Source organism: Flavobacterium chungangense LMG 26729, from assembly GCF_000735715.2.
GTDB lineage: Bacteria > Bacteroidota > Bacteroidia > Flavobacteriales > Flavobacteriaceae > Flavobacterium > Flavobacterium chungangense.
Genome location: NZ_JASY01000020.1, coordinates 1 through 57671 on the forward strand (window position 1 = coordinate 1; position 57671 = coordinate 57671).

58 protein-coding genes (1 of these 58 running past the window's edge) are annotated in these 57671 nt (G+C 31.3%); 27 read left to right on the forward strand and 31 right to left on the reverse strand.

Features of this window, described 5'->3' with window-relative positions:
- The first annotated feature begins 243 nt into the window (after nucleotides 1-243).
- The 10 genes from JE46_RS20910 to JE46_RS20970 all read left to right on the forward strand — a co-directional run bounded on the left by JE46_RS20910 (nucleotide 244) and on the right by JE46_RS20970 (nucleotide 7635).
- The gene (locus tag JE46_RS20910) at nucleotides 244-783 is read left to right on the forward strand and encodes an SMI1/KNR4 family protein (RefSeq protein ID WP_031457239.1); all 540 of its coding nucleotides are present in this window, start codon (nucleotides 244-246) and stop codon (nucleotides 781-783) included.
- A gap of 1113 nt (nucleotides 784-1896) precedes the next feature.
- Nucleotides 1897-2889 (forward strand): hypothetical protein, encoded by a 993-nt coding sequence (locus tag JE46_RS20930; protein ID WP_031457242.1) that lies wholly within the window; start codon nucleotides 1897-1899, stop codon nucleotides 2887-2889.
- Between the two features lie 78 nt (nucleotides 2890-2967).
- Nucleotides 2968-3216 (forward strand): hypothetical protein, encoded by a 249-nt coding sequence (locus JE46_RS20935; protein ID WP_236010836.1) that lies wholly within the window; start codon nucleotides 2968-2970, stop codon nucleotides 3214-3216.
- 248 nt (nucleotides 3217-3464) lie between these two features.
- Nucleotides 3465-4070, forward strand: coding sequence for a hypothetical protein (locus JE46_RS20940; protein WP_031457243.1), 606 nt, complete (start codon nucleotides 3465-3467; stop codon nucleotides 4068-4070).
- Between the two features lie 31 nt (nucleotides 4071-4101).
- Nucleotides 4102-4590, forward strand: coding sequence for a hypothetical protein (locus JE46_RS20945; protein WP_031457244.1), 489 nt, complete (start codon nucleotides 4102-4104; stop codon nucleotides 4588-4590).
- Between the two features lie 270 nt (nucleotides 4591-4860).
- The gene (locus tag JE46_RS20950) at nucleotides 4861-5451 is read left to right on the forward strand and encodes a Crp/Fnr family transcriptional regulator (RefSeq protein ID WP_031457245.1); all 591 of its coding nucleotides are present in this window, start codon (nucleotides 4861-4863) and stop codon (nucleotides 5449-5451) included.
- Nucleotides 5452-5663: 212 nt separating this feature from the next.
- Complete coding sequence (locus tag JE46_RS20955) at nucleotides 5664-6053, forward strand: hypothetical protein (protein WP_157505965.1); 390 nt, start codon at nucleotides 5664-5666, stop codon at nucleotides 6051-6053.
- Between the two features lie 37 nt (nucleotides 6054-6090).
- On the forward strand, nucleotides 6091-6537 hold the full coding sequence (locus tag JE46_RS20960; RefSeq protein WP_031457247.1) for a DUF1569 domain-containing protein: 447 nt from the start codon (nucleotides 6091-6093) through the stop codon (nucleotides 6535-6537).
- Between the two features lie 88 nt (nucleotides 6538-6625).
- A complete protein-coding gene (locus JE46_RS20965; protein ID WP_031457248.1) occupies nucleotides 6626-7189 on the forward strand; it encodes a hypothetical protein in 564 nt (187 codons plus the stop codon).
- 83 nt (nucleotides 7190-7272) lie between these two features.
- Nucleotides 7273-7635: a hypothetical protein gene (locus JE46_RS20970; RefSeq protein ID WP_031457249.1), complete on the forward strand. Its 363-nt coding sequence runs from the start codon at nucleotides 7273-7275 to the stop codon at nucleotides 7633-7635.
- A 491-nt stretch (nucleotides 7636-8126) separates the two neighbouring features.
- Here JE46_RS20970 and JE46_RS24135 read toward each other — a convergent pair whose 3' ends face one another.
- Nucleotides 8127-8294 carry a hypothetical protein gene (locus tag JE46_RS24135; RefSeq protein ID WP_157505966.1) on the reverse strand — a complete coding sequence of 56 codons (168 nt, stop codon included), beginning with the start codon at nucleotides 8292-8294 and terminating at the stop codon, nucleotides 8127-8129.
- 115 nt (nucleotides 8295-8409) lie between these two features.
- Here JE46_RS24135 and JE46_RS20975 point away from each other — a divergent pair, with 115 nt between their 5' ends.
- The 8 genes from JE46_RS20975 (at nucleotide 8410) to JE46_RS21010 (ending at nucleotide 15776) form a co-directional block, all read left to right on the forward strand.
- A complete protein-coding gene (locus tag JE46_RS20975; protein ID WP_031457250.1) occupies nucleotides 8410-9351 on the forward strand; it encodes a hypothetical protein in 942 nt (313 codons plus the stop codon).
- Nucleotides 9352-9586: 235 nt separating this feature from the next.
- Nucleotides 9587-10453: an alpha/beta hydrolase gene (locus JE46_RS20980; protein ID WP_083480919.1), complete on the forward strand. Its 867-nt coding sequence runs from the start codon at nucleotides 9587-9589 to the stop codon at nucleotides 10451-10453.
- Nucleotides 10454-10598: 145 nt separating this feature from the next.
- The gene (locus JE46_RS20985; RefSeq protein WP_167343456.1) at nucleotides 10599-11885 is read left to right on the forward strand and encodes a retropepsin-like aspartic protease; all 1287 of its coding nucleotides are present in this window, start codon (nucleotides 10599-10601) and stop codon (nucleotides 11883-11885) included.
- A 93-nt stretch (nucleotides 11886-11978) separates the two neighbouring features.
- Nucleotides 11979-12443: a WG repeat-containing protein gene (locus JE46_RS20990; RefSeq protein WP_031457253.1), complete on the forward strand. Its 465-nt coding sequence runs from the start codon at nucleotides 11979-11981 to the stop codon at nucleotides 12441-12443.
- Entirely contained in the window at nucleotides 12424-12840 is a 417-nt protein-coding gene (locus tag JE46_RS20995) for a WG repeat-containing protein (RefSeq protein WP_031457254.1), read from the forward strand. Before JE46_RS20990 ends, JE46_RS20995 begins: the two co-directional genes overlap by 20 nt.
- A gap of 2 nt (nucleotides 12841-12842) precedes the next feature.
- Nucleotides 12843-13442, forward strand: a complete 600-nt coding sequence (locus JE46_RS21000; RefSeq protein ID WP_031457255.1) for a hypothetical protein — start codon at nucleotides 12843-12845, stop codon at nucleotides 13440-13442.
- Between the two features lie 204 nt (nucleotides 13443-13646).
- Entirely contained in the window at nucleotides 13647-14663 is a 1017-nt protein-coding gene (locus JE46_RS21005) for an STM3941 family protein (RefSeq protein ID WP_031457256.1), read from the forward strand.
- A 192-nt stretch (nucleotides 14664-14855) separates the two neighbouring features.
- The gene (locus JE46_RS21010) at nucleotides 14856-15776 is read left to right on the forward strand and encodes a hypothetical protein (protein WP_031457257.1); all 921 of its coding nucleotides are present in this window, start codon (nucleotides 14856-14858) and stop codon (nucleotides 15774-15776) included.
- Nucleotides 15777-16113: 337 nt separating this feature from the next.
- Here the strand turns inward: JE46_RS21010 and uvrA are convergent, their stop codons facing one another.
- The 4 genes from uvrA to JE46_RS21030 all read right to left on the reverse strand — a co-directional run bounded on the left by uvrA (nucleotide 16114) and on the right by JE46_RS21030 (nucleotide 23348).
- Complete coding sequence (gene uvrA, locus JE46_RS21015) at nucleotides 16114-18945, reverse strand: excinuclease ABC subunit UvrA (protein ID WP_031457258.1); 2832 nt, start codon at nucleotides 18943-18945, stop codon at nucleotides 16114-16116.
- Between the two features lie 245 nt (nucleotides 18946-19190).
- Nucleotides 19191-20975, reverse strand: a complete 1785-nt coding sequence (locus JE46_RS21020; protein WP_031457259.1) for a chloride channel protein — start codon at nucleotides 20973-20975, stop codon at nucleotides 19191-19193.
- Between the two features lie 85 nt (nucleotides 20976-21060).
- Nucleotides 21061-22743: a gamma-glutamyltransferase gene (gene ggt, locus JE46_RS21025; RefSeq protein ID WP_031457260.1), complete on the reverse strand. Its 1683-nt coding sequence runs from the start codon at nucleotides 22741-22743 to the stop codon at nucleotides 21061-21063.
- A 20-nt stretch (nucleotides 22744-22763) separates the two neighbouring features.
- The gene (locus JE46_RS21030) at nucleotides 22764-23348 is read right to left on the reverse strand and encodes an acyl carrier protein phosphodiesterase (protein WP_031457261.1); all 585 of its coding nucleotides are present in this window, start codon (nucleotides 23346-23348) and stop codon (nucleotides 22764-22766) included.
- A gap of 205 nt (nucleotides 23349-23553) precedes the next feature.
- On the opposite strand from JE46_RS21030, the gene glmM reads away from it, so the two are divergent.
- Nucleotides 23554-24942 carry a phosphoglucosamine mutase gene (gene glmM / locus JE46_RS21035; protein ID WP_031457262.1) on the forward strand — a complete coding sequence of 463 codons (1389 nt, stop codon included), beginning with the start codon at nucleotides 23554-23556 and terminating at the stop codon, nucleotides 24940-24942.
- A 79-nt stretch (nucleotides 24943-25021) separates the two neighbouring features.
- Here the strand turns inward: glmM and JE46_RS21040 are convergent, their stop codons facing one another.
- The 7 genes from JE46_RS21040 to rsfS form a co-directional block, all read right to left on the reverse strand.
- On the reverse strand, nucleotides 25022-25801 hold the full coding sequence (locus tag JE46_RS21040; protein WP_031457263.1) for a superoxide dismutase: 780 nt from the start codon (nucleotides 25799-25801) through the stop codon (nucleotides 25022-25024).
- Between the two features lie 7 nt (nucleotides 25802-25808).
- Nucleotides 25809-26078 carry an acyl-CoA-binding protein gene (locus JE46_RS21045; protein WP_031457264.1) on the reverse strand — a complete coding sequence of 90 codons (270 nt, stop codon included), beginning with the start codon at nucleotides 26076-26078 and terminating at the stop codon, nucleotides 25809-25811.
- Nucleotides 26079-26732, reverse strand: a complete 654-nt coding sequence (locus tag JE46_RS21050) for a phosphatidylserine decarboxylase family protein (RefSeq protein ID WP_031457265.1) — start codon at nucleotides 26730-26732, stop codon at nucleotides 26079-26081.
- Nucleotides 26722-27600 (reverse strand): phosphatidate cytidylyltransferase, encoded by an 879-nt coding sequence (locus tag JE46_RS21055; RefSeq protein ID WP_031457266.1) that lies wholly within the window; start codon nucleotides 27598-27600, stop codon nucleotides 26722-26724. Before JE46_RS21055 ends, JE46_RS21050 begins: the two co-directional genes overlap by 11 nt.
- 1 nt (nucleotide 27601) lies before the next feature.
- The gene (locus JE46_RS21060; protein WP_031457267.1) at nucleotides 27602-28207 is read right to left on the reverse strand and encodes a lactate utilization protein B/C; all 606 of its coding nucleotides are present in this window, start codon (nucleotides 28205-28207) and stop codon (nucleotides 27602-27604) included.
- 113 nt (nucleotides 28208-28320) lie between these two features.
- Entirely contained in the window at nucleotides 28321-30246 is a 1926-nt protein-coding gene (gene ftsH / locus JE46_RS21065) for an ATP-dependent zinc metalloprotease FtsH (RefSeq protein ID WP_031457268.1), read from the reverse strand.
- A 15-nt stretch (nucleotides 30247-30261) separates the two neighbouring features.
- Nucleotides 30262-30633, reverse strand: coding sequence for a ribosome silencing factor (gene rsfS, locus JE46_RS21070; RefSeq protein ID WP_007809313.1), 372 nt, complete (start codon nucleotides 30631-30633; stop codon nucleotides 30262-30264).
- A 91-nt stretch (nucleotides 30634-30724) separates the two neighbouring features.
- On the opposite strand from rsfS, the gene JE46_RS21075 reads away from it, so the two are divergent.
- Nucleotides 30725-31453: a biotin--[acetyl-CoA-carboxylase] ligase gene (locus JE46_RS21075; RefSeq protein WP_031457269.1), complete on the forward strand. Its 729-nt coding sequence runs from the start codon at nucleotides 30725-30727 to the stop codon at nucleotides 31451-31453.
- Nucleotides 31454-31495: 42 nt separating this feature from the next.
- Here the strand turns inward: JE46_RS21075 and JE46_RS21080 are convergent, their stop codons facing one another.
- The 3 genes from JE46_RS21080 to pyrE all read right to left on the reverse strand — a co-directional run bounded on the left by JE46_RS21080 (nucleotide 31496) and on the right by pyrE (nucleotide 33506).
- A complete protein-coding gene (locus tag JE46_RS21080) occupies nucleotides 31496-32158 on the reverse strand; it encodes a hypothetical protein (protein ID WP_031457270.1) in 663 nt (220 codons plus the stop codon).
- 257 nt (nucleotides 32159-32415) lie between these two features.
- Nucleotides 32416-32808 carry a hypothetical protein gene (locus tag JE46_RS21085; protein ID WP_031457271.1) on the reverse strand — a complete coding sequence of 131 codons (393 nt, stop codon included), beginning with the start codon at nucleotides 32806-32808 and terminating at the stop codon, nucleotides 32416-32418.
- A 53-nt stretch (nucleotides 32809-32861) separates the two neighbouring features.
- Nucleotides 32862-33506 (reverse strand): orotate phosphoribosyltransferase, encoded by a 645-nt coding sequence (pyrE, locus tag JE46_RS21090; protein WP_031457272.1) that lies wholly within the window; start codon nucleotides 33504-33506, stop codon nucleotides 32862-32864.
- A gap of 7 nt (nucleotides 33507-33513) precedes the next feature.
- Here pyrE and JE46_RS21095 point away from each other — a divergent pair, with 7 nt between their 5' ends.
- Entirely contained in the window at nucleotides 33514-34137 is a 624-nt protein-coding gene (locus JE46_RS21095) for an NUDIX hydrolase (RefSeq protein ID WP_031457273.1), read from the forward strand.
- 241 nt (nucleotides 34138-34378) lie between these two features.
- Here JE46_RS21095 and JE46_RS21100 read toward each other — a convergent pair whose 3' ends face one another.
- Both JE46_RS21100 and JE46_RS21105 read right to left on the reverse strand, forming a co-directional pair.
- Nucleotides 34379-34975, reverse strand: a complete 597-nt coding sequence (locus JE46_RS21100) for a hypothetical protein (protein ID WP_031457274.1) — start codon at nucleotides 34973-34975, stop codon at nucleotides 34379-34381.
- A gap of 12 nt (nucleotides 34976-34987) precedes the next feature.
- A complete protein-coding gene (locus tag JE46_RS21105) occupies nucleotides 34988-35332 on the reverse strand; it encodes a cyclic-phosphate processing receiver domain-containing protein (RefSeq protein ID WP_031457275.1) in 345 nt (114 codons plus the stop codon).
- A 205-nt stretch (nucleotides 35333-35537) separates the two neighbouring features.
- Between JE46_RS21105 and JE46_RS21110 the strand changes: the two genes are divergently transcribed.
- On the forward strand, nucleotides 35538-35957 hold the full coding sequence (locus tag JE46_RS21110) for a helix-turn-helix domain-containing protein (protein ID WP_031457276.1): 420 nt from the start codon (nucleotides 35538-35540) through the stop codon (nucleotides 35955-35957).
- Between the two features lie 614 nt (nucleotides 35958-36571).
- On the opposite strand, the gene JE46_RS21120 is transcribed toward JE46_RS21110, so the two are convergent.
- From JE46_RS21120 to JE46_RS21130, 3 genes are all read right to left on the reverse strand, one after another.
- Complete coding sequence (locus tag JE46_RS21120) at nucleotides 36572-37531, reverse strand: adenylate/guanylate cyclase domain-containing protein (RefSeq protein ID WP_031457278.1); 960 nt, start codon at nucleotides 37529-37531, stop codon at nucleotides 36572-36574.
- Nucleotides 37531-38280: a nucleotidyl cyclase domain-containing protein gene (locus tag JE46_RS21125; protein ID WP_031457279.1), complete on the reverse strand. Its 750-nt coding sequence runs from the start codon at nucleotides 38278-38280 to the stop codon at nucleotides 37531-37533. The genes JE46_RS21120 and JE46_RS21125 overlap by 1 nt, the downstream gene beginning before the upstream one ends.
- 109 nt (nucleotides 38281-38389) lie before the next feature.
- Nucleotides 38390-38692, reverse strand: a complete 303-nt coding sequence (locus JE46_RS21130; RefSeq protein WP_236010751.1) for a hypothetical protein — start codon at nucleotides 38690-38692, stop codon at nucleotides 38390-38392.
- Here JE46_RS21130 and JE46_RS21135 point away from each other — a divergent pair.
- On the forward strand, nucleotides 38675-40024 hold the full coding sequence (locus tag JE46_RS21135) for a DEAD/DEAH box helicase (RefSeq protein ID WP_031457281.1): 1350 nt from the start codon (nucleotides 38675-38677) through the stop codon (nucleotides 40022-40024). The genes JE46_RS21130 and JE46_RS21135 overlap by 18 nt on opposite strands.
- A 225-nt stretch (nucleotides 40025-40249) precedes the next feature.
- The gene (locus tag JE46_RS21140) at nucleotides 40250-40699 is read left to right on the forward strand and encodes a hypothetical protein (protein WP_031457282.1); all 450 of its coding nucleotides are present in this window, start codon (nucleotides 40250-40252) and stop codon (nucleotides 40697-40699) included.
- Nucleotides 40700-40763: 64 nt separating this feature from the next.
- Here the strand turns inward: JE46_RS21140 and JE46_RS21145 are convergent, their stop codons facing one another.
- From JE46_RS21145 to JE46_RS21155, 3 genes are all read right to left on the reverse strand, one after another.
- Nucleotides 40764-41279, reverse strand: a complete 516-nt coding sequence (locus JE46_RS21145; RefSeq protein WP_031457283.1) for a DUF421 domain-containing protein — start codon at nucleotides 41277-41279, stop codon at nucleotides 40764-40766.
- Nucleotides 41280-41382: 103 nt separating this feature from the next.
- Entirely contained in the window at nucleotides 41383-42750 is a 1368-nt protein-coding gene (rimK, locus tag JE46_RS21150; protein WP_031457284.1) for a 30S ribosomal protein S6--L-glutamate ligase, read from the reverse strand.
- 141 nt (nucleotides 42751-42891) lie between these two features.
- Nucleotides 42892-45438 carry an ATP-dependent Clp protease ATP-binding subunit gene (locus JE46_RS21155; RefSeq protein ID WP_031457285.1) on the reverse strand — a complete coding sequence of 849 codons (2547 nt, stop codon included), beginning with the start codon at nucleotides 45436-45438 and terminating at the stop codon, nucleotides 42892-42894.
- 257 nt (nucleotides 45439-45695) lie between these two features.
- Here JE46_RS21155 and gyrA point away from each other — a divergent pair, with 257 nt between their 5' ends.
- Both gyrA and JE46_RS21165 read left to right on the forward strand, forming a co-directional pair.
- Nucleotides 45696-48338, forward strand: coding sequence for a DNA gyrase subunit A (gene gyrA / locus JE46_RS21160; RefSeq protein WP_031457286.1), 2643 nt, complete (start codon nucleotides 45696-45698; stop codon nucleotides 48336-48338).
- Nucleotides 48339-48384: 46 nt separating this feature from the next.
- Complete coding sequence (locus tag JE46_RS21165) at nucleotides 48385-49653, forward strand: tetratricopeptide repeat protein (protein ID WP_031457287.1); 1269 nt, start codon at nucleotides 48385-48387, stop codon at nucleotides 49651-49653.
- Nucleotides 49654-50007: 354 nt separating this feature from the next.
- Here the strand turns inward: JE46_RS21165 and JE46_RS21170 are convergent, their stop codons facing one another.
- The 8 genes from JE46_RS21170 to JE46_RS21205 all read right to left on the reverse strand — a co-directional run bounded on the left by JE46_RS21170 (nucleotide 50008) and on the right by JE46_RS21205 (nucleotide 57212).
- The gene (locus tag JE46_RS21170; protein ID WP_031457288.1) at nucleotides 50008-50538 is read right to left on the reverse strand and encodes a hypothetical protein; all 531 of its coding nucleotides are present in this window, start codon (nucleotides 50536-50538) and stop codon (nucleotides 50008-50010) included.
- Between the two features lie 195 nt (nucleotides 50539-50733).
- Nucleotides 50734-52536, reverse strand: a complete 1803-nt coding sequence (locus JE46_RS21175) for a BamA/TamA family outer membrane protein (RefSeq protein ID WP_317041413.1) — start codon at nucleotides 52534-52536, stop codon at nucleotides 50734-50736.
- Between the two features lie 100 nt (nucleotides 52537-52636).
- Complete coding sequence (locus JE46_RS21180) at nucleotides 52637-53737, reverse strand: AI-2E family transporter (RefSeq protein WP_031457290.1); 1101 nt, start codon at nucleotides 53735-53737, stop codon at nucleotides 52637-52639.
- Nucleotides 53738-53842: 105 nt separating this feature from the next.
- Nucleotides 53843-54373 (reverse strand): mechanosensitive ion channel domain-containing protein, encoded by a 531-nt coding sequence (locus JE46_RS21185; protein WP_031457291.1) that lies wholly within the window; start codon nucleotides 54371-54373, stop codon nucleotides 53843-53845.
- Nucleotides 54374-54383: 10 nt separating this feature from the next.
- Nucleotides 54384-54968, reverse strand: a complete 585-nt coding sequence (locus JE46_RS21190; RefSeq protein WP_031457292.1) for a Maf-like protein — start codon at nucleotides 54966-54968, stop codon at nucleotides 54384-54386.
- Nucleotides 54961-55887, reverse strand: a complete 927-nt coding sequence (locus JE46_RS21195; protein ID WP_083480920.1) for a geranylgeranylglycerol-phosphate geranylgeranyltransferase — start codon at nucleotides 55885-55887, stop codon at nucleotides 54961-54963. Before JE46_RS21195 ends, JE46_RS21190 begins: the two co-directional genes overlap by 8 nt.
- 52 nt (nucleotides 55888-55939) lie before the next feature.
- Nucleotides 55940-56467: a KdsC family phosphatase gene (locus JE46_RS21200; RefSeq protein ID WP_031457294.1), complete on the reverse strand. Its 528-nt coding sequence runs from the start codon at nucleotides 56465-56467 to the stop codon at nucleotides 55940-55942.
- The gene (locus JE46_RS21205; protein ID WP_031457295.1) at nucleotides 56451-57212 is read right to left on the reverse strand and encodes a Rossmann-like and DUF2520 domain-containing protein; all 762 of its coding nucleotides are present in this window, start codon (nucleotides 57210-57212) and stop codon (nucleotides 56451-56453) included. The genes JE46_RS21200 and JE46_RS21205 overlap by 17 nt, the downstream gene beginning before the upstream one ends.
- A 268-nt stretch (nucleotides 57213-57480) precedes the next feature.
- On the opposite strand from JE46_RS21205, the gene ccsA reads away from it, so the two are divergent.
- Nucleotides 57481-57671, forward strand: partial view of a cytochrome c biogenesis protein CcsA gene (ccsA, locus tag JE46_RS21210; protein WP_031457296.1) — the 5' end (the start) only. Its footprint extends 3037 nt past the window's final position; 191 of the gene's 3228 nt are visible here — the first part of the coding sequence; the start codon lies at nucleotides 57481-57483; its stop codon lies beyond the right edge, outside the window.

Sequence of the window (57671 nt, forward strand, 5' to 3'; positions counted from 1 at the left end):
TTTTTGGCGTAAATTCTTTTCTTCCTTGCATGTTTAAATTTACATAAAAGCACGCTTTTTAATGTTTCCTTTTTGTTATATTTGAGCAGTTGTGCAACAAGCACACACGCTACAAGCAATTTGGGCAATTGGCTTAATTTGAAATTGGTTTTGTATTTGGAAGATTTGGCTTATCCGAATAATGGGCTTAATTTAGTCCCAAACCCGTTTTAGTACCAGAACGTGGCCAGTAATTCAAAAAAAATGATAAATAAAATTTTAGAAACATTAAAAGGAGATAATGATAATAAGTTCTTTGATGGAGTTTCTGAGGCTGAAATAAATGATTTTGAATCTAAGATAAATGTGAAATTACCAGATCTACTTAAAAAGCTATATCTAGAAATAAATGGAGGGTATGACGGTAGTCTTTTAGAGTTTTACTCTCTTGAAAAAGTTAAAAACATAGATAATTTTGATTTCGGCTACTTTGCTGAAAATAAATCAGGAAAAAACATTATTTGGAGCCTCAATGAAAATGATGTTAAAAAATGCTTTATAAAAAACTATAAATTTTATTATTCATTTATGAATTATAATTTTGGAGGTGCATATTGGTTCATCAATTTAAATAAATATGATAAAAAATATGGAGAGATATTATTACTCTATAATCATCTAAATGAATACTATAAATGTCAATCGAATATAGATAATTTTTTCAAATTGTATACTGATTATGGATCAATAGAAATATTACTTGACTCTGAAATTGAAATAAAAAAATACCTGAAAGAAAAATAAGTCGACAGTATAAAACCTAAAAATATTGTTGTACAATTCTCTCTACTTTATGGAAAAAATGAGAATTTAAAAGTAGTAGTACAGTAGAAAAGAGGGTACAGAAAGCACCAGAATGTTGACGGATATTTTACTGCAAAATCAAGAATAACTCTATGAAAAAGAATATTATAATTACATTATTATTTATAAGTCAATATTCAAATGCCCAATTCGAAGGTAATTGGTTTACTTTTAGAATCGAAGATATATCTTTCAATACTATAACTAAAGACAAATTGATAACTGGGAGAATTGGTAATTACAATTCTAACAAAGAATACATTGCTAGAGTTGATACTTTGAAAATCACAAAGCACATTGTGAAAAATGACTCCATCTTATACATAATAACAAATCCAGAGACTAATAATTCGGAAAAAAATCAAATACATAAATTTGTTTACCATAAAAAGTCTTACTCTTTCTACGTTTTTTTTTGATACTTTAAAGAAATTTCAGGAATTACAATCTAATACAGAAAATTTGGAAATTAAAGATATTGAGAAATTTATAAGTGAAGACAATTCAAATATCAGTTATCTAACTTATTATCGAAAAGAAACAATCGATACTTATATATGTTATCCGAAGTTAATTGAGCAACCAACAGATAAAATTATAAAATTATACGAGAATCTCAGTTTGGTTTATATAGCACTACATTCAAAAACTGAATAAGAAATGTTTCCATATTTTCTTCTAAAAGGAATGTCGAAAAGTGTTATTCAAGTTCCTGCATATTTAGAATTAAAAATCAATCCATTGGTAAGCGCGGAAAATTACGATGAAATTCTAATTCGTGAGAAATTTATAAATAATAAAAGTGTAATTGATGCATTAGAGAAGTTTCAAAGCTCAATGAGATAAAAAAAACATCCGCTAACAGCTCTAACGGATTTGGGCAATAGGTATAATGAAAAGTTGGTTTTGTATTTGGGATGATTTGCTTCGCCTGTTCGCTATCGCTCGGGTGGCAAATTCGAGAATAGGGCTTAATTTAGTCCCAAACCCGCGGTAATAACAGAACGTTATATACCATTTTAGAATGACACAACAACACGATAAACAGACAATATGATACAAAAAACATTACTACTAATTTTGACAGTTTTGACACTACAAAGCTGTAACCTTGGAACTTCAGGAACTTGGAATAATGACAACATTGACAAGGACAAAAGGGAACAAATAAAAGTTTTAAACGATAAGTTATTTAAGGCAATTATAAGAAATGACGTGACTGGTATCAAAGCTTTAATGTCAGACAAGCTACTTGAAAAAGGTGCTTCTGATTTGGACAAACTAATAAATCAAGTCAGCACTTCTTTTAAATCTGACAGTTACAGAATTCTTGATGAATACAATGTTCATAATTCAACTACGGGTATTGGTAACACTTTGCCATCAGGAGTTTCTGGCGACAGTGATTATGTTGTAAACTATCAAGCATTGAACAAGGAAATGTATGTTTCATTGTTATTGCCAACAGGACTTGACAACGAATTACTAATTACAGCTATTTATGGAAATTATGACAATCAATGGAAATTAAATATTCTGCAATTTGGACAATATAGTTTATTCAAAAAGACTGCTCCTGACTATTACAAATTAGCAAAGGAAAGTTACGACAAATCATACTTAATTGATGCTGTAAATTATATGGGTTTATCCAAACAATGCTTAAGACCTGCCAATGATTTTTTTCAGTATCAAAAAGAAAAAGATATTAATGAATTCTATGAAAAAGTAATGAAAGAAGTTAATTCCAAGTTTACATTTCCATTAACACTTGACAATGTTGATACCAAACCGAAAGTGTTTAGAATATTCCCTGAAATGACTAATGAAGGTTTTTTTCCAATGGTTTATTATTTGTCTGACATCAATCTTAAAGACACAACAGCATTAAAAATTGAAAATGAAAAAGTAAAAAAAGAGGTGGGACGGCTATTTACAGGTATAGATAAGGACAAGAAATTTGTTTTCTATTGGGCATTTAACGAAATACCAGACGGTAAAAAATTAGTAGAACATTATGGGTTTATTGATAAACGGACAGAATAGAAAACGGTATAAAACAGCACCTACAAGAAATAGGTCGTTCAGTCGTTAAATAAAGTATTGTGCTTTGTATCAAATTCAGTGGTAGCAGACAGTTTAGTGCTTCGAAATGGCCAACTTCTTGTAGCTGCAAAACGTTATGTAAGATTCAAAAAAATGCATAATGATTTGAAAAGTTACCATTTTACAATCGAAACTTTATCTGAAATGCAAGCTGAAAAGTATTATGATTTACTTTTGGCATCATGTGATGATTTAGCAAGTAATCAAGAACTTGGTAGAAACTATGCTATAGTAACGAAAGGAATATTAGGTTTTAAATCAGGGTAACATATTATCTTCTACTCAATTATATCAAAGAACGAAATAGAAATCGCAAGAATTCTTCATGGAATGATGGATTTAAAAAGCAAATTATAAGGAACCTCGCATAACAGCTACAGCGGATTTGATCAATTGGCTTAATGGAAAGTTGGTTTTTTATTTGAGATGATTTGGCAAATCAGATAATAGGGCTTAATTTAGTCTCGAACCTGCTTTAGTACCAGAACGCTACCAGCTATTTTAGAGCATCGTTTATGAAAGAAAATTGGCTTTTTATTAAAACTCCAGATTATTACGGAAAATCGGAAGTTATTCAGATTGATGAAGATATCATTGATTATTTTTTCGTTGAAAAAATGGATGAAATCTGTCTAATAAAAAATGAAATCAGAAATGAAAAGCTCAGTGAAACGGAACATAAATTTATAAATCAAAATCGAATTAGATTTTTCAGAAAAGGAAAAATCTACAAAGTTTTAAGCGATGAAAAGTCTGTAAATGAAGATTGTACATTCGAAAATGATTACGAAAAACTAATCGCTACTGAAACTGAATTAACTGAAACTGAAATTCAGAATTTAAAGTTTGAGTTTAATTGGAATGGAGAAAAAAAGAATCTTAGGTTCAATGAGGTTTTGGACTCACCAGTTATACAAGAGATAAACAAACGTTTGAATAAAGAAGGAAGTAGAATTGTACTTGAAAAATTAAATGAAACGCTATTTGTTTCACTTTATATAGACAATTATCTGGATAAACTAATCCCAATAAAATATGTAGACAAACAAAAGATGATTTTATATGGTTTTCCAAAAGAACCTTATGAAATTAATTGCCAAATAATCCCAAACCCACTTTAATCCCAGAACTTTATACTTAATTTAAGTGACGATGACAAGAGTTAAACATATTAATCCTATAATAACGAAGATTTGCTTAATAATTCTTGTTTTGTCAATAGCATCATGTGACAATTCTGTTCAAAGACCTAATGAATTAGAATATTTAATAGGGACTTGGGTTTTGGACAGTGCTACTTACCCCAGAGGAAATGATTACCAAAAAGTGGAAGCATGTGACTATTTAACTTTTCTCAAAGACTCTGCTTACACTTTCAAAACAAATTGTGGTTGCATTCATTTAGACTTTAAAGGAAAATATTTTTTATTGAATAATCCTAAACGCGGACTTAAGACTATAACATTAGTACCTGATATTGAAATTTACGAGGGTGATACTATTAGAATTGGCTATGATAACTTTGACATAGTAAAAATTAGTAACCGGCGACTTCAGATTGTTCGAGAGACTGAATTTTTCGATAGAAACGACTTGCATTTACGATTTAACAAAAATGAAATTTATAAAAAGATAAAATAAACTGATTATAACAGCTACAACGGATTTGGACAATTGGCTTAATGGTAAAATGGTTTTGTATTTGGGATGATTTGATTTGCCTGTTCGCTATGACTCGGGTGGAAATCTAAATATAGGCTTAATTTAGTCCCAAACCCGCTGTACTACCAGAACGTTGGCGGTCATTGCTGAGCGGCGCAGGCTGTAACAAAGTTGATACTTATTCGTCTAATACAGTTGTCGCCTTCTAGAAAAATTTTAGTGTGTAAGATTAATCTAAAACAGCCATAAATGGAAAAATTAGAATATTTTGAAATATTTTTCAATGAAGTAAATAAAGTTAATACTATTAACGATCATGATAAGCAACTTTGTTATGAATATTTCAAAGTTGAAAAATATGCTAAAAACACAATAATTGAAAAAGCAGGAGAAATTCATCTTTTTCAAAATTTTATTGTTTCTGGTTATTTAAGAAAATTTATTTCAAATGAAGAAGGTATTCAAATAACAACTGATCTTAATACCGAACCTAGTTTTTTTTCTTGCCACTCATCACTAATGGAGAGAAAAATTTCTAATGAAAATTTAGAAACGATAACCGACTGTGTTTTACTTCGTGTTAAAAGAGACGACATAGATATATTATTTCAGCATGGTAAAACAATTCACCAATATACTATTTTGCTTTTTCAAAAAATCATAGAAAAGCAAGGCCAAAAGTCTTATGATTTGGCTAATTTATCTGCAAAAGAGAGGTATGCTAAATTTGTTAAAAAACATCCAAAGCTTATTCAAAATGTGCCTTTACAATATATAGCTACTTTTTTAGGCATTACTCCACAAAGTTTAAGCAGAATCAGAAATGAGATTAATTTATAACAAATCGTAGTTTGTTATAATTCATTTTGACTGTATTTCTTACCATTTGGTAAGTAGAAACAAATCACTATATTTTATTTTTGCTTAATGAAGTAAAAATCACTACGCTTTTATATTTTCCTAATGCTATTTAAAAAGTTTTACTTGGGATTTGGTTAATAGTTAAGGGGTTTAATTATTGTCATCTAAAAATTAAAAATTAAATGTATTTTATGAAAAATTTCAACTTAAATTCACTTTGTAAACTATTGTTACTAACTTTTGGATTATTTATTAGTTCGTGCAGTAAAGAAGATAGTTCTCCGATTGCATCTGGTTATCCTAAAAATGTAACAATTGTTTATAAAGTAATAAGTACCAGTGTAGCATCTGCTTCTATCACATATAAAAACGAAACAGCAGGAATGACAACACTTGCCGATGTAACATTGCCATTTACAAAATCTTTTGTTAGAACGGTAAACAAGAACGATGATGCTTCACTTGGTTTTTCTTTAAATCAGGCCGGTCCAATAAAATTAGAAATTTTGGTAGATGGTTCAAGTGTAAAAACACAAGATTTTAATACAGGAACTGGAGCTATGGTTTATCTTTTTCAATAGTTAGGCTACTGCTAAATCAGAAAATAGTAAATAGAAAATGAAATCAATATTTAGTGATTCAACAAGAGACGAATTGATAAATAGAATTAATTCATTGAATGAAGGTTCAATTGCTAAATGGGGAAAAATGAATGTTTTTCAGATGATAAAGCATTGCATCTTGTGTGAAGAAATGTATTTAGGAAAAACTAAATATAAACGTAATTTATTGGGATTTTTATTTGGTAAAATTGCATTAAATAAGTTAATGAAAAATGAAGCTCCGAAAAAGCAAAATTCACCAACAAAATCTAACTTTAAGAATTTGGAACTGACAGGCAATTTTGATGTTGAAAAATCAAAATGGATAAAACTTGTTCAAGAATATGGAACTTACAATGAAAAAGAATTTATTCATTGGTTTTATGGAAAAATGACCAAATTCCAGATAGGAATATCAGCATACAAACACATTGACCATCATCTTAGACAATTTAACGCCTAACCTAAATTGACTTTGTAACAGGAAATATATTCAGTTGACTTATTTTATTATAAAGACAATTGTTGATTTTACTTAATTAAAGATAGTTATGACAAAAAAAATATTTACCAAAATAGTTGTATTTTTTACACTATTTGTAATAATTGGAATTTTAGGATTGACACTTTGGGATTATTTTCATGATGGTGTACCAGGACATAACCTCTTAAAAAGAAAAGACTTGCCAAAAATTTCAAATTGGTGGGGATTACTATCAATCCCATTAGTAACCTATATTTCATTGAAAAGAATTGAAAAACGGGTAAACTTCAAAACAGATTTTACTAATCAAATATTTTTTAAAAAATATATTGTGCCATTTTTAATTGCTCTTATTTATGGTGTTTTTATAGTTGTATTTTCTTCAACAGGAAATTCTAAAATATCCTATTCAATGTTTTTAATTCTATTTATGATAGCATTATTTGTACCTATATATAAATCAGAATATTTTTTAGGGTTTGTACTTGCACTTACTTACACTTTTGGTGGAGCTTTGCCTGTAATCATTGCACTTGTTTTATCAACTGTCTTTTATCTTTTGTTCAATTACATAAGACCGATTTTCCTATTTATTGGAAGTAAAATTGGAGTTAAAAAAAAAGCTAAATAATTTAATGAGAAGTAACGATTAAAATTATTAAAAACAATATTAATGACCAAAAGTCATATTAATTAGTATTTAAAACAAATAAAATGAAAAAACACACATTCCTTTTTCTCTTATTTTTTGCCATTAACTCCATTTCGACTTATAGCCAGTCTGGCTCTAGTAAAAATACCAGTATACCTGAAAACACTAAATATATTTATTGCGAACTGGTGCAGCAGGATGTATATTGGGCTGGTGGAGGACGAACAACCACATTTTTAAATTTTGGCTCTAATTCAAAATATCAAAACCAGACGGAAGAAAGTGATTTTATAAAATTACAAAAAGACGGAATGGACGCTTTAAACTATATGACCCAAAATAGTTGGGAAATAGTTTTTAAAAACAGTAGAGAAGCTGGGTCTGCAACTATAGAAACCATTTATTTATTACGAAAAAAAACTTAAATTTAATTATATGATTTTTAGAGAAGCGACAGTTGATGATATTGACAACTATATGATTGTTAGATAGCTGTTAAAGAAAATGTTTTAAATAATCGCATTAGTTTCCAGAGACGACAATGTGGACTATTTAACAAAATATGGTAGAGGTTGGTATGCATAATAGAAAATAAAATTGTCGGATTAACACAAAGAAATGTTTGGACTCTTTTTGTACATCCAGAATTTGAAGGTAAAGGAAATTGAAAAAAAACTTCACGATGTAATGATTGATTGGTATTTTGAACAAACTAAAGAAAAAATTTGGTTAGGAAGTGAATAAAATACAAAAGCAGAAGCATTTTATAAAAAAGATGGTTGGACAACTGTTGGAATACATGGAGACGACGAAACTAAATTTGAAATGACATTCGAAGATTTGGGAAAAATTGCAACGATCCGCTAGCTGGCGTTTAATCGTACCAAAGATCTTCAGAAATACTTTAGTATGATAACTAGGGCGGCCCTTCCGATTCGATTGAATTGGATCTAAAACCGAGTTTTTCCGAATCTAAAAATGTTACAAAAGCATCTACAAAACGAACCTGATTATCGGCAGAAATAGCGTCTTCTAAACTAGAAATGCACATTTGTTGGCGGGAAATTCTTTGTATATGTTGCATTACTAAAAATACGAAAATTCCTGTTTTTAAACAATACTTTTCTATATTTGTTGCTAATCAAACGAAGGTTTTTTCACAGACTGACGTTAGGGAGCATTAAAAAAGAACAGCACCAATGGTAAAATACTGCTTGATTTTTGAATTTTTGATTTATTCATTAAGTTCGTTTGGACAAGATTATGAATTTAAAGAGCCTAAAAACTTTAAAATTGAATATGGGTTACTTGATTCATATTCCAAAAATTCTAGAAAACTTGGCGACACAATTTCTGTATCGTATTTTGATAATGTAGGAAACAGGATTAAAACAATTCATAAATCAGGAGGTCGAATAGAATCGATTTCTAGTTTTAAATATGACAATTCTGGAAATAAAATTGAATATAAGGATTACGGAAGACAAATATATTATACAGTTACTGATTCCAAAACGGGAAAATATATTGAAAGATGTAAATGGGATAGTACAGAAGTTGTGATGATTAAAAAGTATCAATACCAAAATGGATTACTTAAAAGATCTGATGATTATTCTTCTGGCACAAAACTTACATATTCAATTCTTTATGATTACGATTTACAAAAAAGAGTTATTAAAGAACGAAGTATGTCTTATCCGGATGATAATATTCTGGCTTATTTTAAACCCAATTCGACTGACATTGATTCCAATCACCAAAAGCCGATTAAAATGGAGACTTATACCAAATTATGTTCTTATACTAAAAATTTAAGAATATGCACATATTCTGACTCATCTGGTATTAAAACTAGAGATACCACAATATTTCGAAATGGATTAATTGCAAAATCAATTGCGTATAATTTAAAAGGTAGATCCCTGAAACAAGAGTTATATAAATATAATAGTAGCAAACAATTGATTGAATATTCTGTAAATGATACAGGTATTGGATTCTACGGAGAAGAATTTGATATGATTATCGCAAACAGATTCAAATATGAATATGACAATGATGGATTCTTAATTTGCGAATACCATTATGACAAGGACAAATTATTACAGAAATACTATTACAAAAGAATTAAAAAATAAACGCTCGCTAGATGCTACAACGGATTTGGGCAATAGGCTTAATGGAAAGTTGGTTTTGTATTTGGGATGATTTGCTTCGGCTGTTCGCCCCTAAGTGACAAATCCGAAAATAGGGTTTAATTTAATACCAGACCCTTTGTATTATCAGAACGAACGTTAACGGCCATTAGCCAGAGACTAAAAAAAGTAAATCATTTTGATCTACTACTAACTTTAAAATTATCAATATTTAGCTATGTCAAATACTCTTTATTGTATAAAATATCTTATACTTTTCTTGCTTTTATCATTGCAATCAAAAGGGCAAAATGTAGAATTGTTTAATCACATATCTAATGAAGTAATCACAATACCCTCCAAAGTACTAAATGAGGAACGTCAAATTTACATTCATGTTCCAAAACGGGAATCCGCAAGCCCTAACAAGACTTTTCCCGTGTTGTATTTATTAGATGGGGAAAATCATTTTCATATACTTTCTGCATACATTGACTACTTAAGCTATTATGAGATAATTCCTCCAATTATAGTAGTAGGTATTATTAGTAAAGACCGTAGAAAAGACCTTACACCTACCAAAAGTACAATTGATTATTTTGGAAAAATCGACTCTACCTATAAAACAAGTGGTGGCAATGAACATTTTTTTCAATTTATGCAATCAGAGTTAATACCCTACATTGAAACAAATTATAAAGCTGGATCATACAAAATATTTGCCGGGCATTCTTTTGGTGGCATTACAACTATAAATTGTATGTTTACACACCCTGATATGTTTAATGCCTATATAGCCATAAGTCCTTCGCTTTGGTGGGATAATAAATATATATTAAAACTTGCAGAAAACAAATTGACAAAATCAGCTTATCTTGATAAAATTATTTTTTACAGTACAGGAAACGAAGGTATTAATGAACAGAATTCATTTCATACTGATGTATTGAAATTTGATAGTTTGATTGTAAATAGAACACCGAAAGGGCTTTTATATAAGTACAAATGCTACCCGGAAGAAAGCCACATGAGTGAACCAATAGTTGCTTATTATGACGCATTGCGATTTATTTATCAGGACTGGAAACCTCCCTTGAAAAAATAATAGTGAAGATTATCACTGAAAACAGCCGCTAAAAAAATGTAAAGAATTTTCTTTGGGCTTGTCTGTTTTTAAATTAAGGAAAAAACAAACACATTACATTAAAACGTACTAGCATTTTATGACGAAATTCACAATTAAAGATATTATGAAAAAAAATCAAATTCTCGTTATTTTAACCCTTATTGCAACATTTGTTAGTTGTACAAAAAAAACAACTAACAGAATTGTTGAAGACAAATTAAATTTCTTGCTTGAACAGAAAAATTATTTTCAATTACAAGATGAACTTTTCAAAAATTTGGATGAGTTGAGTGATGACCGAATTTTGTATTATAATGTATTCATAAATAAAGCATTTGGACAATGGGAAAAATCCAATCAGGAAATTGAAATTCTTTTAGACAAACACCAACAAGCTTTAAACGACACCTTAACCGTTAAGTTACTCGATGTTCAGGCATCCAATTACCTGTTTTTATATGAATACAAAAAGGCAACGAAAATTTACAACGATATTTTGACTACTTATAAAAAGGTTTTGGACAGTGCTGATTTAGAAAATTATAAAAACACAAAAAATTTGTTTGGGACATTTTCGGATGTAAATCAGCAGAAAATGCACAAAGCCAAAGATGTAACTTTAAAATCGTATAGAAACAAATTCAATCACCTTATGATACCGGTAAAGGTGGATACTTTCAACGAAGATTTTATTTTTGACACTGGAGCAAATTTGAGTACAATATCTGAAAGCCAGGCAAAGAAAATGAAGCTTAAATTGTTTGAACAAATTGTAGATATTGGTTCATCAACTCAGAAAGATGTTCGGTCTAAATTGGCATTAGCTGACAGTCTGTATGTAGGAGATATACTTTTTGAAAATGTGTTGTTTATTGTTATGCCTGATAGCCAATTAACATTTCCTCAAATAAATTATGCCATAAAAGGAATAATTGGTTTTCCGGTAATTAACCAATTGGGCGAAGTTCACTTACATAAAGACGGTAAGATATTTATTCCGGGAGTCGCTTCAAAAAAAACTGAACAAAATATGTTTTTTGAAGGGTTAAATCCAGTAGTTAGGTTTTTCTCTAAAAGTGACACTTTATTATTCACATTTGACACTGGTGCCAAGAATACAGAATTATCCTTTAAATACTATAAGGATCATAAATTGGATGTTGAAAAAAAAGGAATTATGCAAACAAATCAAAGGGGTGGTGCTGGCGGCAAGGTAGAAGTTAAAGAATATATGCTTTCAAACTTCCCAATTCAAATTGGACAACATAAAACAAGTTTAGATAAAATTCCTGTTACGTTGGAAGAGTACGATTTTAATAAATACTTTGACGGGAATTTAGGACAAGATGTTTTTTTAAAGTTTAATACGTTGATTATCAATTTTAAAAATATGAATATAGACTTTAAATAAATAATGAATGTACAAAACGGTTGCTAGCAATGTAGCAAGAAATGTCTAAATATCATCTTAAATTAAATTTCTACTTTTATTTTATACAAACCAATGAAATTACAATTAATATTTTTCTTTTTAATTTTCCAGTATTTGGCAAATGCTCAAAATGATCCGGAACTGTTTCCTAAAAAGGACAGAATAGCTGGAGGACTTGGCTATTTTCTTGAAGACGGAACAAATGTAGTAAAAGGTCAGTTTTGCTCAGCATCTTATAACATTGACGGCTATTATATGGTTTCCATTGCAGAACACGAAATTAGCGAGAATGGATATAAAAATGAAAATCATATACCTGGAACTGAAAAATATGGACTTCTTAATAGCAAAGGAAAATTTGTTGTCAATTTTGAAGAAAATTACAGTTCAATTGATGTATCAAATGGTATTATAGTGGTTCAAAAAAATAATTTGTACGGAGTTGTTAATGAAAAAAAAGAAATAGTAATTCCAATTGAATATGATGAATTAGACATTCAAAATCAAGAAATATTTATTGCTAAAAAAAAACAATAAAACGGCTGTAATAAATTATGAAAACAAAATTATAGTTCCTTTCATCTATGATGAGATATTTAGTTTTGTAGAAAACAAAACAACACATAATTTCTTTGTAATTGTTAAGAAAGCAGATGAAATGGGAGTTATAGACAGAAACAATAAAATAATTATTCCGTTTTCAAAACAAAATTTACAATTTATAACAGAAAAATTAATATGTATAAAAAAAGGAGGAAAATATAGTTTAGTTGATTTTAATCTAAAACCAATTATAGCAAAAGATTTTAAAACGATGTCCAAGGAAAATATACATAATAGTGAAATTTACGCTGAGGATGAAAATTACAGCTATTATTTTACAAATAATGGAAAGGTTATGAAGAAAGAAAAAATATCAAAAATGAAATATTAAAAATGAAGAAATTAATTTTTTTATTATTGATTTGTGTTACTTCGTTTTCACAAAGTAAAAATGAAAAAGATACTTTTACTTTTTTGGTAACAAAAGTCATTGGAGATTTAAACAAAGATAATTTAGATGATAAAGTAATAGTTACTCAAGATACTATTAATCAGGAATCCCCATATAAACTTCAAATATTTTTTGCTCAGCCAAACAGACAATTTAAGTTAATTGCTGCTTCAACTAAGATAATCGCACCGCAATATCCAAACGGAAGAGATGGATATCGAACAGGAGATGGATTTTTAGATGCTACAATTAATAAAGGAATAGTTAGTGTAAATTTTGGTTTATTAAGAGGGCACTTTGAACATAAATTCAGGTTTCAGAACGGAAATTTTGAATTAATAGGTTTCTCTTACATATCATCGGATGGGCACGGAACAATTTACACTACTGACTTTAATCTTTCAACAGGAATAAGACTTGAGAAAACAGAAAGTTATGGGGAAGAAGAGGACAGGGTTTTGAGTAATACAAAAAAGAAAATACTCATAAGGCCTTTGCCAAAAATCCAGGATGTTGAACCATTTGAAAACGAATTATACTAAAAAAAGCAAATGTCTAACAGTTGGAATAATGAATTTGAGTAATGGATTTAATTGAAAGATAATTTATATTTGGATAATTTACTTCGCATGCTCGTTATCGTTTGGGTAGTAAATCCGAAGAATGGGCTTGATTTAGTATGAAACCAGTTGTAGTTCCGGAACTTTTGGAGCAGTATTTCGGCAACTAAAAAAACACCTAAAAAAATGACTGAAATAAAATTATATAAATCAAGCTGGAAAGGAGCTAGACTTATAGCATTGTCTTTGCCTTTTGTTATAATTGGTACTTGGATGATTTTGGAAGAACAAATAGGAACATTTGACTATATTATGGGATGGCTTTGTGTTTCGTTTTTTGGTTTAGGGATTTCATTAGGATTTTTTGTTTTATTTGATAAAAGACCACAAATAATAATTAATGAAAATGGAATTTCAGATAGAACTTTAAAACAAGGAGAGATAAAATGGGAACAAATTATTGAAACTTATCTTATTGATATTCATAATCAAAAATTTATTTCAATAGTTGTTTGCGAAACATTTGAGTTTAAGAAAAAACAATATAAATGGGCTGAAAAATTAAATGAATTTGTTGGTACTCAAAAATTAAATCTAAACTTAAGTCAAATAAAAATTGATGAAATTGAACTTACCGAATTATTAAATAAAATTATAAATTCAGAAAAAAAAGAAAGACAAAATCATATCAGGGTATTTTCATCAAACCAAAAAATAATTCCAAATTTTGAACTTCAAAATTATTTAATTTATTTCATCATTTTAATTGTTTTGGTTTTTGCATCATTAAGCAATTTCAAAGCTTTTATGACTATAATAATTTTAACGGGAATAGCTGCTATAATTGCACGATGGTATCAAGGAAAAAATAATAAATCAATTCTATATAAATATGCCCGAATAATGACTTTTTTAGGCTTTATCAATATAGTTGTACTATTACTTGTGTTTAAAAGTTATGATTTTATTTCTGATAAAATTGGAATTGAAATACACAACGAAATAGAAATATATAAAAGCAAATTTGGAAATTATCCAAATGACATTAAAAATATTTGTGAAAAACTAAATTTAAATCCAATTCAAAACTATATTGTTGACAAAATAGAATACGAAAAGAACGGAGATGAATATAAATTGAAATTAGAAACTTTAAATCATAATCAAAAAGAATTTGATGCTGAATTAAATGAGTGGAATTAATGCTGCTACTAACTGCTACAAGGGATTTGGGCAATTGCCTAAATGGAAAGTTGGATTTATATATGATTTGGCAAATCCGAAAAAAGGGTTTAATTTAGTCCCAAATCGCTTAAATTGGGTTAGGATTTAGTTCCTAACGAGGATTAATTTAAGAGTCCATAAATTAATGAATTAGAATAAATAGGTAATATAATGAATATTGATAATTCACAATTAACAAGATATGAAGACAACAATAATGTGTGGTTGTCTAAAAATAACAATCAGGAATTTAATTTTATTGATTACGGCATAGTACCCACAGTTCTTAGCAGTGAAGCTGAAGTTGGCCGGGCAATGTTAAATGAGCTTTACAGCACTGCAGCATCAAAAGAAGGTGATATTAATATTGCACTACTGGGTGGGAGAGGTGCTCAGGAGTTACACCGTCTGCTTGGTGCACTAGCAAAATCAACAGAACAGGATCAGCTGCTTGCCAGACTAAATGTTTTTACTCAGGATGCACTTGCTCCTTTGAGCATGAATAATGGTTTTAGTTTTGTCAGGGATTTTGAGCGTATTTTAGGTGATGACTTTTTCAAAAAAATAAAAAGCTTTACACCAATGCGAACAGATACAGAAGATTTAGAGTTAGCGCTTATAACGTATTTGACTAAATTGGAAGATTTAGGCGGTTTGGATATTTTTTTTATTGGTCATGGTCCGGAAGAGAATCAGGCATCACACCTTGCCTATATAAAACCTTTCTCTGGAGCACAGCCTCATCATTTCGTGGGTATAATTCCAATATCCGGAAGTATTTTGAAGCACCACATTAGCAAGTTTAAAGCTGGTGGAAGCCTTGTAAATGAAAGTGATGAAAAAGAATGTCGATCTGCTGAATATATTCTCACATTAGGTCCAGCAGCGATATTACAAGCCAAAAAGATTGTTCAGTCTGTAGTAGATGCCGATTCTGCTCCTGCTAAAATTCAAACTTATGCAAACGTGCTTAATACAGACCTGAGTTCAGATAAAGAGGAAGCATTACTGCAATTAAATGAAAATCCTGGGTTATGGATAAGGTTACATCCTAATACTAAGTCTTTTGTGTTGCCTAATTTAGGTCTGTAATTTAGAAGAAAGCTAATCTAATTTCGTCCCCATCTGGGAAGTTGTTAATAGATACTTTAGAGAAATTAAAATATTCTGAATAAAAAAACTAACGTTTAACAGCGGTTCAAACAATTATGATTTTTGGCCAAAAATGTTGTTTGTTTTGTATTTTATAAGCCTAATCGTAAATTATTAGTTGTAGAGAAATTTATCCTAATTGCGCAAAAAGTAGGAGGTAAATTCGAATAATAAAATTAATATTCTAAATCATGTCAAAGCAATTCAAATTTTATTATTGTAAATATAAATGAACGAAGCTGTACAGTTTTAAGACAGCTTCGTTATAGTATATACTTTAAACCAACTCTTTTTTCAAAAACTTAGCCGTATAGCTTTTTTTGTTCTGAGCGATTTCTTCAGGAGTTCCTTTGGCAACCAATTGTCCGCCGCCTTTTCCGCCTTCAGGACCAATATCAATAATATAATCGGCTAGTTTGATGACATCCATGTTATGTTCGATTATCAGAATTGTATTTCCTTTGTCAACAAGTTTATTAATCACATCCATTAAAACACGAATATCTTCAAAGTGCAATCCAGTTGTAGGTTCGTCTAAGATATAAAACGTGTTTCCGGTATCTTTTTTAGACAATTCTCCGGCTAGTTTAATACGCTGTGCTTCACCACCAGAAAGTGTTGTACTTTGCTGACCAAGTGTAATATAACCTAAACCAACATCCTGAATCGTTTTGACCTTGCGATAAATCTTCGGAATGTTTTCAAAAAACGGAACTGCTTCATCAACCGTCATATTTAATACATCCGAAATTGATTTTCCTTTGTACCGAATCTCTAAAGTTTCTCTGTTAAAACGTTTTCCCTGACAGGTTTCACATTCTACATAAACATCCGGTAGAAAGTTCATTTCAATTGTTCGTACACCAGAGCCTTCACAGGTTTCACAGCGCCCGCCTTTTACATTGAAACTAAAACGTCCTGCTTTATAACCACGAATCATACTTTCGGAAGTCATTGTAAACAGATTTCTGATTTCGGTAAAAACTTCAGTATAAGTTGCCGGATTTGAACGCGGTGTTCTTCCAATCGGACTTTGGTCAATATCAATTACTTTGTCGATATGTTCTAATCCTTCTATTTTTTTATAAGGTTGTGGTTTTTTTACACCGTTAAAATAATAAGCATTTAGAATCGGGTAGAGGGTTTCGTTAATTAAAGTCGATTTACCACTTCCCGAAACTCCGGTTACACAAATTAATTGACCTAAAGGTATTTCGATAGAAACATTTTTAAGATTATTTCCGGTTGCTCCGGTTAGTTTCAAAAACTTTCCATTTCCTTTTCTTCGTTCTTTAGGAATCTCAAGTTTCATCTTACCGTTCAGATATTGAGCAGTAATCGTATTCGATTTCAAAGTTTCAGCAGGGGTACCAATACTGATAATTTCTCCTCCATATTTTCCTGCTTTCGGACCAATATCAATTACATAATCGGCGGTTTCGATCATGTCTTTATCGTGTTCTACCACAATTACCGAATTACCGATATCGCGTAATTGCTCCAGTGATTTAATCAACTTTTCATTATCTCTTTGGTGTAAACCAATACTTGGCTCATCCAAAATATACAAAACACCAACCAATTGCGAACCAATTTGTGTTGCCAGACGAATGCGTTGTGCTTCTCCACCAGAAAGTGATTTTGAGCTTCGGCTTAAAGCCAGATAATTCAAACCTACATTCATCAAAAAGTTCAAACGGTCTTTGATTTCTTTTACCACTTCAGATGCAATCAAAAGCTGTTTGTCTGATAGATTAGTATTCAAATCCTGAAACCAGGCCGTTAAATCAGATATGTCCATATCACACAATTCAGTGATATTTTTTCCATTTACCCTAAAAAACTGAGCCTCTTTTTTTAATCGTGAACCATCACAAACAGGGCAGTTTACTTCGTCCATGAAATCTTTTGCCCAGCGTTTTATCGTTGTAGAGGTACTTTCGTCATATTGATTTTTTATGAAATGAGAAATTCCTTCAAAATCAATTTTATAATCTCGAGTAACACCCAAATCTTTTGAGTTTACGATGAATTTATCTTTTCCGCCATGCAAAATCATAGTCATGGCTTCTTCCGGAATTTTCTCGATTGGATCTGTTATTTTAAAACCGAACTTCTCACCAATAACTTCTAATTGCTTAAAAATCCAGGATGATTTATATTCACCAAGTGGAGCAAAACCGCCACTTTTAATTGATAATTTCGGATTAGGGATAATCTTTTTAATGTTGATTTCATGAACTGTTCCTAATCCGTTACAATGCGGGCAAGCACCTTTAGGCGAGTTAAATGAAAATAAATTCGGTTCAGGATTTTGATAAGATATTCCTGTTGAAGGACACATCAAATTCCTGCTGAAATAACGTACTTCATTAGAGTCCTGATCCAAAATCATCAATACATTTTCACCGTGATGCATGGCTGTATTGATGCTTTCAGATAAACGCTTTTGATTATCCTCAGTATTTTCAATCAACATTCTGTCAACTACAATTTCAATATCGTGGGTTTTATAACGATCTAGTTTCATTCCGGATACCAAATCCTGAATTTCACCATTTACACGAACTTTTAGAAAGCCTTGTTTGGTGATTTGCTGGAATAACTCGGCATAATGTCCTTTTCTGGCACGAATGATTGGAGCGAGAATATTAATACGTTTTCCGCTAAAATCCTGCATAATCAAATCCTTAATTTGTTCATCAGAATAACAAACCATTTTTTCGCCTGTGTTGTAACTGTAAGCATCAGCACCTCGGGCATATAAAAGTCTAAGAAAATCATATATTTCAGTAATAGTTCCAACAGTCGAACGCGGACTTTTACTGGTTGTTTTTTGTTCTATAGCAATAACTGGTGAAAGCCCATCAATTTTATCTACATCAGGTCGCTCTAAACCACCAAGGAATTGTCTGGCATACGCCGAAAAAGTTTCTACATAACGGCGTTGTCCTTCGGCATAAATAGTATCAAATGCCAAAGATGATTTTCCCGAACCAGAAAGCCCTGTAATTACAACAAGTTTTTCTCTGGGAATTGAAATGTCTATATTTTTTAGATTATGAACTCTTGCACCAAGAACTTCAATAGTATTGTCTTTATCTAGCATAAATTCGAGCAAAACGCAAAGTTACCACTTTGATTTGTTCTTTTGTAGATAGAGTATAGAAGTTTATGTTAAAAATTGTAACAAAAAAACGCCAGTTTTAGCTAGCGTTTTCTTTTTCTGACATATATTCTTCGATAGCTTCCTTTAGTTGTATACCGGTTTCTACCTTCTTTATAAGCATCTATATTACACAACAAATGTACTTCTTAATATCGGATAAAAAAAATAAGTATATCCGATACTACTTATTCAATTGTCATAGACCGAAGTTTTGTTCTATAGGCTTCAAGTGCTATAGATTTAGAAATAAAGCCGTAGTATTTATTATTTCGTATTACAGGAAGAAATGCGGATTTGGATTTTTCAAATTTGCTCATTACAATTTCCATACTGTCAAACGAATAAATGATAGCAAAAGGTGTTTTCATTACATCTTTTATTTGAGTGTATTTTACCCTGTAAGAGTTAAATATAATCTCTCGGATATCATTAAAATGTACAATACCAACGAGATCTTTTTCATTATTTACAACAGCAAAAACAACCTGATTGGAATGTGAGATAAGATCAACCAGCTTACTTAAGTTGTCATCAGGGTGAACGGTTAAATAATCGCACTGAATAATCGTTTCAATATCTAAAGTTGAAAGAATATTAGAGTCTTTATTACTTGTAAAAGCGTGACCTTTTTTGGCAAGATTTTTTACATCAAGGGAATATCTTTCAAAACGTTTCGAAATCGCGAAACTTATAGAAGAGACAATCATAAGGGGAATCATTAAACTGTAGCCTCCGGTTATTTCTGCAATAAGGAAAATAGCTGTAAGAGGCGCATGAAATAAGCCACTCAAAATACCTGCCATACCAACCATAGTGAAATTAGTAATTGGTAATTTTGATAGGCCGATAAGGGTAATAAATTTTGAAAAGAAATAACCCAAATAAGAACCTAAAAATAAAGAAGGAGCAAAATTTCCACCATTTCCGCCACTCCCTATTGTAAGGCCCGAAGCAAACACTTTGATCATCATCGTGCATCCTACAAAAAATAGCAAAATCCATTGGTTATTTCTAAAGTCAGCAAACAATGTATTGTCTAATAGTTTTCCAGGATCAGTTTCAGATAATGTTTTAATGCTTTCATAACCTTCTCCAAAAAGAGTTGGAAAAACAAAAATCAGCAGAGCTAAAAGCGATGAACCAAATAAAGCCTTTTTGTAAGGGTTTGTTTTTAATTTTGAAAAATAATGCTCGACCCTTTGAAAATTTCGTGCGTAATAAACTGCCATGAAACCTGTCAATATACCTAATAGTACATAAAAAGGAATGTTATGATAATTAAAGGCTTCTTGTTTTTTAAAAGACAACAAAATAGTTTCGTCTAATACAATGGCAGAAACCAAAGCACCAGTAGCCGCAGAAATCATAATAGGAGTGAAGGCAGAAATACTTACATCAACCAGTAAAACTTCAATAGCAAAAAGAACACCGGCAATAGGAGCGTTAAAAGCGGCTCCAATTCCTGCTGCTACCCCACAGCCAATAAGTAAAGTTCTGTCTTTATAAGGTAATTTATAGTTTTGTGCAAAATTTGAACCAAACGCGGCTCCTGTGATTACAATTGGACTTTCAAGACCGGCAGAACCTCCTAAACCAACAGTTAATGAGCTTGTAACGATTTGAGCATACATTTGTTTTTTAGGAATGATACTCGCTTTTTTGGCAACTGCATATAATATTTGAGAAGTTCCTTTTTCGATACTTCCGTTTAATATTCTATTTACAACAAAAACAGTAAGTACAATTCCGATAATTGGAAAAATACTGGGGATGAAACTCAGTTTTAAAATTCCGTTGATATATGTAGCAAAAGAAAAAACGCTATGAGCAAAAGTTTTTAAAACAATTACTGCCAATGAACAAGATATACCTATTAAAACACTTGATAAAAAAATAAACTGCTTTGGAGTCATTAAGGATTGCGCCAAAGCAATAATACTTTCTAATTTTCTAAAATATTTTTTTAGCATTCTGTTTGTGAAAAGTTAAGGATGTTACAAATTTAACTCTTAACATTCAAATTTGTATAATTTTAAGTACAAATCTTTCTAAAAATTAAAAACCAACTGCTGTGTCATCTCCACGAAAATCTGCGCCTCCTTCGAGGTTTTCGTTTGGCAGGACTAAAATGGCATCAACCTTGCCAATTACAGGTGTTGTTTTTTCACTGATTAAATAGCTTTTTGCTTTAAGTTTGTCTATGGTATTATTATTAAAAGTATTCGGCTCAAAGGTAACAAGGTCCGGAAGCCATTGATGATGAAAGCGAGGTGCATTTACTGCATCCTGCATACTGAATTTATACTCGTAAACATTCAAAATAGTTTGTAAAACTGATGTTATAATTGTCGATCCACCGGGAGTTCCTACTACCATAAAAAGTTTTCCGTCTTTCTCTACAATTGTTGGTGTCATCGAACTTAACATACGTTTTTGAGGTGAAATGCTATTGGCTTCATTTCCAACTAATCCAAACATATTTGGAGATCCGGGTTTAGCACTAAAATCATCCATTTCATTGTTTAAAAAAAAGCCCAGCTCATCACAGTAATATTTTGACCCATAGCCATCATTTAAAGTTGTTGTAGCTGCGATGGCATTTCCAAATTTGTCAACTATAGAATAATGTGTAGTTTCAGTACTTTCATTGTATGTTATATTTCCTGCTTTTATTTCTGAGGATAGACTGGCTTTTTCAATATTAAAAGTAGACATTCTATCTTTTAAATAATCTTCTGAAAGTAATGATTTTACAGGAATTTTTACAAAATCCGGATCACCCAAAAACTGACTTCTGTCGGCATATGCTCTTCTTTCAGCTTCAACAATTACCTGAATAGCTTCTGCTGAATTATGTCCCATTTTCGCTAAATCGTACGGAGCAATCATTTTCATAATCTGTGCAAGACAAATACCACCGCTGCTTGGAGGAGACATCGATGTGATTTTTAAATCTTTATAGTTAAACTGAAGCGGTTTTCTCCATTTCGCCTCATATTTTGCCAAATCTTCCAAAGTGATAATTCCGCCTTTTTTTTGAAGATAATCAACTAAAATTTTTGCTGTTTCTCCTTTATAGAATTCATTTCTTCCATATTTTGAAATTCGTCTTAACGTCTTGGCAAGAGCAGGATATTTAATCGTGTCATTTTCTTTAAAATTAGCTGCTAAAAGCGTCGTTGATCCATTTGTTTTTACAATTGCATCTCTATAATTGTTCAGGTTTTTTTCTTGTTTTTGAGTTACTACAACTCCTCGTTCAGCCAAAGCAATAACAGGTTTTAAAATTTCGGACATTCGCATTGAACCATATTTTTTATGAACGGCAAAAACTCCGGCTACTGTTCCGGGAACACCAATTGCCGAAGCAGTTTCGGTACTTTTTCCTTTAATGACATTTCCATCTTTATCCAAAAACATATCTTTTGAAGCTGCTAAAGGCGCTTTTTCACGATAATCTAACGATCCAACTTCGCCATTCGCTTTTCGGTATACCATGAAACCTCCGCCACCAATATTGCCTGCAAACGGAAAAGCAACTGCTAAAGCCAATTCAGTTCCAACCATTGCATCAAAAGCATTTCCTCCTTTTTTCATAATTTCAACGCCTATTTTTGAGGCTTCTTCTCTTGCCGAAACCACCATAGCTTTTGAAGCTACTAATCCAGTTTGATTAACGTTTTCTTGTGCAAAACTAATAGAGAAAATGAAACAGCATAAAAATGTAATTTTTTTCATAAAGTAAAAATTTTTGATTTTTATAACGAAAGTAATTTTTGTTTGGCCTGATTTTGAATGTCTTCAAAGAAAGTAGTGAATTCTTTTTCAAATTCAGTGTAAAATTCGTTTAGTTCTTCGCTGGCAAACTGCATTTTTGATAAATTTTTTGATCGCCGGTCCATTTGAGTTAAAATCTGGTGAATTCCTTCGACTGTTCTGTAACTTAAAAGCCAATTTCTTTCAATCATATAGGGCATTAAACCCTGTGTCTTTTCAGTAAGAATAGAATAATTATCATGTAATGAATTATAAAAACGATTGATAAAATCTTCTAGTTTTTCATCGGAATATTGTGACCAGTTTTTAGCTAAAAAATGATCGTAAACAATATCCACAATTACACCAGCGTAATGATGGTATTTTTCGTGTAATCGTTTAGTACTTTGCCTGAAAACATGGTGAGAATCAGTGTATGTGTCTATAAAACGATGTAAAATAATTCCTTTTTGTACATCATCGGGAAAATGCTCAAATTGTTTTCCGCGTATACCATCAGCCATAAAATTACCAATTTTGATTAGATCATTTTCACCTGAAAGATATATATGGGCAAGGAAGTTCATCGTTTGAAGGTATTAAGATTCTGGTGCTGTAACAAGCTAAAAATTGCTATTGTAAATGTATTAAAAACTTTTTAAAACATTTTTGCTAAAAAAGCTAGCTGTTTATCTATACTATTTAACGATTATTTTAAAATCTTAGTGTTTGAACATCTCAGTAACTCAGCAACTTTTTTATATTTGTAATAAATAACTATAACTCAAAAAAATGACTTTAATAAAATCGATTTCAGGAATAAGAGGAACAATCGGTGGAAAGGCAGGAGATAACCTTACTCCTGTGGATGCTGTGAAATTTGCATCGGCTTACGGAACCTTTCTGAAAAATAATAGTCCAAAAGAAAAATTAACGGTGGTAATTGGTCGTGATGCCAGAATTTCCGGACCAATGATTCATAATCTGGTGGTAAATACATTGATAGGATTAGGAATTGATGTAATTGATCTTGGGCTTTCTACAACGCCAACTGTAGAAATTGCTGTGCCATTAGAAAAGGCTGATGGTGGAATTATCCTAACAGCTTCTCATAACCCAAAACAATGGAACGCATTGAAGTTATTAAATGAAAAAGGAGAGTTTTTAAGTGGTGCTGAAGGTGCAAAAATCCTTGAAATTGCAGATGCTGAAGCTTTCGATTTTTCTGATGTGGATAATTTAGGGGAAATTACAGTAAATGACGCCTATATGGATATTCATATTGATGAAGTACTGAATTTGCCATTGGTGGATGTTGAAGTTGTTAAAGCTGCTAAATTTAAAGTTGTTGTTGATGGGGTAAATTCCTCAGGAGGAATCATTATTCCAAAACTATTAGAATTAATGGGGGTTGAAGTCGTAAAATTATATTGCGAACCAAACGGACATTTTCCTCATAATCCGGAACCATTAAAAGAACATTTGACCGATATCTCTGAATTAGTTGTAAAAGAAAAAGCTCATTTAGGAATTGTAGTAGACCCCGACGTTGATCGATTAGCTTTTATTAGTGAAGACGGGGAAATGTTTGGAGAAGAATATACTTTAGTAGCTTGTGCAGATTATGTTTTAAGTAAAACTCCTGGAAATACGGTTTCAAATATGTCATCCTCTCGTGCGTTAAGAGATGTGACGGTTGGGCATAATGGAAATTATGAAGCTAGTGCAGTAGGGGAGGTGAATGTTGTAGAATTAATGAAGAAAAATAATGCTATTATTGGCGGAGAAGGAAATGGTGGAATTATTTATCCAGAATCACATTACGGAAGAGACAGTTTGGTTGGAGTAGCTTTGTTTTTAACACATTTGGCAAATAAAAAGATGTCAGTTTCTGCATTGCGTGCTTCATATCCGGAATATTATATGAGCAAAAATAAAATTGAACTCACACCACAAATTGATGTTGATGCAATTTTAGTAGCTATGACTGATAAATATAAAAACGAAGATATTTCAACGATTGACGGTGTAAAAATTGATTTCGCAACAGAATGGGTTCATTTAAGAAAATCAAATACAGAACCTATTATTCGTATATATACAGAAGCTCCTTCTCAAGAAAAAGCAGATGTTTTGGCACTTCGAATTATAGATGAAATAAAAGCAATTGCGGGTATTTAAAAATTAATATTACTTGTATAAAACAAAAAAGTTTGATGAGATAATCATCAAACTTTTTTTTATTTTAAATTGAATTTTTTTAATATTTTTTAACCTTACTCAGAGCGGTTTTGTAATTTTCGTTTACTTTTTCCCAATTGATTAATTTGTAAAAAGCATCGATATAACTTCCTTTTCTGTTCTGATAATCCAGATAATACGCATGTTCCCATAAGTCTATCCCTAAAATTGGGGTTCCTGGTATCAACGCATTCCTCATTAAAGGGTTATCCTGGTTTTCAGTAGTTGTAATTTGTAATTTCCCGGCCTTATCAACAACCAGCCAAACCCATCCTGAACCGAATTGTTTAGTAGCCTCATTTTTAAATTGAGTTGTGAGATTGTTAAAAGATCCGAATTCTTTATTAATTGAACCTGCCAAAGTATCTTTGGGAGTTTGTTCTTTTGGTGTTAAAATATCAAAATAAAGAGTATGATTGTAATAACCGCCTGCATTTTGACGAAGTTTTGCATTCTTCATATCCATTTTTTTCAGAATATCTTCAATGGAAGCATTTTCAAATTCAGTAGAGGCAATTTCTTTATTTAGATTATTTGTATACGTTAAATAATGTTTGGAATAATGAGTTTCTAAAGTTAATGATCGTATAGCAGGGGCCAAGGCATCATAGCCAAAAGGTAATTTTGTCAAAGCAAAAGAACCTTCATCAGCTTTTACATCAGCAGGGGTTCCAATTGTAATTTTTTCTTCCTTTGTTGGTAAAGGAACTTCAACAACTTCGGTTAGCTTATTGTCATTACAGGAAAATAACATCAGTAATGAAGCCGTGAAAGTAAAACAGATTATGTTTTTCTTCATAATTTAATTATTTTGATGTTAGCGAATTGATTATGTCAATATAATTCTCTTTTGCTTCTTCAATTGAAATGTGACTAATTTGCATCCATGCATTTGTTTTGAATGCATCCCGCAAATCAAAATTTTCAGTTTGATTGTAAATAGCAGTTCCAAATGTAGCCTGTTTATAAAAGGCATATAGTCTTAACTGCACATCTTGAGGCAGGGAGGCTTGAGTCATTTTCATAGCGATTTCTACAGCCTCAGAAAAACGGGTATCTAAATCTTTTTTAGTCATTTAAGCTTTTGTAGCTATAATAGTTTTACCTCCAATAGCTTTCTGGTTCAATACTACATTAATTGGTGTACCTAAAGGTAAAAATAAATCTACTCTTGAACCAAATTTAATAAAGCCTGCATCACTTCCCTGTATAACCTGAGTTCCTTCCTTAGCATAATTTACAATTCTGCGTGCCAATGCACCGGCAATTTGTCGGTAAAGTATTTGTCCAAATGTGTCGTTTTCAATTACAACAGTGGTTCTTTCGTTCTCTTCGCTTGCTTTTGGATGCCAGGCAACTAAAAATTTTCCAGGATGATACTTACTGAATTTTATGATACCGTCCATCGCATAACGAGTTACGTGTACATTAATGGGTGACATAAAAATAGAAACTTGTAAACGTTTGTCTTTAAAAAACTCACCTTCATAAACTTCTTCAATAACCACAACTTTTCCATCTACTGGAGCAAGAATGTGATTGCTGTTTCTAATTGCAATCCTTTTCGGATTTCTGAAAAATTGTAGAATAATAATTAAAACAGCTAAAGCGAAAATTTGCACTAGTTTTTGTAACCAATAAATATTAATAAACTGGTCAGCTAATAAAACTACAATAACAGTAAAAACTACACCTAATAAAATGGATTGGCCACCTTCTTTATGAAACATAATATAAAATTTGATAAAATAAAAATATAACTGGTGCTACAAATATAACACTATCTAATCGATCTAGAACACCTCCGTGCCCGGGCATTATTGCTCCACTGTCTTTTACGCCTGCAATTCTTTTAAACTTTGATTCAATCAAATCTCCTGTTGTGCCAAAGATACTCACAATTAAGGCAATAATCATCCAGATTAAAATAGATTTATTACTGAATTCAGGATTGGGCTGAATGTAAAATTTTGAAATTAAAAAACCTGCAAAAGATGCAAAAAGAGTTCCTCCAAGAAATCCTTCTATAGTTTTTTTAGGAGAAATACGTTCAAAAAGTTTGTGTTTCCCAATAGATTTTCCAACTAAATAGGCAAATGTGTCATTGGTCCAGATAAGAATAAATAAACCTATAATAATTTTTGGATTATAATCAATAGCACCAAAAGAAATTTTAACGATGAATACAAAAGGAAGTGTGATATATCCCAACAAGTATAAATATTTTGAAGAAATACTTATTTTTTGTACACTATCATAAAATAAAAATAAAATACATTTAATAGATATTACAATAGTTACAGCAAGAAGTATTAAATCTAATTGCTGAATATTGGTATTTAAATTTAATGTGTCATTAAAAAATGCAGTAGTCTGTTTGTTATAATGACTAACCAATATAATAACTGTGTATAATAAAATTCCAAAAATAATTGAAAACACTTTACCAAGGTTAACTAAATTGCAAAATTCGTAAATAGCAATAATTAAAAAAATGCCAAAAAGAATAATAAAGCTTTCGGTAGAAAACAAAATTGAAGTTAGTAATAAAGCGATATAAACAGCACCAGAAATGGTTCTCTTGAGTGTTTCATTCATCTTAAAGGTCTTCTAAGAGCAATAAGTATAAATTTTTGGCAACACTCCCGTATTGTGTAAAATCTTCCTCTTTTGCTTTTTCGAAATATTTTATTGTGGTAATATTAGTAGGATAATCTCTTTCGTATTTTCTTTTAATAGCACTTAAGCCATCGCTTTTCATGGGCAGGATTTGGCTGGTAGTTGCTATAATAACAATATTTGCCGGAAGCTCATTTGGTTTGTTTTGTCTAATTTGTTTTGATGAAAATAAAATCGAACCTTCATCAGCAATAAGGTTTTCACAGGAAGCCAGTAAGAATTTTGGATTTTTAGGTGAAATATAAAGTAGTTTATTTTCTTCCAACAAATGAAAGAGACTTGGTTCATAACATAAAGCTTCACTTTCAAACCAGTCATTTTCTTCTAATATATTTTCAAGTTGCTCTTCAATTTCTTGTTTGTTTTCACAATATAAAAATTTCCCGCCATTTTTTTTAAAATTAAAAATGAATTGTTCATCTATTGATAAATGACTGTTTGGAGTAGGGTTGTTTCCATACTCACTTTCATTTTCTTCATCAGATGAAGCATTAGCAGAGCCAAATATTTTTTTGAAAAAACTCATTTTATATGAAATACTTTACATGTTAATTGAAAACGTTCAAAGATAAAAAAATCTTAATTCAAAAGAGGTTTTTGAATTAAGATTTTGAAAAATATTAAATATTTCGTTGAAATTTATGAAACTACTTCGCCTAAATTTTTATCAAAAGTACGTTTTCCAAAAATAGTTTCTAAGTCATCCTTAAAAATCACTTCTTTTTCAATCAATATATCGGCGAGTTGATTTAGCTTATCTTTATTATCCTCTAAAATTTGAATAGCTCTTTGGTATTGTCCTTCAATTAATTCTGAAATTTCAGCATCAATAATTTTTGCAGTTTCATCAGAATATGGTTTAGAGAAGTTGTATTCACTCTGTCCGGTTGAATCGTAATAAGTAACGTTACCAATTTTGTCATTCAAACCATAAATTGTTACCATAGCACGCGCCTGACGTGTAACTTTTTCTAAATCGCTTAATGCTCCGGTAGAAATTCTGTCAAAAGTTACTTTTTCAGCTGCTCTTCCTCCCATGGTAGCACACATTTCGTCTAACATTTGGTCAGTTCTAACGATTTGTCTTTCTTCAGGTAAGTACCATGCAGCTCCTAAGCTTTGTCCGCGAGGAACGATAGTTACTTTAATCAATGGAGCAGCGTGTTCTAACATCCAGCTAACAGTAGCGTGGCCTGCTTCATGAATTGCAATTGCTCTTTTTTCTTCAGGAGTAATAATTTTATTTTTCTTTTCAAGACCGCCGATAATTCTGTCAACTGCATCTAAGAAATCTTGCCTGTCTACTGCTGCTTTGTTATTACGGGCAGCAATTAAGGCTGCTTCGTTACAAACATTTGCAATGTCAGCACCTGAAAATCCTGGAGTTTGTTTGGCTAAGAAATCTAAATCAAGACCTTCAACTTTTTTTATAGGTTTTAAGTGTACCTGAAAAATTTCAGCTCTTTCGCGGATGTCTGGTAAGTCAACAAAAATTTGTCTGTCAAAGCGACCTGCACGCATTAATGCTTTGTCTAATACGTCAGCTCTATTGGTTGCTGCCAAAACGATTACGTTAGAGTTTGTTCCAAAACCATCCATTTCTGTTAGTAATTGGTTCAATGTGTTTTCTCTTTCGTCATTTCCTCCAGACATGTTACTTTTTCCTCTTGCTCTACCAACAGCATCAATTTCATCAATAAAAATGATAGCAGGAGATTTTTCTTTTGCTTGTTTGAATAAGTCACGAACACGTGAAGCACCAACTCCAACGAACATTTCCACAAAATCAGAACCTGATAATGAGAAAAATGGTACCTGAGCTTCACCAGCAACAGCTTTTGCAAGCAATGTTTTACCAGTTCCCGGAGGCCCTACAAGTAAGGCTCCTTTTGGGATTTTACCTCCAAGATTAGTGTATTTTTCAGGGTTTTTAAGAAATTCTACAATTTCCTGAATTTCTTCTTTTGCCCCTTCTAAACCGGCAACATCTTTAAATGTTGTTTTGATGTCTGTTTTTTCGTCAAACAGTTTAGCTTTCGATTTTCCTATGTTGAAAATTTGTCCACCACCACCACTGGCTCCGCCTGACATTTTACGCATAATAAAAATCCAAACACCAATAATGATAATGATAGGAAGTAAGCTAACTAAGATGTCACTCCAGTTGCTTGCCTCTTTAAAATCATAGTCAACTAATTTTTTTTCTGATTTAGCTTTATCAAGTTTCTCCTGAAAAGATTTCAGATCACCAAATTTCGTAGTGTAGTGAGGACCTTTGTTAGGTCTGTTAAACATATCTTTGGCTACTTTTTTATTTGCAGGATCTTTTAATGCCGCATCAGAAAGATAAATTTCAGCATCTTTATTATTGAAAATGATAACATTTTTAATTTGCCCTTTAGCCAGCATATTATCAATATCAGACGATTTTAATTGAGCTGGTTCGCTTATATTAGAACCTCCTGTTGCAAAACTTATAAATAAAAAAACCAGAAGTATTGCGGTATATATTAACCAGGGACTTATTTTAAATTTACTCGGATTTGGATTATTATCTTTAGCCATTAGAGAAAGTTTCTTTTAGTATTTATTTTCGATTGTAGTTATTTTGGCGTCACCCCAAAGGCTTTCGATGTTGTAATATTCGCGAATATGCTTCTGGAAAACATGTACTACGATATGCACATAATCCATAAGAACCCATTCGGCATTATCGGTTCCTTCTACATGCCAGGGTTTATCTTTTAAGTCTTTAGATACTGTTTTTTGGATTGAGTTTACTATAGCATTAACCTGAGTATTTGAACTTCCGTTGCAAATTACAAAATAGTCACAAACTGCCGTATCTATTTCCCTTAAGTCAAGAATATCGATATCATTTCCTTTTACTTCTTCAATCCCTTTGATTATGTTCGCCAACAGAACATCATTATTAATAGTCTTTTTCGCCATGAATTATTTATATGAATTTGTAAAGTTACCAAAATTTGTGATTATTTTTGAACCTTAACAAAATATTAAATTAAGTTATTAAATTATTTAGATGAAACTAATCAAACTCGATGCCATAGATTCTACGAATGACTTTCTTAAGGCATTATCAAGCCACGACGAACTGGATAATTTTACAGTGGTAACAGCTGAAAATCAGACAAAAGGAAAGGGACAGATGGGGTCTAAATGGGAGTCTGAATCAGGTAAAAACTTAATTATGAGTGTTTTGGTGAAGGATTTTTTGTATGACAACGAACAGGTTTTCAATATAAGTATTATAGTTTCATTAGCTGTAATTAAAACGTTAAAAGAACTTGATATTCCTGATTTAAGTATAAAATGGCCTAACGACATTATGTCATACAACAAGAAAATTGGTGGCATACTTATCGAAAATACAATCAAAAGTGATGGCAGAATCGTGTCAGTAGTTGGATTAGGTTTAAATGTTAATCAGGTAAATTTTGAATTTTTACCAAACGCATCATCCATGGCAGTTATTTCTGGAAAATCATACGATAAAGATGTTTTGCCGGAACTAATTATTGAAAAAATCCAGCAAAAAATAGAATCCTGGCAAACAAAATCCACTGATTTTTGGAAAAAATATTACAATACGTTATTCAGAAAAGGTGTTCCGATGCCTTTTAAAAACCTTCAAAATCAAAACTTCATGGGAATTATTCAGGGAGTTTCATCTGTTGGTAAGTTACAGGTTTTACTTGAAGATGATTCGGTTTCAGAATTTGATATTAAGGAAATACAGATGCTTTATTAAAGAGGCAAAGATTCATAGGTTCAAAGTTACAAAGCAATCTTTCTAAATTTGATTAATTGCTCTTGATTTAGTTTTTGGCTCTGTTTTTCTATTCCAGTAAATAATATAAAATGTACCTAAAATTGATGGTGTAATCCAGGCAATCACACTGCCAATTCCTAATCCTGCTACGATGTAAGCTGTAATAGATGCGATTAGTGCCCCAACCATTTTTCCTATATGTTTTGACAGCCAGCTTTTGTTGGTCTCTAATAAATTTTTGAAAAAGATAAAGTCTTTATAACTCATATAAAAACCAAATCCTCCAAAGAAAATAAACAATATTCCATTTGTGATATTATTTAACTGGCAATAAATCCCCAGCAAGATCATTATTACAGAAAAAAGCAACATAATTCCTGAAATTACTTTATCTGTTAAATCGGCTTTTAGTTTGTGTTTAAAAGTCAATGCTCTATTTCCCGAAACTACAAGATAGATTGTAAACAGTCCGATTAGAAATAAAAAAATGTTTTGATGATTTGGTATCCAACAGATAATCAGTGAAATAATTGAACTCGTTAGCATTCCGATGGAAAATAATTTCCCCATTCTTTTATGTAAATTACTGCCTTTTTTAACAGCGACACTTCCAATGCCTGTAATTAGCCCAATTCCTCCAAAAAAGGCGTGAATGTAAATTAAAATCTTAATTGCTGGTTCCATGTGATATGTTTTAGTTTTGATAGGCCAAACTTCGATTAATATCCCGACCGATAATAATTTATATTCCTGAACTGTATTATTTTAAGGATGAATTGTTTTTTTAAGAATTTTAAAACTAAAAAGGCTTAAAGATTTATATTTTGAATTTCCGCAATATTAAATTTTGAACCAATATTCTAAATTGCGGCAAAGTGATAAGCAAAAAAAAAGTCCGATACAATCGGACTTTCTAACTATTTGAGCTAATCAATAATTGATTAAAGTTTAGTCATATTATTTGCTAAAGTTTCAATAAACTTACTTATAGGTCCTTTAATCATCATTGCCATCATAGCATTAAATTCTCCTTCAAAAAATAACTGAACAGCACTTTCTGAATCAGAAATACTATCAATATTTGAAACTAAAGTAAAAGGAAGTTTATCGCTTGCAGCCCCTAAAACAATTTTGTTTGGAGCCACTTTTTCTTTCATTTTAAGTTTTATTTCCGGCATACCTTTAAGTCCAAAAATAAAAGCGTCTTCGCCAATTACTTCAAATTTAGCAATATTATCCGGCATTAATTTTTCAAAATTCTTTACATCAGACAACAAATCAAATAATTCCTGAGCTGATTTCTGTACATTAACTTTTGGACTTTCTAAGTTCATATATTTTTATTTAAATAAAATTCTAATTATAAATCTAAATCAATAATCTAAATTTATTGTTGACCCCAGGTTGACGGAATTTCATTCCACTCCTGCAAAGCAGATTGTTGGTCTTCTGTAATATATTGTTTTTCTACGGCTAAGTTTAGTAAATTTTCATAATTACTTAGCGTATACAAGTCAATGTTTGCATTCTTGAAGTTTTCCTGGGCAACACCAAAGCCGTAGGTAAAAATTGCTGCCATGCCTTTAATATTAGCACCTTCATTGCGTAAAGCCTCTACAGCCATAAGACTGCTGTTTCCTGTGCTGATTAAATCTTCAACAACAACAACATTCTGACCCTTTTGTAAAAATCCTTCAACCTGATTTTGTCTTCCGTGTTTTTTGGGTTCCGGGCGTACATATACAAATGGTAATCCAAGGCTTTCGGCAACAAGAATTCCAATTCCAATAGCTCCGGTTGCAACTCCGGCAATAACATCTGGTTTTCCAAATTGTTTCTCTATATTCTTTGCAAATTCATCGCGAACATAATTTCGGATGATAGGAAATGAAAGAATTAACCTATTATCACAATAAATAGGTGATTTCCATCCTGAAGCCCATGTAAAAGGATTTTCTGGATTCAATTTAATTGCATTTATTTGCAAAAGCAATTCTGCTGTTTTTTCGGCGGTATCTTTATTAAAAATCATAGTACAAATGTATAAAGTTTTTGTGAACGACAAACCACTTTTTTTGACAAATGAAATCTCAAGAGAGACTAATTTTCAATTATTCTTGTTAGAAAGTATTGATATCGAGCAGCTTATTGTGAAAATATTTCAAAATAAAATTCAGAAAGCTTATTTGTATCATCCTGATGAAAAGGAAATAATGAAAACTTTGAAAGCTAAAATACCGGTTAATAAAGCTGGTGGTGGATTAGTCTATAATAAAAAAGGAGAAGTTTTATTTATTTTTAGAAACGGGAAATGGGATTTGCCAAAGGGCGGAACTGAAAAAGGAGAGGAAATTGAAGATACTGCCATGCGCGAAGTTGAAGAAGAGACAGGTGTTGGCAAACTCAGAATTACAAATAAACTCCAAAAAACCTATCATGTTTTTAAACGTAACGGAAAATACAAACTAAAAATAACGCATTGGTTCGAAATGCACACTGATTTTGAGGGGACTCCACAAGGACAGCTTGAAGAAGGTATCGAAAAAGTAGCCTGGCTAAATCCAGAGCAAATCAAAGAAGCACTTGCCAACTCCTACGAAAACATCAAATTGTTGTTTGAAGAGGAGGAAAATCCAATATTTAAAATTCCAAATTCCAATTAATTGGGAGATTTTAAGCTTTTTAAATTGAAATTTAGATTTTAAAAGAGATTTAATTATCAGGGCGTGCCACCATCCCGATAAGAGGGCAAAATCACTATGCGCATATTCGCCCTCTTATCGGGATGCTGTCGGGCTATCCGCGCTACTTCGGTAGCTTGCTTCTATCCCTCACGCAAAAAACGAAACGCGAACTCATATCGTAAAATACCTTAGTACCTAAGTATCTTAGCATCTTAGAACCTTAAATTTTATTCAGCTCCGCTACATTAATCCATCCTTTTGAAGTCTTTTTTCCATAATACGTACAAAAAGCTTTTCCGTTTTCAATTTTATCAATGCAGACAGCATCGCCTTTTACAAGATATATTTTTGACGGATTTTGGTCTGATTTATTCTTATAAAAATAAGCTTTTGCTTTATCAACATATCGAATCTGAATCCAATTGGATTTCTTTTCTAAATCAAACTTCGGATTCTCTACAAAATGCATTACGTTCCAACAACCGCCATGTTCTTCCGGCAGTTTTATTTTGATAGTTCTATTGTTTACAATTTCGACTGTTCCTAAAATCAAATCTTCTTTTTTGTCTTCGGGATAATAGGTTTTAACGTTGAATTTATTTCCTGTTACTTTTCCTTCAATATAAAAAATACAAGAGAATTGAGAATTTTGTGTTTGTTCATCCCAGCCTGTATAACTTTCAAAATAACCTGTCAGCAGGTTTTTAGAGGCGTCATACGAAAGTTTCAAACCCATTTCGTATTCGCCAGAAATTACTTTTTGTCCGAAGAATAAGTTTGATGATGCTAATAAGAGAATTAAAAAAAGATTTTTCATGCTGTTTTTTTACTAAGATTTATGATTCTTCAAATGTTTAATATAATTATCGAGTAGACTTTGTATTTGCTGACTTGCCACAGGATTTGCAGAATGTACGTAAAAGTTTAAATCTCTTAAGTCTATCCCGGAATCGTAAACCAGCCATTTCGCACAAGCATAACCATCTTCGGCAATGAGATCGTTTTCATCAAGTCCTAAATCATTATCAAAACTTATAAATTCGGGAAGCCCTTTTTCGAGAATTACTTTTTTAAAATCATGAAAATTTCTAACGATTACAAAATCGTCATCTGTGAGGTCTTTGTAAACCATTTTGACATCTCGTAAATCGTCTAGAAAAAGTTTGTAAGACATAGTTTTGCGGTTTAAGAAGACTCAAATATAAAAATAGAAATCAATATTTTTCATGCTGATTATTTTATATCTCAAAAATCGTACTTTTGTGAGATAAGCCATAAGTAAAATAGAATAAATGATTCTAATTATTTTGCTTATATTGTATTTATAAAAATTGTTTTTACAGATTGCTTTTTATTACTCTTACACTTATCTTTGAATTATGAGCACACTAACAAAACCAAATCACATAGGACGAAAAATAAGCCGAATTCGTGAACTTAGAGACATGAAGCAAGAAGCTTTGGCACAAGCTTTAGGAACAAACCAACAAGCAATTTCTATTTTGGAAAATAGTGAAACAATAGACGATGAAAAACTTAAAGCTGTTGCAAAAGCTTTGGGAGTAAGTGTTGAAGCTTTGAAAAATTTTTCAGACGAAGCTGCAATTAATTTTTTTAATAATTTCTATGATAATAGTGGAAGTCATGGCACTAATTTCGGAACCAATAATACTTGTAATTTTAATCCACTCGATAAGTTAGTTGAAGCTTACGAAGAAAATAAAAAATTGTACGAACGTTTAGTTCAGGCTGAAAAAGAGAAAGTTGAATTTTTAGAAAAAATATTGAAGGATAAATAAGTTTTTTGTTTTTTCTGGATATACAAAAGCCTAATAAGATGTGATGTTTTATTAGGCTTTTGTATGTTTTAATTATTTAATAAATATGTAAATTAGGAAAATACTAAATGTAATAATTGAAAAGAGTAAACTTCGATTATAATTTTTAAATTTTAAGTTTGCAATGTGGCTATTAATAAATATTTGAGAATTAATATCATTTAAGAAATTTTCCTCGGTTTCATTTTTTATTTCATGATTAAAATCCTTGAATTTTTTTGTACATATGCTACCAAAAAAAAGATTTGAATTTGTTATTAAATCAGCTTGATTATATACATTAGGGTCAATTCGAGCTTTTAAAGTAAAATATGTAAAATAGAAAGTAATAATTATTGAAATAATAAATAGTATAAACAAAACTAATTGAAAAAAAGCTTTACATGATTGGAATGTAGTTTTCTCCGAAGAAACAAATTTTAAACATGAAATCATTTGTTCTCCTATACTCGAAGTAAATATTATTGTTATAACTACACCCAAAAAAGTTAGAATATATGAACTCTTAGAGTCACAATTGCTAATCCAATTATTTATATTATTTAGTTTATTTAAACTGTTTTCTATTTTATCGTTCATATTGTCCATTGTATTGATGATTCGTATATTTCTTCATTTACATCCTTTATTCCATGATTTTTTTTAATTTTCCACCAGTTTTCTTTGATACTTATGTGGCCAGAATTTTCATTTTTATAACCCAAAAAAACGCTCTTAGTAATTAAAATCTTTTTAAAAACTTTAAATGAAGGAATTTTTGTAAATTTAATAAATTCTCCTTTTGTATATTTAATTTTTCCATTTTCAAAACTTATTTTTTGACAAAATTCATCTTGATTTAAAGTGTCCGTAATGATACTAGGAGAAATTCCACTACTAAAGGGACTAAATATAGGAGCAGAGCTTAGAAAGCTTAGATCTATATTTGGTTTATAAGTGACATTAAATTTAGTAATAATAGTAGTTTTATTCGCATTATCTGTTAAACGAGATGCTATATTAGCCGGATAACCTACCCACACTAAGTTTTTGTTATCTACAACTTCTGAACCTCTTCTGTGAAGACCAATTTTTAATACTTTCAGGTTACCATAATCTATCCCTATTCCGCATTTGAAATCTACAGCAGTAAATGTTGAGTTAATAATATTGGAAATGTTATTAATAGTGTATGCACATTCGATTGAATTTGTAAAACAATTATTTGGGTCAAATACTATCATTACCCTATCTCCAATTATGTTTCTTACATGACCTTTATGATATTTAGCTGCTTTTAGAATTGATTTAGTGAAAATGCTGTATATTCTACCCATTGTCTGAGTAGTATGTTTCTTGTTTAAGGCAACAGAATTTCGAATATCAACAAATAATACGCATGTTTCTAACTCTTTTCCGGTCTTATTTTCCCCTCTTTCAAAAGTTAATGTAGTATCGTATCTGTTAGGAACAGATGTAGTTCTAATATAATCAAATTTTTTGACTTTGATATCTATAACATCGCTTTCAATTTCGCTTAATAAACTTTTAATCATTAGATGTAATATTTATTTGTTTGGAAATATTTATAATCGACCCCTTTTAAATTTAGAGGGACTGATTGAATTTTTTCTAATGTCCATACTAAGGAATTTTGATTAATTTCATCATTCCAATTATCGTAATAATCGGAATTTACAAAATAATTTATTTTTTCATTCTCGCTAATTGATTCTAATCTAAAAAGTTCAGTCAATGGTTTACCAACAATTGTGAGTTCATTGTAGAAGATTGATTTATTTTTGAAGTAGTTTATTTTTCCGAAATGAAATGCAATTTTACTTTTAAATTTATCTCTCTTTTTTGTCTCCACTATTATTTTTTTTGCGCATTTGTCCGCAATAGAGATACAATCGTTAAGATTCTTTGCTAAAAAAGGTTGACCAAAGACACAAATAATCCCATCACCTATTATTTTATCAATTTCTCCGCCAAATTCATATATTATAGGAATTACCAAATCATAATACTCATCAAAGTATTGACTAATTCCATTACCATCCAAGTTTGAAAAACGCGTTGAAAAATTACATACATCTATAAAAAGCAGGACTACTTCAGCAGTTTTACCTTGCTCAAAATAAGTTGTATAATTTGAACCTAAACTGCTAATGTTATTTTGAATTGCTAACTGTATGTTCCCATTAAATGATTCATTTAGCGAAAAACTTTTAGTAGATCTTGTAAAAGCAGTTGGTTTATTATATTTTAAATTTAATTTCTTTATTAATTCAAGATTTGCCATAGTTTATTTTTTTTATAATTATCAAAAGTATTTTTTTTAAATGAAAAATTGTTACGGAAAACCATAAAGAATTTAAATAGCAAGTTTTAAAGTATTAATTTTAAAAACTCTAAAGCACCCAATAAGTAGGATACTGCATGTGCGACTTTTCATAATAAACAGAATGTTTATAAATCCAATCTAATTGCGCTTTAGTATTTTTAGCAAAATTAGTATCAGTTTGTTTAGCTTCTAATTCCGATTTTAGAACTGGATTTTCTTTTAGAAGCTGTGCTGCAGTATCTTCAAAAATATAAGCTGAATAATGTGCATTATGGTTAAAATCATCATTGAAACCTGAAACCTGAAATCTTAAACAAGAAAACCTGAAACAAATTTTCCCTACTTTTGCAAAATGAATAAAAAACACCATTCCAATAACATACTTTCGAATTTAGGAATTCAGAGCCTAAACGAAATGCAGGAAATGGCACAAGATGCTATTTTAAACGAAAACAATGTTTTATTGCTTTCTCCAACCGGTTCAGGAAAGACACTGGCTTTCTTGCTTCCTGTTTTAGAACTATTACAGCCTGAAATTTTATCAGTACAGTGTCTGATTTTGGTGCCGTCCCGAGAGCTTGGATTGCAGATTGAACAAGTTTGGAAAAAAATGGGAACGCAATACAAAGTAAATATCTGTTATGGCGGGCATTCAATCGATACTGAAATTAAAAATTTAAGCAATCCTCCAGCGGTTTTGATTGGAACTCCGGGAAGAATTGCCGATCATATTGACAGAGAAACTTTCAGGACAGATAAAATTCAGACTTTAATTTTAGATGAATTTGATAAGTCACTTCAATTGGGTTTTCATGAGCAAATGTCTTTTATCATTGGAAGACTGCCAAAAGTGAATAAGAGAGTTTTGGTTTCGGCAACTTCAGATATTGAAATCCCGAAATACACCCGGGTAATCAACCCAACGGTTTTAGATTTTATTCCGGAAGAAGACGAAAAAACAAATCTTTCAATGAAAATGGTGGTTTCACCAGTAAAAGATAAATTGCAAAGTTTATTCAATTTGATTTGTTCTTTAAAATCAGAATCGGCTATTATTTTCTGTAATCACAGAGATGCTGCAGAACGTATTAGTGATACTTTAAACGAAAAAGGAATTTATTCGGTTTATTATCACGGCGGAATGGATCAGGAGGAGCGTGAGCGTGCTCTCATTCAGTTTAGAAACGGAAGCATGAGTTACTTAATTACAACTGATCTGGCAGCCCGTGGTTTAGATATTCCGGAGATGAAACATGTAATTCATTATCATTTGCCATTAAAAGAAGATGAGTTTACCCATCGAAATGGTCGTACAGCACGTATGCAGGCTTCTGGAACAGCATATATTATTGTACATGAAAGTGAAAAACAATTAGATTACATTGACTATGAAATGGAAATTCTAAAAGTTGAAGATGAAATCAATTTGCCAAAACCTCCACAATTTCAAACCATTTACATTAGTGGCGGAAAAAAAACGAAATTGAATAAAATTGACATTGTAGGATTCTTTTCTCAAAAAGGTAAACTCGAGAAAGGCGATTTGGGTTTGATTGAAGTGAAAGATTTTATTTCGTTTGCAGCAGTAAAATACAATAAAGTGAAAGACTTGCTTAAAAATGTAAAAGAGGAGAAGATGAAAGGGAAGAAATTTAAGATTGAAGTTGCCAGAAAAGTAGTAAAAAAAGAGGAGGAAAGATGATTTTATAAGAATTTTTTAGACCTTGATTAAAAAAAATGTCGAATAAAAGAATTTTATTTTTTATGTAATTTATTGATTATTAAATATTTGTGATTTTTTTGTTTTTGATTTAAATAGTTTTGCATAAAATTCACAATTTAATGTTAACCAATGCTTAGATTTAGAAGTAATTTTTCATAATTTCGGCGATTATTAATAGTAGTAAAAATTAACCCCAAATTCATTATGAAAAAGATTATTACCCTTGCCATTTTATTCTTTAGTTTTGTTTCAGTTGCACAGATCAAAGTTCTTGAAACTGTACCGGTTGAAAAATTAGGAAAAGTAAATAACAATTATATTCAAAAAATTGGAGATGAATACACTGTTTACTATACTAGTATTGTGAGTGATGATGATGATTCTTCAAGTTTAAGAAAATTCTCTTTCAAAAACGTTAATAACGATTATACAAGCCTTTACAATATCATTATGAATGGTTTTAATGCTACTCCATTATATGATATTAAATTAGAGTTGCCTAATAATTACATTTGGTTACATTATACAGGAAGTACTCTTCCGGAAAAATCTACTGTTCAGTTTATGGTTTCAAGCAAAGATGCTTCTTCAGGTTCAAGTAATGTTTCTGAGCCTTTAGTGAAAGATCAGATTAATAAATTATTTCAAAAATAATTTTCTTTAAATATACAACTAAACGGCTATTCAGACTTTGAATAGCCGTTTTTGTATTTAGAGCTTATTTTCTAAAATTCTTATGATTATGTTTTCGCTTGTAATGAGTTTGTTTTAAGAGCTTTTTGTCTTCAGAAATAACACTTATCGTACCATCAATTTCTAACATACAAAGTTTTACATCTGTAAAATGCTCTAATCCATGTTCACGCATGGCTTCTTTCAACTCGTTGTTAGAAATATCTAATTTGCTTAAAGTTTTAAAATCTAACTTTCCATCATGAATTAAGACTTCTGGTTTGTCTAAAAGTAAATCATTAAGAATTTTGTATTTGTGTGTCAGTTTTTTGATTATAAAATTAATTACAAATAAAACCAAAGCAGCAACCAAACCTCCCCAGAGACTTGTATCCGGACCAACCATTGCATTTTGAACCGAATTGCTAATTAGTAAAATCAGGATAATGTCAGCGGTATTTAGCTGAGAAAGTTCTTTTTTGCCGAATATTCGCAAAGCAATTGTCATAAAAAAATAGACGGCTGCACTTCTTAAAATAATATCTAAATAAGGGAAAAGCATATTTTTTATTTTAAAGTTTAAAAAAAGCTCCATCAATATTTTGATGAAGCTTTAAATATAAGATATTAATTAAAATTAGTGATTTGGAAAAACTGATTTAACGCTATAACTTAAAATTCTTTTCAATCGCCTTTATCATTTCTCCGGCAACATCCTTGTTTGTAGCGCCTTCGATTCCTTCAAGTCCAGGAGATGAATTTACTTCAAGTAATAAAGGACCTTTAGACGAACGAATAATGTCAACACCTGCTACTTTCAAATCCATTGCTTTTGCTGCTTTAATGGCGATCTTTTTTTCTTCTGATGTTACTTTTATTACAGAGGCAGTTCCTCCAAGGTGAATATTGGCTCTGAATTCGCCTGGCATGGCTTCTCGCTGAATGGCAGCAACCACTTTACCATCGATGACAAAACAACGAATATCTTTTCCGTTTGCTTCTTTAATGAATTCCTGGACTAAAATATTTGCATTTAGGCTTTTGAAGGCATTGATAACGCTTTCTGCTGCTTTTTTTGTTTCGGCCAATACAACGCCTTTTCCTTGTGTTCCTTCAAGTAATTTTACAATTAAGGGCGAACCTCCAACCATTTTAATTAAGTTGTCAGTATCTAAAGGCGAATTTGCAAAACCGGTTGTTGGAATATCAATACCACTGTTTAAAAGTAGTTGCAAAGAGTATAATTTATCGCGTGACTGCGTGATAGCTGTAGCCGAATTTAAAACAAAAACTTTCAGTGCTTCAAACTGACGTGTCAATGCACAGCCGTAAAAAGTAATACTTGGTCTAATTCTGGGAATTATTGCGTCAAATTGATTTAATATTTTTCCGCCTCTGTAATGAATCTCCGGAGTCTTTGCATCCAGTTTCATGTAACATTCTTTGATGTTCAAAAAATGCATTTCATGTCCGCGCATTTCGCCTGCCTCCATAATTCTTTTATTGCTGTATAATTCAGGATTACTGGCAAGAAGCCCAATTCGTAAGCCTGAAGTTGCTTTTTCAGAGTTTTGGTATAGTTCTTTTATTGTTTCAGTAGAAGGCTGTCCTAACATATATTTTTCTTCAGGATCTACTAATACACGTCCACTCATAGCTTCTCGGCCTAAAAGCATACGGAAACCCATTGAATCGCGATTGGTCAATGTCATTTCGATTGGCCATTTTATTTCACCAAGTTTAATGCTGGTCTGAATTACATAACGATGTTCTCTGAAGCCGCTTGAACTTTTTACAATTCTTTTGTCGACCAAAGGAGCTTCACAATGAATTACGGTTTTAATATTATTCTGAATTGGATTAATGTCGAATTTTACCCAATTGGCATCATTTTTTATAAAAGGAGCTATGTTTATAGCGTGCATTGCTGAAGTTTTTGCACCTGAATCCACACGGGCTTTGATTGTAGGGATTCCCAAATCAGGAAATGCGCACCATTCTTCACTACCTAAAATGACTTTGTTTTGAAGCATATATTGTTTTTTATTGTAGAAATTTAATATTCAAAAATAGCTATTTGCATTTATTAAAGATAGTGATTTACCTAAAAAAAACACCCGTTATGTTATGAAAACGTAACGGGTGTGTTATTTCTGTTATAAATTTAAACTACTTTATTGATTAGTTGGCTCTTCTGCTTTGTGAATTTCTACTGAAAGTTCCTGAGAGTCATCTTTTAAATCCATTACGATTTCATCACCTGAATGTATTTTTGAAGTGATAATTTCTTCAGCTAATAAATCTTCAACATATTTCTGAATTGCTCTTTTTAGAGGTCTTGCGCCAAATTGTCTGTCAAAACCTTTTTCAGCAATAAATGCTTTAGCTTTGTCAGTTAAGCTTAAATTGTAGCCAAGTTCTGAAATACGGGCGTATAATTTTTTAAGCTCAATTTCAATAATAAGATCAATATCAGCTTTTTCTAATGCGTTAAATACAATTACGTCATCAATTCTGTTTAAGAATTCAGGAGCAAAAGTTTTCTTTAATGCATTTTCAATAATGCTTTTCGAATTTTCATCAGCCTGAGCTACTTTAGCAGCAGTTCCGAATCCTACACCTTGACCAAAATCTTTTAACTGACGCGCACCAACGTTAGATGTCATGATGATTATCGTATTTTTAAAATCGATTTTTCGACCTAAACTATCAGTCAAATAACCATCATCCAGAACTTGAAGCATCATATTGAATACATCCGGATGTGCTTTTTCGATCTCATCTAAAAGGACAACACAGTATGGTTTTCTGCGAACTTTTTCAGTCAATTGACCGCCTTCTTCGTAGCCAACATATCCTGGAGGCGCTCCAACTAAACGGGAGATTGCAAATTTCTCCATGTATTCACTCATATCGATACGAACTAATGCATCCTCAGAATCGAACAGTTCCTTAGCTAAAACTTTTGCCAATTGTGTTTTACCAACTCCTGTCTGACCTAAGAAAATAAATGAACCAATTGGTTTATTAGGATCTTTAAGTCCGGCTCTGTTACGTTGTATAGAACGTGCAATTTTTAAAACAGCATCATTTTGACCAATTACTTTGTTTTGAATTAATTCTGGTAGTTTGGCTAGTTTGTTGCTTTCTGTCTGTGCAATTCGGTTTACAGGGATTCCGGTCATCATAGAAACAACGTCGGCTACATTATCTTCTGTAACTTCAATTCGGTTGCTTTTAGAATCTTCTTCCCATTGTTCCTGGGCAAGTGCTAAATCTTTTTCGATACGTTTTTCATCATCACGAAGTTTGGCAGCTTCTTCGTATTTTTGTTTTTTAACTACCATGTTTTTGTTTTCACGAACTTCTTCCAGTTGACGTTCCAAATCAAGAATTTGTTTCGGAACATCAATGTTAGTAATATGTACGCGAGAACCTGCTTCGTCAAGTGCATCAATAGCTTTGTCTGGTAAAAAACGTTCAGACATATATCTGTTTGTTAATTTAACACATGCTTCAATGGCTTCTTGTGTATAAGTTACATTATGATGATCTTCGTATTTGTCTTTTACGTTATTCAAAATTGCAATTGTTTCTTCAACAGAAGTTGGTTCTACAATTACTTTTTGGAAACGTCTTTCTAAAGCACCGTCTTTTTCAATATATTGTCTGTACTCATCAAGAGTTGTAGCACCAATACATTGAATTTCTCCTCTTGCTAAAGCGGGTTTGAACATGTTTGAAGCATCAAGAGAACCTGTTGCTCCACCTGCGCCTACAATTGTGTGAATTTCATCAATAAAAAGAATGATATCGTCATTTTTCTCAAGTTCATTCATTACAGCCTTCATTCTTTCTTCAAACTGACCTCGGTATTTTGTACCGGCAACTAAGCTTGCAAGATCTAAAGTAACCACGCGTTTGTTGAAAAGTATACGAGATACTTTTTTCTGGATAATGCGTAAGGCTAATCCTTCTGCAATAGCTGATTTACCAACACCAGGTTCTCCAATAAGAAGTGGGTTGTTCTTTTTTCTGCGGCTTAAAATTTGAGAAACACGTTCAATTTCTTTTTCGCGTCCTACAACAGGATCAAGTTTTCCTTCCTCGGCCATTTCTGTTAAATCTCTCCCAAAATTATCTAATACAGGAGTCTTAGATTTTTTGTTTGACTTATTGGCTGGATTGTTGAAACTACTTTCTTTTAGACTGTCATCTTGTCCTGAATCATCATTATATGATTCATTTTTTGGCAAGTTTTCTAAGAATTCTTCTTCGTTTGGAGTCATATTTAAATATTGTTCTTTAGCTATATCATAATCTATTTTTAGCTTATTCAATAACTTGGTTGTTGGATCATTTTCGTTTCGTAAGATACATAAAAGCAGGTGTGCCGTGCTTATTGATGAACTTTGAAATACTTTAGCTTCTAAGAAGGTTGTCTTCAGGGCTCTTTCGGCCTGTCGGGTAAGATGAAGATTCTTCTTTTCTGCATTTACTTCAACGCTCTGGTTGGCTGGACTCAGTATTTCTACCTTCCTGCGTAAATGATCTAAATCGACTGCCAGGTTATTAAGAATATGAATAGCTTTTCCGTTACCATCTCTTAAAATGCCCAGCATTAGATGTTCAGTACCAATAAAGTCGTGTCCTAGACGCAGGGCTTCTTCTTTACTGTATGTAATAACATCTTTTACTCTTGGTGAAAAATTATCATCCATAATATATAATTGGTATTGTAAATTTAATGATTTAGTTTTTGAAAAACAAAAACCATACCCTTTGAAATCTCGTGTCAGCTAATAGACAAAAAAAATAACAATAAAAACGTTAAAAAACGCTTAATTTATTAACTAAAGAATAAAATAAAGTTGTTAATAAATCATTGAAATAAGTGTGTGAAAATAGTTATAAAAATTTCAAAAAAACGTATCTTGGCACGCTTTGAAACTAAAATAATTATTTAATATAACAACTTATGTCTGAAGGAGAAAAGTTAATTCCTATTAACATCGAAGATGAAATGAAATCAGCTTACATCGATTATTCGATGTCAGTAATCGTATCAAGAGCACTTCCAGATGTTAGAGATGGCTTGAAACCAGTGCATCGAAGAGTTCTTTACGGAATGTATGACTTAGGAGTAACATCAAGATCAGCCCACAAAAAATCTGCGAGAATCGTAGGAGAGGTTTTGGGTAAGTATCACCCACACGGAGATACATCTGTTTATGATGCCATGGTACGTATGGCTCAGGAATGGAGTCTGCGTTATCTTTTGGTAGATGGCCAGGGTAACTTTGGTTCTGTAGATGGGGACAGCCCGGCTGCAATGCGTTATACCGAGGCTAGAATGAAAAAGATTTCGGAAGAAATTATGGCAGATATCGAAAAAGAAACAGTTGATTTTCAATTGAACTTTGACGATACATTATATGAGCCAAAAGTTATGCCTACCAGAGTTCCTACTTTGTTAGTGAACGGGGCAACGGGTATTGCTGTTGGTATGGCGACAAATATGCCTCCACACAATTTAACTGAAGTTATCAATGGAACATTAGCATACCTAGACAATAACGATATTGAGGTAGACGAATTAATGACGCATATTAAAGCTCCGGATTTTCCAACAGGAGGTATAATATATGGTTATGAAGGCGTTCGTGAAGCATTTAAAACCGGTAGAGGCCGTATCGTAATGCGTGCTAAAGTTGGTTTTGAAGAAGTTGATGGAAGAGAATCGATTATTGTTACTGAAATTCCGTATCAGGTTAATAAAGCTGATATGATCAAACGTACAGCAGACCTGGTTAATGAAAAGAAAATCGAAGGGATTGCTAATATACGTGATGAATCTGACAGAAACGGTATGCGTATCGTTTATATCCTAAAGCGCGATGCAACTCCAAATGTAGTTTTAAACACCTTATATAAGTTTACACAACTGCAGTCTTCTTTCAGTGTAAATAATATTGCATTAGTAAAAGGTCGTCCTCAAATGTTGAATCTGAAAGATATGATTCACTATTTTATTGAGCACCGTCATGATGTTGTAGTTAGGAGAACTCAGTTTGAGTTACGTAAAGCTGAAGAAAGAGCGCATATTTTAGAAGGATTAATTATTGCTTCAGACAATATTGATGAAGTAATTGCGTTAATCAGAGGTTCGAAAAATACAGAAGAAGCCCGTGAAAAATTAATTGAAAGATTTAAATTATCAGATATTCAGGCTCGTGCAATTGTTGAAATGCGTTTACGTCAATTAACTGGACTGGAGCAGGATAAATTAAGAGCTGAATATGAAGAATTGATGAAATTAATCGATCATTTGAAAGCTTTATTGGCAGATGTAAATTTGAGAACCAATTTAATTAAGGAAGAACTTGTTGAAATCCGTGATAAATATGGTGACGAACGTCGTTCTCAAATCGAATATTCTGGTGGAGATGTAAGTATTGAAGATTTGATTGCCGATGAAAATGTTGTAATTACAATTTCTCATGCAGGCTACATCAAACGTACAAATCTTACAGAATACAAAACGCAGAATAGAGGAGGAGTTGGACAAAAAAGTGCAGGAACAAGAGATCAGGATTTCCTTGAACATATGTTTGTTGCTACCAATCACCAATATATGATGTTCTTTACGCAAAAAGGAAAATGTTTCTGGATGCGTGTTTATGAGATTCCGGAAGGAAGCAAAACTGCAAAAGGTAGAGCAATTCAAAACTTGGTGAACATTGAAAGTGATGATAAGGTAAAAGCTTTCATTTGTACACAAGATTTGAAGGACAAAGATTATATCAACAGTCATAACCTTGTAATGGTTACTAAGCAAGGTCAGGTTAAGAAAACATCTTTAGAGAAATATTCTAAACCTAGGGTAAATGGTGTTGCTGCTATTACTATTAAAGAAGGTGATGAGTTAATGGGAGCACAATTAACTAATGGTGAAAGCCAGATTATCTTAGCGGTAAAATCAGGTAAACTGGTTCGTTTTGAAGAAACAAAAACGCGTCCAATGGGAAGAACAGCTTCCGGAGTTCGCGGGATTACTTTAAAAGACGATACTGATGAAGTAATTGGTATGGTTACTGTCGATAAAAACGATATTAATGATTCGCAAATTTTAGTTGTTACAGAAAATGGTTACGGAAAACGTACAAAATTAGTTGATGACGATGGAGAAGATGTGTACAGAATTACAAATCGAGGTGGTAAAGGAGTTAAAACTCTTAATATTACTGAGAAAACCGGTAAATTAATATCGATTAATGCTGTGACCGACTCTGATGATTTAATGATTATCAATAAATCAGGATTAACGATCAGAATGGCTATTGAAGACTTACGTGTCATGGGACGTGCAACTCAGGGTGTAAGATTGATTAACCTGAAAGGTAAAGATTCAATTGCAGCGGTTACGAAAGTAATGAAAGATGACGCGGAAGAAGTTGTTGTAGATGAAGATGGAAATGTAATAGAATCAGTAATCGAAAGAGTTAAACCGGATTTAGAAGTTCTTGAAGATGATGGTGTTGTAGAAGATGATGAAGATGATGATTCTGAGGAAGAAACTGAAGACGAGGATGATTCTGAAGAAGAAGAATCTGAAGAATAGAAAATTTAACCACACAAATTAAAATTAAATACACAAATTGAATATTATGAAAAGTAAATATGTAATACTTGCATCAGCATTATTGATTTCAGTAGCTACTTTTGCTCAAAAAGATCAAATAAAAAGTGCTGAAAAAGCATTAAAAGGTGGTGATGCTCAAGGGGCAATTTCAATATTGAAAGATGCTGAAAATATGGTAGTAAATGCAAAAGATGTTGAGCAGGCTCAATACTATTTTGTACAAGGTAATGCTTATTTAGAGCTTGCAAACAAAAGTGTAGAAACGGGTAAAAACCTGTCTTTATCAGCAGAAAGTTATAAAAAGCTAATTGATTTGGAAAAAGCATCAGGTAAGCAAAAGTATTCAACTCAGGCAGCTACATCAATTACGCAAATTAAGGGTAAATTGATTAATGCTGCTATTGCCGATACTCAGTCAAATAAAGCAGCAGAAGGTGCAAAAAAACTGTATGATGCTTATTTATTAGATCAAAAAGACACAATCAATTTGTATTATGCAGCATCAACATACGTAAACGCTCAGGATTATGATGCAGCTTTGCCATTGTATGAACAATTGAAAAAACTAAATTATTCAGGAAAAGGAACTAGCTATACTGCCGTAAATAAAATTTCCGGTAATGAAGATGGCTTCAATACGGCAAATGAAAGAGATATGGCAGTTAAATTAGGTACTCATGAGAAACCTAAAACTGAAACAATTCCTTCTAAAAGAGGTGAAGTTTATAAAAATTATGCTTTAATTTTGCTTCAAAAGGGACGTACTGAAGATGCGAAAAAAGCAATTTCAGATGCAAGAAAAGCAAATCCAGACGATAGCTCTTTAATTCTGTCTGAGGCTAACTTGTATTTAGAAACTAAAGATTTTGATACATATAAAAAATTAGTTGGTGAAGCTTTACAAAAAGATCCAAATAATAAAGAATTAATTTTCAATCTTGGCGTACTTAGTGCAAATGCAAAAAATGCTGTAGATGCTGAGAAATACTATTTAAAAGTTATTGAAATCGATCCTAATTATGCAAATGCTTATCTTAATCTTGCAGCATTGAAATTAGAGGCAGAGAAACCAATTATTGATGAAATGAATAAATTAGGTACTTCTGCAAAGGATATGAAACGTTACGATGTACTTAAAGGACAGAGAGAAGCTGTATTTAAGAGCGTTATTCCTTATCTTAAAAAAGCAAATGAGTTAGATCCTAAAAACCAAGATGTTTCTAAAACATTGTTAGGTGTATATAAAGCACTTGAAATGACTGCTGAAGCTAAAGCATTAAAAGCTACAATGTAGTATTTGAAATGATAATAATAAAGTAAAACCGTCTAAATATTTAGACGGTTTTTTTTATACCGTAATTTGAATATAAAGATTATTTATTTAATTTATTGAAACGACTGTATATCTTATAAATTTGGTTACTAGATATTTAATTTGTTTCGTTATTATTTTCAAATTTAATATCAAAAGTGATTTAATTACTTTTGATAATTAGCTAATGAAAATAAGATTTTATAAGTGTAGTTATCATTCATCTCTAGAATGATCGCTTTTTTTTCATTACTGTAACGGATAAATTTATTTCGATATCTATAAAAAAAAAGAGTATCAATTTTTTTGATACTCTTTTGTGTTGTAAATTAATATTTATCTTCTTCCGTGACCATGATGATCATCGTGTCTGTCATTTCTATCGTCTCGATCATGTCTATCATGTTTCTCGTGTCTATCATGTTTGTCATAATGTTTGTAATTTTTACGATTATCATGACGACGGTCATTGTAACTGTAAGCAGCTCTCGGTTTGTAACATCTTTGAGGTGCGCCATGATATCCTTTATAGTACTTTACTCTATGGCGATCAAAGTATTTATAGGGGGTTCTTCCGTGGTAATCTGTTAATACCACTTTGTAGCCTCCATATAAATCATAATTTCTGTATGCTCTTGGTAAATATGTTGTTCTAACCCATCTTCCTCCTCCGAAATAAATAAATTGTGAAGCACGTACATCATAATAAGCTTCAATATCAGGAAGATAATAATATTCCATTTCTGAATATCCTGCAGGTCCCCATGCAGGCGGAGTTCCTATATTAACGTTTATTGATACCTGAGCTTGTGTCGTATTTGCAACTATTAGAAATAATCCAGCGATTGCTAATTTTATAGTTTTCATTTTTAATAAAATTTAATTGTTAATCTGTTTATGGATATCCATATACTGTGCCAAAAATAGTATTCTAAAATGAATTATGTCTGTAAAAATATTTTTTTTGAAAAGTAAAATATGTTGTAATGCTTGATTTTGCTGATTTTTAGCATTTTATGAGATTAAAAGAACAAAATGAAAAATATCTAATTTTTGATTAGATTATTTATATTCTATAATTTTTGGTTTTCCTAATTCAAAAGAGTGAAGGCCTATATCTGAAGTTTGAAAAGTATTTGTTTTGAAAATATTTTCGCCCTGAAAAGGTATAGTTGGATAATATGAAACAGAGAGCTGAAATGAACTGAAGACGAGATAATCATTACTTATTAAAACACCCAAACTAACTTTTGAATAATATTTGTTTTGAAGTAAACCTGACGTACTGTTTCCCAGAACGGCAATTGAATAATTTAGGTAGGGGTTTAATCTAAAACCTAAAATTTCTTTCGGAGCATATGTTTGCGTTTGCAATGTTAATACCATTTTGCTTTTGCCGTAATGAGCGGCATTAAATCCCTGAATTCCGTAATTTTCGTTTATGGTGAGCTGATCACCTATAGAATTAGCCCTGTTAATTCCAATCATTACTTCGGGTTTAATAAATTGCCTTAATTTCCAGTCCCCAAATGTCAATAAATTTGTAAAATAATTGGCTTGAAAGGAAATAGAAGTCTGATAGGTTTTTGCTTGATGAAAAAAAGTGCCAATCTCAAAATTAGTACTCAAAAATCCCCATTTATAATAGTCGCCAAAAGAGGCTTGTGCTCCTACATAAGGTCTCCATATTTTATTTTTATATTGATAACCGGCCGTTATTCCGTAAATCCTTCCAATAGGAACGTCTTCAGTATTTCCATTTCTAAAAATATAATTGTCTTTGACGAATTCCCGTGTATTTATTCCAAGACCCATTAAAACTATTTTTTCGTCTGAAAAAAAATTGATTGTATCAAATGCCAGGCTGGGTTTTTCAGTGTAATCGATGTTTAAAAAACGACCCGAAACAATAAGGTTAGTTGTTCTTTCTTTTTTTGGACTTACACCTGTAATATTAAAAGCTTTACCAACCCAAAAATCATGAGTATTGTATTTGAAGGGCTGAAATTCATATTTTAAATTTGCATCTTGTAAAGTGTCCCGTTTAAATTGCTGTCCTAAAATAAAACCGCCCGCCCATTTAGTCAAAGGTGAATAAAAAGGACGCTCCATAGAGATACTTTTTATATAGTTATCATCTAAATCATTGTAATATCTTAATTTAGTAGTGATAAAAGTATTTTTGATATTCGGAATAGTGTATAAGGCATCATGTGCATTATGTCCATCGTCAAATCTATTGGTGAATTTATATTCGAGTTGTTGTCCTGAACCTAAAATGTTGCGGTCGTTAAATCCAACACCAACTCTTGAACTCGATATTGAGAATTTTGGAAGTAAGCTCCACGAGTCTAAAACCCGAACAGTAATATCAATAGAATCATTACTTGTTGAAACTAGTTCTCCTGAAATTGTAACTTTGCTGACATATCTTTGAGATCTGATAATACGTTCTGTTTCTTTTATTTTATAGGTATCATACGGTGAATTACGTCTAAATAGTAATAAATTTTGTATAGCGAATTTTTTAGTTTTAAGGTGTAATTTATTTCCTGTTCTCTCTCCCCAATTCTTTGGTGCCATTGTAGAGTCAGTATCTGATCGACCAAAAGGGTCTAAGGTAATAATTCTGATTTTTCGAATAATTTTTCCATCAACATTCGGAAGAGATTCTTTTTTAACCAAAGTTTCATTTTTCTTTTTTATTTTGGAAGGTTTGAAAATGATTCTCTTTAAAAAAGTTGTGAATTTCCTTTTTTCTGAAAGTTTTTTTATTTTATCATATTTCTCAATACTATCTTTTTTAGTCTGTTTTTCTTGTGAAGAAGCGCTTTGGGAAAAATTCCAAAGGAAAAGAAAAAGCAAAAAGATTTTTATAAAGTTTCGAGACATGCAAATAAAGTTAGCGTAAATTATTGGTGATTCTATAATTTAAAATAATATGCAGAAGATAAAAAAAACAATTTTAATTTTCAGTTTTTAATTTTCTTATTCGCCACGTAAATTTTTTCGGCATATGATTGCCCATAACGTAGCCCCAAGGTTCTAAGGGTTCGATTCTGTCAAAAATAATTTTTAAAATAGCCAAAAGCGGAATTGCCAAAAACATTCCTGAAATTCCTGCAATACCCCCGCCTATAATAATTCCAATTATTGAAACTAAAGCATTAATTTCAACTTTTGAATTGATAATTAGGGGGACAAGTATATTGTTATCTATGAGTTGTACAATAATATTTACAACAAGAATACTTATAATTATAGACAAATCAGGAGTTCCGGTAAGTGAAGATAGGATAGTTAGAATGCCCGCAATCATAATTCCGATGTATGGGATTAAATTTAAAATCCCTGTCATAAGTCCAAGCAGAATAAAATATTTGGCTCCTATAATCCATAGGCCAAGACCTGTTAAAATAGAAACTACAAACATTTCGAAAATAAGTCCCAGGATATAATTGTTTATAGAAATTTTTATTTGAGTAATGATCTCTTTCAATTTTGCATGATCTTCCTTGTCAAATAATTTAGCCAAAAAGAGAATAAAGTGAGTTTTGTATAAAAGAAACAAAAATGTAAAAACGACCACAAGCATGCCGTTAAATAATATATCGCTTAGTGAACCAATTGCAGTTCCTATAGTTCCGGAGCCATTTTGTACAGAATCGTTCGTTACTTTTTCAATATATTTTTTTTGCTCCCAAATACTTATTTGAAACTTTTCATGAATATAGGATTGCGCATTATTAAAAAAAGATATTGCATTTTTTTTAATAATATCAAAATCATTGGCAATATCTGTTACCTGATAAGATATGAAAGCTAAAATTGCTGCTATACAAAGAACAAAAATCACTACAGTGATGAATGAAGCAAGATATATAGGAATATGTATTTTGTGATGTAATAAAGTGTGCAGAGGCAATAACAAAACTGTAAATAAAAAGGCTAACATTACAGGAGTGATTATATTACTCCCAATGTAAGTTATGGTACCAATACAAATTACAGTTAATAATATAAAGGTTAATTTGGCATAAAAAGGCAGCGTGACAGGTTGATTCATTTTATAGGAATTTAAAACTAAAATTAGGCTAATCAAATATTAAACTTTATTTACTTTATATTGTTTTAGCTTTTAAAAAATAGTTTATAAAATTTCCATTAAGTGCTAATCAAAAAATTCTTTCTCTTCATATGTGTTGGTCATTATAGAGATTCCTTTCTGTAGTAAGAGATTATTAGGGAAGATGATTTTTTCGCCTTCTTTTGTTCTTAAATTCACATGAAATGCACTGATATCTTCGATTTCAGCCTCAATAGGGAAATCTTTGTCATGAATTTTTATAGTGTCTCCAATTCGGAAAGGAAATGAAAAAAATAAAATCATTCCGGAAGTGATATTGCTTAAAATTGACCATTGTGCAAACATAGCAACGCCAATTACAGTTGTAATTGATGAAACGGTTATAAAAATATCCTTAGTATCGACTCCCCAAATGATGATTAAACTAATAATCACCAGTGTATTCATTAGTAAATGAATGTATTTAATAATAAGGTTTGTTCTGTGTTCAAGTCTTTCACTGGTTTTTGCAAATTTTCGAATTAGTTTAGCTACTATTATTCTAAGCAACATTAATACTATGAAGAGGACTATTGTTGCTAATATTTCTTTTGAATATTCCTTGAAAGAAAACATAATTAAATTTTTACTCTAATATACTTAAATAATTATAAACTTTTGATGTTGGTAATCCCATAACATTGGTATATGAACCTTCAACTTTTGCAACAGCCATAAAGCCAAACCATTCCTGTATACCATAGGCTCCGGCTTTATCATACGGTTTATAATTTTCTATATAATACAAAATAGCTTCATCAGATAAATTGTTGAAAGTTACTTTTGTAATATCATTTAAAAGAGTAGAAGAAGAGCTGGTTTTAAAACAGACTGATGTAATCACTTCATGAGTTGTACCGGACATAGATTTTATCATTTTAAAAGCTTCTTTAGCATCTTTAGGTTTGCCTAATGCTTTATTTTGATGCCATACAATTGTGTCACTGGTTACTAAAATTTCATTTTCTTTTAATTCTCCTTCAAAGGCATTTGCTTTTAAAAGTGCTAAAAAGTCTGTAATTTCTACAGCCTTTAATTCTGGAGGATATATTTCTTCAATATCTTTTAAACGAATTTCAAACTCTAAATCCAAATCCTTAAAAAATTGCTGTCTTCTAGGCGAACCCGAAGCCAGAATTAAGGTATATTTTTTTAGTTTTTCTTTAAGCATTATAATGAATGTTTAAGGTAATAACCACAATTGATAAAATTCCGAAAAGTAAAATTAATTTTAAAACAATACTCAAATGATGAAACTCTTTTTGTGATTTAGCAGTAAATGCTTTAATTATGAAATAAAGGAGCGGCGCCAAAACGAATATAAATGAATATAAGGTAGCTATAAAAAGGCCATTTTCAACAAAATAGTTTTTAATGTAAAAAAGCAATAGAACAAAAGGAATAATGGAAATAATTGAAGCAATTTTAGCGGTTCTGCTAATTCCAATGGCAATAGGAAGAGTATTCATTCCCTGATTGTAATCTCCATTAACATCTTCTATGTCTTTGATTATTTCCCGGATAAAATTAATCATGAAAGCAAATAGAGCATAATCGGTTAAAATGGAAAACAAACTGGTCATTTGTGCTTTGTTTTCGGGTATTATTGCAGGAAAAATATCGAAAACCCCAATGATAATTACACTCAGTGCCAATACCAAAGCCACAATAATGTTTCCTAAAATCATAATTTGTTTCAGGGTTGTGGAATAAAAATAAAGCATTGAAGCAATTAATATAAAGATAGTAGCAAAACCCGGTCTCTGAATAACATTTGATAAATAAAATCCAATTGCAACACCGGTAATATTCAGGGCAATATAAATGTTATAGCCCCTGGCTTCAGAAATTCCTTTACCAATTATAACATCGTTTGGTTTATTGATTCTGTCAGTTTCAGTATCAAAAATATTATTAATTACATAACCTGCAGCAGCAATTAAAACGGTACTTAAAACCAATAAACCGTATTGCCAGTCTGACAAGGCTAAAGGAATATTTTGTCCTTTTAAAAATGCATAACGGAATAAAACCTGCATAAAAGCAAGCATTAACAGATTTTGGTAACGAATAAGTTTTAGGAATTTCATTTTGAGTTCAAAGATTTGGATTAACAATTGATAATTAACAATTGATAATTATTTAGTCGTGTTTTCCGTTAAAATATTCCATCCATTTTCCCTGAACTTTCATAACCTGTTCGATTACATCGCGTACAGACCCTCTTCCGCCTTTAACGTGCGAAATATAACGGCAGATGTTTTTAATTTCAGGACTTGCATCTTGTGGACAGGTTGGTAAACCTACTAATTTCATAACATGAAAATCAGGAATATCATCGCCCATGTATAACACATTTTCTGGTTTTATATTGTAAAGATCAGTGTATTCTTTAAACGTTTTTACTTTATCAGGAGTTCCTAAATGTATATCAGTTAAACCTAAATTACGCAATCTTATACGAACACCTTCATTGCTTCCGCCAGAAATAATACATACATTAAAACCACTCTCTACAGCTGCTTTCATTGCGTAACCATCGCGAATATTCATGGTACGAAGCATTTCTCCCTCATTGGTTACAAAAACGGAACTGTCTGTAAGTACGCCATCAACATCAAAAACAAACGTTGTGATGTCATTCATTATTTCTTTAAAGTGTTTTGCCATTATTTTGTATAGATTGTGTTAGGATTTTATAGATGTTTTTTTGATTTTCATTGGTTAAATAATTGAGATGAGCATCAATTGTTGTAGAATCGTTACGTTTTGCCGGGCCAGTTTGCGCATCACCAGGGGTAAGGGTTTGTATTTTTTCTGCAGTTTCCTGAATAAGAGGTCTTAAGATTTCGAAAGGAACCAGATGTTCTTCGCAAATTTCCTGCCCTATCTGATATAAATGATTCGTGAAATTGTTTACAAAAACAGCCGAAACATGCAATGCTTTTCTTTGCTGTGAACTGATAGAAAAAACAGCATTCGAAATACTTTTAGCAACCGTTTCCAAAATAGTGTAGTCCGTTTGATTTTCAGCTTCCAGACAAATTGGAATAATCGAAAAATCAACGGGCTTTGCTTTTGAAAAAGTTTGTAAAGGATAAAAAACGCCTTTTCGGTTTTTTGAATTTAATATGGCAATTGGTGAAGCTCCGGATGTATGAACTACTAATTGATTTTCAAAAGGTAATTGTGCTGAAACTTCAGAAATGGCATCATCAGTAATAGAGATAACATACAAATCGGCTTCTTTTAAATCTGAAAAATCAGTTGCAATTTTATCCGAATCGACCAGGTGGAGTAATGATTCTTTTTTTCTTGAAAAGACCTGCACAATTTCCGTTCTATCACTTTTTGTGAAAGCCTTTATTAAATGTTGCGCAACATTTCCGGAACCAATTATCGTTATTTTAACCATAACGCAAAATTAGTGTTTTTTTAAAAAATATCGAAGCTGTTCAAAGGTTGAATTAATATTTATCAAATTGAAATCAACTATTAAAAAGTTTTATTCAAATAAAAAATAAAAGTTTTTCAAAATGGATTGTAATAGAATACCTGTTTAATTGTCAAATCGGATTGATTTATTGGTCTGTTTTTGGTTTTAATTAACAAAAGACAAATATTACAACTCAACATTTTTAAGTACTTTTGTGCCACTTTTATACACAGTAATTCCTTCAAAAATGGATAAAAAAATATTCTCTTTTTTGTTTTCTACACGATTAATGGCCGTTCTTTTTTTAACATTTGCAATCGCAATGGGTATTGGAACTTTTATCGAAAGTAAATACAATACTGATACCGCCCGAATTTTAATTTATAATACCTGGTGGTTCGAGGCAATAATGGTGTTTTTCCTGATTAACTTCTTTGG

Coding starts and splice junctions, on each gene's coding strand:
- JE46_RS20910 (WP_031457239.1), top strand. CDS start 244: ATGATAAATAAAATTTTAGAAACATTAAAAGGAGATAATGATAATAAG.
- JE46_RS20930 (WP_031457242.1), top strand. CDS start 1,897: ATGATACAAAAAACATTACTACTAATTTTGACAGTTTTGACACTACAA.
- JE46_RS20940 (WP_031457243.1), top strand. CDS start 3,465: ATGAAAGAAAATTGGCTTTTTATTAAAACTCCAGATTATTACGGAAAA.
- JE46_RS20945 (WP_031457244.1), top strand. CDS start 4,102: ATGACAAGAGTTAAACATATTAATCCTATAATAACGAAGATTTGCTTA.
- JE46_RS20950 (WP_031457245.1), top strand. CDS start 4,861: ATGGAAAAATTAGAATATTTTGAAATATTTTTCAATGAAGTAAATAAA.
- JE46_RS20955 (WP_157505965.1), top strand. CDS start 5,664: ATGAAAAATTTCAACTTAAATTCACTTTGTAAACTATTGTTACTAACT.
- JE46_RS20960 (WP_031457247.1), top strand. CDS start 6,091: ATGAAATCAATATTTAGTGATTCAACAAGAGACGAATTGATAAATAGA.
- JE46_RS20965 (WP_031457248.1), top strand. CDS start 6,626: ATGACAAAAAAAATATTTACCAAAATAGTTGTATTTTTTACACTATTT.
- JE46_RS20970 (WP_031457249.1), top strand. CDS start 7,273: ATGAAAAAACACACATTCCTTTTTCTCTTATTTTTTGCCATTAACTCC.
- JE46_RS24135 (WP_157505966.1), bottom strand. CDS start 8,294: ATGCAACATATACAAAGAATTTCCCGCCAACAAATGTGCATTTCTAGT.
- JE46_RS20975 (WP_031457250.1), top strand. CDS start 8,410: ATGGTAAAATACTGCTTGATTTTTGAATTTTTGATTTATTCATTAAGT.
- JE46_RS20980 (WP_083480919.1), top strand. CDS start 9,587: ATGTCAAATACTCTTTATTGTATAAAATATCTTATACTTTTCTTGCTT.
- JE46_RS20985 (WP_167343456.1), top strand. CDS start 10,599: ATGAAAAAAAATCAAATTCTCGTTATTTTAACCCTTATTGCAACATTT.
- JE46_RS20990 (WP_031457253.1), top strand. CDS start 11,979: ATGAAATTACAATTAATATTTTTCTTTTTAATTTTCCAGTATTTGGCA.
- JE46_RS21000 (WP_031457255.1), top strand. CDS start 12,843: ATGAAGAAATTAATTTTTTTATTATTGATTTGTGTTACTTCGTTTTCA.
- JE46_RS21005 (WP_031457256.1), top strand. CDS start 13,647: ATGACTGAAATAAAATTATATAAATCAAGCTGGAAAGGAGCTAGACTT.
- JE46_RS21010 (WP_031457257.1), top strand. CDS start 14,856: ATGAATATTGATAATTCACAATTAACAAGATATGAAGACAACAATAAT.
- uvrA (WP_031457258.1), bottom strand. CDS start 18,945: ATGCTAGATAAAGACAATACTATTGAAGTTCTTGGTGCAAGAGTTCAT.
- JE46_RS21020 (WP_031457259.1), bottom strand. CDS start 20,975: ATGCTAAAAAAATATTTTAGAAAATTAGAAAGTATTATTGCTTTGGCG.
- ggt (WP_031457260.1), bottom strand. CDS start 22,743: ATGAAAAAAATTACATTTTTATGCTGTTTCATTTTCTCTATTAGTTTT.
- JE46_RS21030 (WP_031457261.1), bottom strand. CDS start 23,348: ATGAACTTCCTTGCCCATATATATCTTTCAGGTGAAAATGATCTAATC.
- glmM (WP_031457262.1), top strand. CDS start 23,554: ATGACTTTAATAAAATCGATTTCAGGAATAAGAGGAACAATCGGTGGA.
- JE46_RS21040 (WP_031457263.1), bottom strand. CDS start 25,801: ATGAAGAAAAACATAATCTGTTTTACTTTCACGGCTTCATTACTGATG.
- JE46_RS21045 (WP_031457264.1), bottom strand. CDS start 26,078: ATGACTAAAAAAGATTTAGATACCCGTTTTTCTGAGGCTGTAGAAATC.
- JE46_RS21050 (WP_031457265.1), bottom strand. CDS start 26,732: ATGTTTCATAAAGAAGGTGGCCAATCCATTTTATTAGGTGTAGTTTTT.
- JE46_RS21055 (WP_031457266.1), bottom strand. CDS start 27,600: ATGAATGAAACACTCAAGAGAACCATTTCTGGTGCTGTTTATATCGCT.
- JE46_RS21060 (WP_031457267.1), bottom strand. CDS start 28,207: ATGAGTTTTTTCAAAAAAATATTTGGCTCTGCTAATGCTTCATCTGAT.
- ftsH (WP_031457268.1), bottom strand. CDS start 30,246: ATGGCTAAAGATAATAATCCAAATCCGAGTAAATTTAAAATAAGTCCC.
- rsfS (WP_007809313.1), bottom strand. CDS start 30,633: ATGGCGAAAAAGACTATTAATAATGATGTTCTGTTGGCGAACATAATC.
- JE46_RS21075 (WP_031457269.1), top strand. CDS start 30,725: ATGAAACTAATCAAACTCGATGCCATAGATTCTACGAATGACTTTCTT.
- JE46_RS21080 (WP_031457270.1), bottom strand. CDS start 32,158: ATGGAACCAGCAATTAAGATTTTAATTTACATTCACGCCTTTTTTGGA.
- JE46_RS21085 (WP_031457271.1), bottom strand. CDS start 32,808: ATGAACTTAGAAAGTCCAAAAGTTAATGTACAGAAATCAGCTCAGGAA.
- pyrE (WP_031457272.1), bottom strand. CDS start 33,506: ATGATTTTTAATAAAGATACCGCCGAAAAAACAGCAGAATTGCTTTTG.
- JE46_RS21095 (WP_031457273.1), top strand. CDS start 33,514: ATGTATAAAGTTTTTGTGAACGACAAACCACTTTTTTTGACAAATGAA.
- JE46_RS21100 (WP_031457274.1), bottom strand. CDS start 34,975: ATGAAAAATCTTTTTTTAATTCTCTTATTAGCATCATCAAACTTATTC.
- JE46_RS21105 (WP_031457275.1), bottom strand. CDS start 35,332: ATGTCTTACAAACTTTTTCTAGACGATTTACGAGATGTCAAAATGGTT.
- JE46_RS21110 (WP_031457276.1), top strand. CDS start 35,538: ATGAGCACACTAACAAAACCAAATCACATAGGACGAAAAATAAGCCGA.
- JE46_RS21120 (WP_031457278.1), bottom strand. CDS start 37,531: ATGATTAAAAGTTTATTAAGCGAAATTGAAAGCGATGTTATAGATATC.
- JE46_RS21125 (WP_031457279.1), bottom strand. CDS start 38,280: ATGGCAAATCTTGAATTAATAAAGAAATTAAATTTAAAATATAATAAA.
- JE46_RS21135 (WP_031457281.1), top strand. CDS start 38,675: ATGAATAAAAAACACCATTCCAATAACATACTTTCGAATTTAGGAATT.
- JE46_RS21130 (WP_236010751.1), bottom strand. CDS start 38,692: ATGGTGTTTTTTATTCATTTTGCAAAAGTAGGGAAAATTTGTTTCAGG.
- JE46_RS21140 (WP_031457282.1), top strand. CDS start 40,250: ATGAAAAAGATTATTACCCTTGCCATTTTATTCTTTAGTTTTGTTTCA.
- JE46_RS21145 (WP_031457283.1), bottom strand. CDS start 41,279: ATGCTTTTCCCTTATTTAGATATTATTTTAAGAAGTGCAGCCGTCTAT.
- rimK (WP_031457284.1), bottom strand. CDS start 42,750: ATGCTTCAAAACAAAGTCATTTTAGGTAGTGAAGAATGGTGCGCATTT.
- JE46_RS21155 (WP_031457285.1), bottom strand. CDS start 45,438: ATGGATGATAATTTTTCACCAAGAGTAAAAGATGTTATTACATACAGT.
- gyrA (WP_031457286.1), top strand. CDS start 45,696: ATGTCTGAAGGAGAAAAGTTAATTCCTATTAACATCGAAGATGAAATG.
- JE46_RS21165 (WP_031457287.1), top strand. CDS start 48,385: ATGAAAAGTAAATATGTAATACTTGCATCAGCATTATTGATTTCAGTA.
- JE46_RS21170 (WP_031457288.1), bottom strand. CDS start 50,538: ATGAAAACTATAAAATTAGCAATCGCTGGATTATTTCTAATAGTTGCA.
- JE46_RS21180 (WP_031457290.1), bottom strand. CDS start 53,737: ATGAATCAACCTGTCACGCTGCCTTTTTATGCCAAATTAACCTTTATA.
- JE46_RS21185 (WP_031457291.1), bottom strand. CDS start 54,373: ATGTTTTCTTTCAAGGAATATTCAAAAGAAATATTAGCAACAATAGTC.
- JE46_RS21190 (WP_031457292.1), bottom strand. CDS start 54,968: ATGCTTAAAGAAAAACTAAAAAAATATACCTTAATTCTGGCTTCGGGT.
- JE46_RS21195 (WP_083480920.1), bottom strand. CDS start 55,887: ATGAAATTCCTAAAACTTATTCGTTACCAAAATCTGTTAATGCTTGCT.
- JE46_RS21200 (WP_031457294.1), bottom strand. CDS start 56,467: ATGGCAAAACACTTTAAAGAAATAATGAATGACATCACAACGTTTGTT.
- JE46_RS21205 (WP_031457295.1), bottom strand. CDS start 57,212: ATGGTTAAAATAACGATAATTGGTTCCGGAAATGTTGCGCAACATTTA.